This window comes from Janthinobacterium rivuli (genome assembly GCF_009208735.1).
In the GTDB taxonomy this organism is placed as follows: Bacteria; Pseudomonadota; Gammaproteobacteria; order Burkholderiales; family Burkholderiaceae_D; genus Janthinobacterium.
The window spans coordinates 114,569-170,039 of sequence record NZ_WFLJ01000017.1 but is presented as its reverse complement, the minus strand read 5'-3'; the positions used below and the strand labels follow the sequence as shown (position 1 = coordinate 170,039).

General features: G+C 63.5%; 55 protein-coding genes (2 of these 55 cut by a window edge). 22 read left to right on the top strand and 33 right to left on the bottom strand.

The genetic code is table 11. From position 1 onward, the window contains the following. From GCN78_RS22065 to GCN78_RS22055, 3 genes are all read right to left on the bottom strand, one after another. On the bottom strand, positions 1-1,245 hold the 5' portion of the coding sequence (locus tag GCN78_RS22065; protein WP_152253612.1) for a hypothetical protein. Its footprint begins 189 nt before the window's first position; 1,245 of the gene's 1,434 nt are visible here — the first part of the coding sequence; the start codon lies at positions 1,243-1,245; its stop codon lies off the left edge, out of view. Positions 1,246-1,423: 178 nt separating this feature from the next. Further along, on the bottom strand, positions 1,424-1,906 hold the full coding sequence (gene rfaE2, locus GCN78_RS22060; protein ID WP_152253611.1) for a D-glycero-beta-D-manno-heptose 1-phosphate adenylyltransferase: 483 nt from the start codon (positions 1,904-1,906) through the stop codon (positions 1,424-1,426). Positions 1,907-1,950: 44 nt separating this feature from the next. Then, positions 1,951-2,190, bottom strand: a complete 240-nt coding sequence (locus GCN78_RS22055; protein ID WP_152253610.1) for a DUF3717 domain-containing protein — start codon at positions 2,188-2,190, stop codon at positions 1,951-1,953. Positions 2,191-2,324: 134 nt separating this feature from the next. Between GCN78_RS22055 and GCN78_RS22050 the strand changes: the two genes are divergently transcribed. The 8 genes from GCN78_RS22050 (at position 2,325) to GCN78_RS22015 (ending at position 7,581) form a co-directional block, all read left to right on the top strand. Continuing rightward, a complete protein-coding gene (locus tag GCN78_RS22050; protein WP_152253609.1) occupies positions 2,325-3,263 on the top strand; it encodes a hydrogen peroxide-inducible genes activator in 939 nt (312 codons plus the stop codon). Positions 3,264-3,340: 77 nt separating this feature from the next. Further along, positions 3,341-4,195: a 4-hydroxybenzoate octaprenyltransferase gene (ubiA, locus tag GCN78_RS22045; RefSeq protein WP_152253608.1), complete on the top strand. Its 855-nt coding sequence runs from the start codon at positions 3,341-3,343 to the stop codon at positions 4,193-4,195. Positions 4,196-4,303: 108 nt separating this feature from the next. Further along, on the top strand, positions 4,304-4,660 hold the full coding sequence (locus GCN78_RS22040) for an ElaB/YgaM/YqjD family protein (RefSeq protein WP_152253607.1): 357 nt from the start codon (positions 4,304-4,306) through the stop codon (positions 4,658-4,660). Between the two features lie 47 nt (positions 4,661-4,707). Further along, positions 4,708-5,094, top strand: coding sequence for a phage holin family protein (locus tag GCN78_RS22035; RefSeq protein WP_152253606.1), 387 nt, complete (start codon positions 4,708-4,710; stop codon positions 5,092-5,094). Continuing rightward, a complete protein-coding gene (locus tag GCN78_RS22030) occupies positions 5,091-5,438 on the top strand; it encodes a hypothetical protein (protein ID WP_152253605.1) in 348 nt (115 codons plus the stop codon). The genes GCN78_RS22035 and GCN78_RS22030 overlap by 4 nt, the downstream gene beginning before the upstream one ends. Positions 5,439-5,527: 89 nt before the next feature. Next, entirely contained in the window at positions 5,528-6,085 is a 558-nt protein-coding gene (locus GCN78_RS22025; RefSeq protein WP_152253604.1) for a DUF3455 domain-containing protein, read from the top strand. A 216-nt stretch (positions 6,086-6,301) separates the two neighbouring features. Then, the gene (locus GCN78_RS22020; protein WP_152253603.1) at positions 6,302-6,868 is read left to right on the top strand and encodes a sigma-70 family RNA polymerase sigma factor; all 567 of its coding nucleotides are present in this window, start codon (positions 6,302-6,304) and stop codon (positions 6,866-6,868) included. Further along, positions 6,865-7,581: an anti-sigma factor gene (locus GCN78_RS22015; protein ID WP_152253602.1), complete on the top strand. Its 717-nt coding sequence runs from the start codon at positions 6,865-6,867 to the stop codon at positions 7,579-7,581. Before GCN78_RS22020 ends, GCN78_RS22015 begins: the two co-directional genes overlap by 4 nt. Before the next feature lie 12 nt (positions 7,582-7,593). On the opposite strand, the gene proC is transcribed toward GCN78_RS22015, so the two are convergent. Together proC and GCN78_RS22005 are read right to left on the bottom strand one after the other, a co-directional pair. Then, on the bottom strand, positions 7,594-8,424 hold the full coding sequence (gene proC / locus GCN78_RS22010; RefSeq protein WP_152253601.1) for a pyrroline-5-carboxylate reductase: 831 nt from the start codon (positions 8,422-8,424) through the stop codon (positions 7,594-7,596). Positions 8,425-8,440: 16 nt separating this feature from the next. After that, complete coding sequence (locus tag GCN78_RS22005) at positions 8,441-9,142, bottom strand: YggS family pyridoxal phosphate-dependent enzyme (protein WP_152253600.1); 702 nt, start codon at positions 9,140-9,142, stop codon at positions 8,441-8,443. 70 nt (positions 9,143-9,212) lie between these two features. On the opposite strand from GCN78_RS22005, the gene GCN78_RS22000 reads away from it, so the two are divergent. The 4 genes from GCN78_RS22000 to GCN78_RS21985 all read left to right on the top strand — a co-directional run bounded on the left by GCN78_RS22000 (position 9,213) and on the right by GCN78_RS21985 (position 14,182). Beyond that, entirely contained in the window at positions 9,213-10,256 is a 1,044-nt protein-coding gene (locus GCN78_RS22000) for a type IV pilus twitching motility protein PilT (protein WP_152253599.1), read from the top strand. Between the two features lie 3 nt (positions 10,257-10,259). Continuing rightward, positions 10,260-11,399 (top strand): PilT/PilU family type 4a pilus ATPase, encoded by a 1,140-nt coding sequence (locus GCN78_RS21995; RefSeq protein ID WP_193316822.1) that lies wholly within the window; start codon positions 10,260-10,262, stop codon positions 11,397-11,399. 1 nt (position 11,400) lies between these two features. Continuing rightward, positions 11,401-11,886, top strand: a complete 486-nt coding sequence (locus GCN78_RS21990; protein ID WP_152253598.1) for a glutathione peroxidase — start codon at positions 11,401-11,403, stop codon at positions 11,884-11,886. 190 nt (positions 11,887-12,076) lie between these two features. Beyond that, positions 12,077-14,182, top strand: coding sequence for a putative bifunctional diguanylate cyclase/phosphodiesterase (locus tag GCN78_RS21985; protein ID WP_226939769.1), 2,106 nt, complete (start codon positions 12,077-12,079; stop codon positions 14,180-14,182). Here GCN78_RS21985 and glcF read toward each other — a convergent pair. The 3 genes from glcF to GCN78_RS21970 are packed head-to-tail and all read right to left on the bottom strand — an operon-like array spanning position 14,175 to position 17,985. Beyond that, entirely contained in the window at positions 14,175-15,404 is a 1,230-nt protein-coding gene (gene glcF / locus GCN78_RS21980; protein WP_152253596.1) for a glycolate oxidase subunit GlcF, read from the bottom strand. The two genes, GCN78_RS21985 and glcF, sit on opposite strands and share 8 nt — an antisense overlap. Before the next feature lie 4 nt (positions 15,405-15,408). After that, complete coding sequence (glcE, locus tag GCN78_RS21975) at positions 15,409-16,467, bottom strand: glycolate oxidase subunit GlcE (RefSeq protein ID WP_152253595.1); 1,059 nt, start codon at positions 16,465-16,467, stop codon at positions 15,409-15,411. 27 nt (positions 16,468-16,494) lie between these two features. After that, the gene (locus GCN78_RS21970; protein ID WP_152253594.1) at positions 16,495-17,985 is read right to left on the bottom strand and encodes an FAD-linked oxidase C-terminal domain-containing protein; all 1,491 of its coding nucleotides are present in this window, start codon (positions 17,983-17,985) and stop codon (positions 16,495-16,497) included. 150 nt (positions 17,986-18,135) lie between these two features. On the opposite strand from GCN78_RS21970, the gene GCN78_RS21965 reads away from it, so the two are divergent. Next, complete coding sequence (locus tag GCN78_RS21965) at positions 18,136-18,690, top strand: cob(I)yrinic acid a,c-diamide adenosyltransferase (protein WP_152253593.1); 555 nt, start codon at positions 18,136-18,138, stop codon at positions 18,688-18,690. A 55-nt stretch (positions 18,691-18,745) separates the two neighbouring features. Here GCN78_RS21965 and GCN78_RS21960 read toward each other — a convergent pair whose 3' ends face one another. From GCN78_RS21960 to GCN78_RS21920, 9 genes are all read right to left on the bottom strand, one after another. Then, complete coding sequence (locus tag GCN78_RS21960; protein WP_152253592.1) at positions 18,746-18,937, bottom strand: hypothetical protein; 192 nt, start codon at positions 18,935-18,937, stop codon at positions 18,746-18,748. 74 nt (positions 18,938-19,011) lie between these two features. After that, positions 19,012-19,377 (bottom strand): glutaredoxin family protein, encoded by a 366-nt coding sequence (locus tag GCN78_RS21955; protein WP_226939768.1) that lies wholly within the window; start codon positions 19,375-19,377, stop codon positions 19,012-19,014. 90 nt (positions 19,378-19,467) lie between these two features. After that, complete coding sequence (locus GCN78_RS21950) at positions 19,468-19,653, bottom strand: hypothetical protein (protein ID WP_152253591.1); 186 nt, start codon at positions 19,651-19,653, stop codon at positions 19,468-19,470. Positions 19,654-19,952: 299 nt separating this feature from the next. After that, positions 19,953-22,070: an FUSC family protein gene (locus tag GCN78_RS21945; RefSeq protein WP_413465227.1), complete on the bottom strand. Its 2,118-nt coding sequence runs from the start codon at positions 22,068-22,070 to the stop codon at positions 19,953-19,955. A gap of 97 nt (positions 22,071-22,167) precedes the next feature. After that, a complete protein-coding gene (locus GCN78_RS21940; protein WP_152253590.1) occupies positions 22,168-23,019 on the bottom strand; it encodes a carbohydrate ABC transporter permease in 852 nt (283 codons plus the stop codon). A gap of 9 nt (positions 23,020-23,028) precedes the next feature. Beyond that, entirely contained in the window at positions 23,029-23,961 is a 933-nt protein-coding gene (locus GCN78_RS21935; RefSeq protein ID WP_152253589.1) for a carbohydrate ABC transporter permease, read from the bottom strand. Positions 23,962-23,982: 21 nt separating this feature from the next. After that, the gene (locus tag GCN78_RS21930; RefSeq protein WP_413465228.1) at positions 23,983-25,218 is read right to left on the bottom strand and encodes an ABC transporter substrate-binding protein; all 1,236 of its coding nucleotides are present in this window, start codon (positions 25,216-25,218) and stop codon (positions 23,983-23,985) included. Positions 25,219-25,293: 75 nt separating this feature from the next. Further along, complete coding sequence (locus GCN78_RS21925) at positions 25,294-27,240, bottom strand: beta-galactosidase (RefSeq protein ID WP_152253587.1); 1,947 nt, start codon at positions 27,238-27,240, stop codon at positions 25,294-25,296. A 10-nt stretch (positions 27,241-27,250) separates the two neighbouring features. Continuing rightward, positions 27,251-28,402: an ABC transporter ATP-binding protein gene (locus GCN78_RS21920; RefSeq protein WP_152253586.1), complete on the bottom strand. Its 1,152-nt coding sequence runs from the start codon at positions 28,400-28,402 to the stop codon at positions 27,251-27,253. Positions 28,403-28,657: 255 nt separating this feature from the next. Between GCN78_RS21920 and GCN78_RS21915 the strand changes: the two genes are divergently transcribed. Further along, entirely contained in the window at positions 28,658-29,680 is a 1,023-nt protein-coding gene (locus GCN78_RS21915) for a LacI family DNA-binding transcriptional regulator (protein WP_152253585.1), read from the top strand. Here GCN78_RS21915 and dxs read toward each other — a convergent pair. The 3 genes from dxs to GCN78_RS21900 are packed head-to-tail and all read right to left on the bottom strand — an operon-like array spanning position 29,673 to position 32,701. Then, positions 29,673-31,541, bottom strand: a complete 1,869-nt coding sequence (gene dxs, locus GCN78_RS21910) for a 1-deoxy-D-xylulose-5-phosphate synthase (RefSeq protein ID WP_152253584.1) — start codon at positions 31,539-31,541, stop codon at positions 29,673-29,675. The two genes, GCN78_RS21915 and dxs, sit on opposite strands and share 8 nt — an antisense overlap. Then, positions 31,542-32,453, bottom strand: a complete 912-nt coding sequence (locus GCN78_RS21905) for a polyprenyl synthetase family protein (protein ID WP_226939766.1) — start codon at positions 32,451-32,453, stop codon at positions 31,542-31,544. After that, positions 32,450-32,701, bottom strand: coding sequence for an exodeoxyribonuclease VII small subunit (locus tag GCN78_RS21900; RefSeq protein ID WP_034784821.1), 252 nt, complete (start codon positions 32,699-32,701; stop codon positions 32,450-32,452). Before GCN78_RS21900 ends, GCN78_RS21905 begins: the two co-directional genes overlap by 4 nt. Before the next feature lie 405 nt (positions 32,702-33,106). On the opposite strand from GCN78_RS21900, the gene GCN78_RS21895 reads away from it, so the two are divergent. The 3 genes from GCN78_RS21895 to GCN78_RS21885 are packed head-to-tail and all read left to right on the top strand — an operon-like array spanning position 33,107 to position 36,055. Next, on the top strand, positions 33,107-34,207 hold the full coding sequence (locus tag GCN78_RS21895) for an aromatic ring-hydroxylating oxygenase subunit alpha (RefSeq protein ID WP_152253583.1): 1,101 nt from the start codon (positions 33,107-33,109) through the stop codon (positions 34,205-34,207). A gap of 59 nt (positions 34,208-34,266) precedes the next feature. Next, positions 34,267-35,190 (top strand): DMT family transporter, encoded by a 924-nt coding sequence (locus tag GCN78_RS21890; RefSeq protein ID WP_152253582.1) that lies wholly within the window; start codon positions 34,267-34,269, stop codon positions 35,188-35,190. Between the two features lie 13 nt (positions 35,191-35,203). After that, positions 35,204-36,055: a sulfurtransferase gene (locus GCN78_RS21885; protein ID WP_152253581.1), complete on the top strand. Its 852-nt coding sequence runs from the start codon at positions 35,204-35,206 to the stop codon at positions 36,053-36,055. A 43-nt stretch (positions 36,056-36,098) separates the two neighbouring features. Here GCN78_RS21885 and GCN78_RS21880 read toward each other — a convergent pair whose 3' ends face one another. From GCN78_RS21880 to polA, 4 genes are all read right to left on the bottom strand, one after another. Continuing rightward, the gene (locus GCN78_RS21880) at positions 36,099-37,835 is read right to left on the bottom strand and encodes an ABC-F family ATP-binding cassette domain-containing protein (protein ID WP_152253580.1); all 1,737 of its coding nucleotides are present in this window, start codon (positions 37,833-37,835) and stop codon (positions 36,099-36,101) included. A gap of 276 nt (positions 37,836-38,111) precedes the next feature. Then, entirely contained in the window at positions 38,112-38,870 is a 759-nt protein-coding gene (locus GCN78_RS21875; RefSeq protein WP_052140365.1) for a ZIP family metal transporter, read from the bottom strand. Between the two features lie 267 nt (positions 38,871-39,137). Continuing rightward, the gene (locus GCN78_RS21870) at positions 39,138-40,022 is read right to left on the bottom strand and encodes a dienelactone hydrolase family protein (protein WP_152253579.1); all 885 of its coding nucleotides are present in this window, start codon (positions 40,020-40,022) and stop codon (positions 39,138-39,140) included. A 176-nt stretch (positions 40,023-40,198) separates the two neighbouring features. Then, positions 40,199-42,949: a DNA polymerase I gene (gene polA / locus GCN78_RS21865; RefSeq protein ID WP_152253578.1), complete on the bottom strand. Its 2,751-nt coding sequence runs from the start codon at positions 42,947-42,949 to the stop codon at positions 40,199-40,201. A gap of 303 nt (positions 42,950-43,252) precedes the next feature. On the opposite strand from polA, the gene GCN78_RS21860 reads away from it, so the two are divergent. From GCN78_RS21860 to GCN78_RS21850, 3 genes are all read left to right on the top strand, one after another. Further along, complete coding sequence (locus GCN78_RS21860) at positions 43,253-43,648, top strand: hypothetical protein (RefSeq protein WP_070312407.1); 396 nt, start codon at positions 43,253-43,255, stop codon at positions 43,646-43,648. Between the two features lie 83 nt (positions 43,649-43,731). Further along, complete coding sequence (locus GCN78_RS21855) at positions 43,732-44,688, top strand: homoserine kinase (protein WP_152253577.1); 957 nt, start codon at positions 43,732-43,734, stop codon at positions 44,686-44,688. Between the two features lie 2 nt (positions 44,689-44,690). Further along, a complete protein-coding gene (locus GCN78_RS21850; protein ID WP_152253576.1) occupies positions 44,691-45,482 on the top strand; it encodes a BPSS1780 family membrane protein in 792 nt (263 codons plus the stop codon). A gap of 65 nt (positions 45,483-45,547) precedes the next feature. Here GCN78_RS21850 and GCN78_RS21845 read toward each other — a convergent pair whose 3' ends face one another. Next, the gene (locus GCN78_RS21845) at positions 45,548-47,857 is read right to left on the bottom strand and encodes a UvrD-helicase domain-containing protein (protein ID WP_152253575.1); all 2,310 of its coding nucleotides are present in this window, start codon (positions 47,855-47,857) and stop codon (positions 45,548-45,550) included. 113 nt (positions 47,858-47,970) lie between these two features. Here GCN78_RS21845 and GCN78_RS21840 point away from each other — a divergent pair, with 113 nt between their 5' ends. Together GCN78_RS21840 and GCN78_RS21835 are read left to right on the top strand one after the other, a co-directional pair. Continuing rightward, positions 47,971-48,243, top strand: coding sequence for a hypothetical protein (locus tag GCN78_RS21840; RefSeq protein WP_152253574.1), 273 nt, complete (start codon positions 47,971-47,973; stop codon positions 48,241-48,243). After that, complete coding sequence (locus GCN78_RS21835; protein ID WP_152253573.1) at positions 48,240-48,764, top strand: GNAT family N-acetyltransferase; 525 nt, start codon at positions 48,240-48,242, stop codon at positions 48,762-48,764. Before GCN78_RS21840 ends, GCN78_RS21835 begins: the two co-directional genes overlap by 4 nt. Positions 48,765-48,777: 13 nt before the next feature. On the opposite strand, the gene GCN78_RS21830 is transcribed toward GCN78_RS21835, so the two are convergent. From GCN78_RS21830 to thiC, 8 genes are all read right to left on the bottom strand, one after another. Next, entirely contained in the window at positions 48,778-49,632 is an 855-nt protein-coding gene (locus GCN78_RS21830; RefSeq protein WP_152253572.1) for a hypothetical protein, read from the bottom strand. Between the two features lie 183 nt (positions 49,633-49,815). Beyond that, the gene (locus GCN78_RS21825; RefSeq protein WP_152253571.1) at positions 49,816-50,922 is read right to left on the bottom strand and encodes an S-(hydroxymethyl)glutathione dehydrogenase/class III alcohol dehydrogenase; all 1,107 of its coding nucleotides are present in this window, start codon (positions 50,920-50,922) and stop codon (positions 49,816-49,818) included. An 89-nt stretch (positions 50,923-51,011) separates the two neighbouring features. Further along, a complete protein-coding gene (locus tag GCN78_RS21820) occupies positions 51,012-51,644 on the bottom strand; it encodes an ANTAR domain-containing response regulator (RefSeq protein WP_152253570.1) in 633 nt (210 codons plus the stop codon). Positions 51,645-51,721: 77 nt separating this feature from the next. Then, positions 51,722-52,345 carry a thiamine phosphate synthase gene (gene thiE, locus GCN78_RS21815; protein WP_152253569.1) on the bottom strand — a complete coding sequence of 208 codons (624 nt, stop codon included), beginning with the start codon at positions 52,343-52,345 and terminating at the stop codon, positions 51,722-51,724. A 10-nt stretch (positions 52,346-52,355) separates the two neighbouring features. Continuing rightward, positions 52,356-53,120 (bottom strand): bifunctional hydroxymethylpyrimidine kinase/phosphomethylpyrimidine kinase, encoded by a 765-nt coding sequence (gene thiD / locus GCN78_RS21810; protein ID WP_152253568.1) that lies wholly within the window; start codon positions 53,118-53,120, stop codon positions 52,356-52,358. Beyond that, positions 53,120-53,914 (bottom strand): thiazole synthase, encoded by a 795-nt coding sequence (locus tag GCN78_RS21805; RefSeq protein WP_152253567.1) that lies wholly within the window; start codon positions 53,912-53,914, stop codon positions 53,120-53,122. The genes thiD and GCN78_RS21805 overlap by 1 nt, the downstream gene beginning before the upstream one ends. A gap of 157 nt (positions 53,915-54,071) precedes the next feature. Next, positions 54,072-54,275 (bottom strand): sulfur carrier protein ThiS, encoded by a 204-nt coding sequence (gene thiS / locus GCN78_RS21800; protein ID WP_071079564.1) that lies wholly within the window; start codon positions 54,273-54,275, stop codon positions 54,072-54,074. A 20-nt stretch (positions 54,276-54,295) separates the two neighbouring features. Further along, positions 54,296-55,471 carry the 3' portion of a phosphomethylpyrimidine synthase ThiC gene (gene thiC, locus GCN78_RS21795; protein ID WP_152253566.1) on the bottom strand. The gene runs 738 nt beyond the window's last position, so 1,176 of the gene's 1,914 nt are visible here — the last part of the coding sequence; its start codon lies beyond the right edge, outside the window — the gene reads right to left on this strand; the stop codon is at positions 54,296-54,298.

Genomic DNA, 55,471 nt, shown 5'->3' with positions numbered 1-55,471 from the left:
CAGGCCGGCGCTGGTGGCGAACTTCACGCCGAAGACGCTGTTGCCAGCATTCGATTCGAGCAGCGGCATGACGGCCTGGTTCTTGCCGCCATCGTCGCCGTGTTCCGGCTCTTCCCACGGCGCCGTTTTCAGCTTGGTGGCGAAGCGGTAATTGAAGCTGCCCGAACACAGGCGCGGGGCCAGCGCGTCGGCCCGTTCGGACTGCGCGCCCAGTTTCACGTAGACATAGGTGCCGCGGCTGCGCTCGAAGCACAGCTGCCACAGTCCCCCATCGCGCGACACGTACGGGCTGCCGAATTCGAAGTGCGGCACCAGTCCTTCGGGCCACGGCGTAAACGAGGCGGCCACGTTGCCGTCCGGCTGCAGCTGCAAGCGCAGCTGGCCGTTGGCGCAAGGCCAGACGGCCATGCGGTTGTAGGCGACGGGTGCGCTGACGGCGCCCAGCTCAACCAGGCCGTCGAGCAGCACGTCGCTGCCCGGCTTTTGCGCGGCGTCCAGGTTGACGAAGCGGATGCGGCCATCGTCGTCGCGCAGGGGCGCCCACAGGCGGTTCTGGAACCAGACGGGCGCGGCCGCGCACGGCGCGCCGCCCACGTGCTCGACCACGTAGGTCAGCGAAGGCACATCGGGACGGATGCAGGCCAGGCCGTGGCTGGTCGGCAAGACCAGCACGCTATTGAACTCCGGCACCAGCTCGGCGCGCCAGGCGCCGTGGGCCAGGTCCGATTCGGCCAGCAAGCTGCCATAGTCGGGGTCCAGCGTCAGCCAGCGTTTCGAGGCGGGCAGCCAGGCGTGCAAGACGGCCTTGCGCGGATCGAGCGCCAGCAGCGCGGGCGCGCTGGTGCCGAAGCGGGCGGAAAAGAATTCGTATTCGCCGGGCGGCGGCATGGGCAGCGAGGCATCGGCCTGCGCATGCTCTTCACGCGCGCGCTGGTCGGCCAGTTTCAGGGGCACGCTGGCCTGGCGCAAGCCGGCCGGGCCGGCCGGCGGCACGTCGCTGACGGGGTAGGCGCCGTAGGGCGGCACCCAGGGCGGCGTGACGGAAGTGTCGGGCGGCACTTGCAAGGCCGCGCCAGACGCGGGGTCGAACGCGAATTCGGGCGGCAACTCCCGCACGGGCGCGCCTGCGGCTGCGGGCAGGCGCCGCGCGAGCATCAGCTTGCCGATATCGGCATGGCTCACCAAGGGCGAGACGTTCTGGCCGTCCGCGCTGCGCTGCATGGTCCACGCGCCCTCGTCATCCACATGCCAGACGCCGGAAGGCAGTGGCCAATCCCCAGAAGTTTTATGATCCATTTATTTTCTATGACTAGCAATGCATATCAGACGGTGTAACGCGCTGGGGCTGACGCAACGAAGTCGCAGCCCTGGCAGTTCTCATAGTAACGTCTTTTTATCTGTATGGAAACATTGACGACGTTCCTCAGCCCTGCTGCGTCCGCACTTTCGTCAACAACTTGGTGGTCGAGCGGTCATGCTCGAAATCGATGGCCACGGCCTGGCCGCCATATGCCAGCACGGCCTTGCCTTCGGGAATGGCCGACATGTCGTAGTCGCCGCCCTTGGCATAGATTTCCGGCTGGACTTCCTGCACCACTTCCAGGGCGCTGTCTTCCGAGAACGGCACGACCAGGCTCACCGCTTCCAGCGCGGCCAGCACGGCCATCCGGTCTTCGCAGTTGTTCAGGGGACGGTCGTCGCCCTTGCCCAGGCGTTTCACTGAGGCATCGGTATTCACGGCAACGATCAGCGAGGCGCCCAGCGCGCGCGCCTGCGCCAGATAGGTCACGTGGCCGCGGTGCAGGATGTCGAACACGCCGTTCGTCACCACCACCGGTTTCGGCAGCGCCGCGGCGCGGGCGCGCAGTTCGTCACGGCCGCACAGTTTGTTTTCAAAGTCAGGCATGGATATCTCTGGTTGGGTTAAATAGGGTCACGCCATGGTCGCACTCAGGCGTGGCTATCGCCTTGGATGCCGCCGGCATCCCGGCGCCAGGCGTCGATCAGGGCCACGACGGCCGGGTCCAGGGCCTCTTCGGCGATGTGATCTTGCCTGTAGTAAATCATCAGCGCATACACGCCGGCCAGGCGGCTGACGGGTAGCGACAGCGCATATTCATTGCCGCGCGCCGGTTGCCTGGCACGCCAGTAATTAATCGCCGCTTCCAGCGCCTGCATCCGCAGTTCCATCGCCCTCTCCTTCCGCCGCCCGGTCCCGCATTATAGGGGGCGATCCGCTACAATACGCCATCGGCGCCACAGTTTCACGTTTGCGCCACCTTTCATTCATTGCAAGTAAGTACTTCCTGTGTTCCAATCACCCTATGACACTGACTGAACTGAAATATATCGTTGCAGTCGCGCGAGCGAAGCACTTCGGCCATGCCGCCGAAGCCTGCTTCGTTGCCCAGCCCACCCTGTCAGTGGCCATCAAGAAACTCGAAGACGAATTGGGCGTGGTCCTGTTCGAACGGGGCGGCGCGGAAATCTCCGTCACGCCCCTGGGCGCGCAGATCATCGCGCAAGCCGAACGCGTGCTGGAACAGACGGCCGCCATCAAGGAACTCGCCAAGCAAAACAAGGACCCGCTGGCCGGCCCCCTGCGCCTGGGCGTGATCTACACGATCGGCCCCTACCTGCTGCCGCCCCTGGTCAAGGCCATGATAGACCAGGTACCGCAAATGCCCTTGATCTTGCAGGAAAACTTCACGGTTCGCCTGCTCGAATTGCTGCGCCAGGGCGAACTGGACGTGGCCATCATGGCCCTGCCCCTGCCCGAACACGGCATGGCCATGCAGGAACTGTATGACGAACCGTTCGTCGTCGCCATGCCGCGCCACCATCCATGGACGGCGCGCGCAAAAATCGCCGCGCAAGACCTGAAATCGGAAACCATGCTGCTGCTGGGCAACGGCCACTGCTTCCGCGATCAGGTACTGGAAGTGTGCCCCGAAATGGCGCGTTTTTCTTCGCCCGGCAATGGCATGCAACGCACGTTTGAAGGTTCCTCGCTGGAAACCATCCGCCACATGGTGGCCAGCGGCATCGGCCTGACGGTCTTGCCGCGCGCCTCCGTCGCCAATATGCACGCCACCGACGGCATGCTCGCATACCGGCCCTTCGCCGACCCCGTGCCGTCGCGCCGGGTGGTGATGCTGTGGCGCAAGAGTTTTACGCGCAAGGCCGCCATCGACGCCCTGTGCGCGGCCATCGCCAGCTGCAACTTGCCCGGGATTACGCAGCTCTGCGACGACGAAGACTAGCGCCCCAGGCGCAAAATAGTACATTGACATACTATTTGCGATAATCGACCTTTCTCTTCAACAAGATCGAGTCTTCCATGAACAAGCTGGCGCTGTATTTCCGCCTGATACGGCTGGACAAGCCTATCGGTACCGTATTGCTGCTGTGGCCTACCCTGTGCGCGCTATGGCTGGCGCAGCAGGGCGTGCCGGACTGGCGGCTGCTGCTCATCTTTACCCTCGGCACTTTCCTGATGCGTTCGGCAGGCTGCGCCATCAACGACTACGCCGACCAGGATATCGACAAGTTCGTCAAGCGCACGGCGGACCGTCCCATCACCAGCGGACGCATCAGTGGCAAGGAAGCGCTGGCCGTGGCCGGCGTGCTCACCGTGCTGGCCTTTTGCCTGATCCTGCCCCTGAATGCGCTGACCAAGCAATTGTCGGTGGCCGCCGTCATCATCGCCGGCACCTATCCCTACTTCAAGCGCTTCTTTGCCATCCCGCAAGCGTATCTGGGCATCGCCTTCGGCTTCGGCATCCCCATGGGCTTTGCGGCCATCACGGATACCGTGCCCGTCGTCGCCTGGCTGCTGCTGGTGGGCAATGTCTTCTGGGCCGTCGCCTACGACACGGAATACGCGATGGTCGACCGCGACGACGACTTAAAAATCGGCATCAAGACGTCGGCCATCACCTTTGGCCGCTACGACGTGGCCATCGTCATGGCCTGCTATGCCGTTTTCCTGCTGCTGTGGCTGGCATGCGGCTGGTACCTGGGCTTGCGTTACTGGTACGTCGCGGGCTTGCTGGTGGCGGCCGGCTGCGCCGTTTACCACTACACCCTGATCCGCGCACGCGAGCGGATGCCGTGTTTTGCGGCATTCCGGCATAATAACTGGCTAGGAGCAGCGGTGTTTGCGGGCGTGGTGCTGGACTTTGCGTTCCGTTAAGCAATGATTCTTGCGCCCCAGCAGCCCTTGAGGCGGCGCAAGACCAGCCTGGCCGCAGCTGCCTACACTGGTATTTCACTGTGCAGTTTCACTTCCATGAGGTAATACATGAGCTCGATACATACCGGAAAATCCAGCAGCGACAACCTCCTCGCCGACGCCGACAAGGCCCGCGACAAACTGGTCGGCGACTTGAAAACCGTCATCAATGAAGCGGAAGGCTGGCTCGATGGCGCCAAGGATCAGACGGGCGAGAGTGTCAAGGCCGTCAAGGACAAGTTCATCGCCACCCTGGAAACGGCCAAGAAAGACTTGATCAAGCTGGAAGAGGACTTGCTCGAACGCACCAAGAAGGCGGCCAAGGCCACCGACGAATACGTGCAGGACAATCCCTGGAAAGCCGTGGGCGCGGGCGCCGTCGTTGGCGTGCTGTTCGGCCTGCTGCTTTCCTCGTCACGCCGCTAGGTAGCACCGACGGCGCAAGCCGTCTCCCCTGACGCGAAAGGCAGCATATGGCTATCGTGCACCATGTCGCCCAAGTCGCAGCGACCCTCGCCGCCATCGTCCAGACCCGTCTGGCCCTGGCGGCCGTGGAAATGGAAGAAGAGTCGCTGCGCTTCCTGTCCTATCTGGCGCTGGCCATGCTGGCACTGCTGTGCCTGTTTGTCGGCCTGGTCTTGATCGTGTTCCTCGTCATCGTGCTGTTCTGGGACACGCACCGCATCGCCGCCATCGCCATCACGGCCGCCGTCTTCATCGCCGCCGCCATCGCCACCCTGCTGGGCGTGCGCGCCAGCTTCCGCAGCAAGCCGAAACTGCTGTCCTTCACACTTTCCGAGCTGAACAAAGACCTGGACGAGCTGCAATTGCTGGCCCGCCGGGGAGCGGAGCGGCCATGACCACGCATCCCACCAAGTTGTCGCATGTCCACACGGCCGCCAGCCTGGCGCAGCGGCGCGACGCGCTGCTGGCCGAATGCGCGCTGCAGCGCCTGGCCCTGGGCGTGCAGACGCGCCAGTTGCTGGAACCTTTGACGGGCGGCAATCTGCGCCACACCCTGGCCACGCGTTTTAAAATTCCCCTGATGCTAGGGGGCGCCGTGCTGGGCCTGCTGCTCGTGCGCCCGCGCCGCGTCCTGCCCCTGTTGCGGGCCAGCGGCGCGCTGCTCAAGCACGCGACGACCGCCCTGCCCGTCGTGCTGGCGCTGGCGCGGCGGTTCAGCAGGAAAGACACGCCGCCGTAAACTATTTTTTTCTGGCTGCATCCAAATGGCAGGCCCATGCGTAGTAATGGTATCAACCAGCCGGTTGAGCCAACTACCAGGAGTTCGCCATGCTTGCCACCATCGCCCCACGCCATACCGCCCCTACACTCACCGTGCTGTGCGCCGCCCTGCTCGTGGCCGCCTGTGCCCCCATGAGCGCCCGCTATTCGCAGGAACAATTGCCGAACGCCGTCAAGGTGCCCGATGGCCATCGAGTCGCCATGCAGACGGTGGGCGTGGGCAAGATCGCCTACGAATGCAAGGCGAAAAAAGACATGACGGGCCATGAATGGGTCTTCGTGGGCCCTGACGCGGCCTTGAACGACCGCAGCGGCATGCAGGTCGGCACCTATGTCGGCCCACCCGCCACCTGGGCCAATCTGGACGGCTCGAAAGTGACGGCGACGCAGGTGGCCGTGGCACCGGCCGGCGCGGGCAACATCCCGTATCAGCTGGTGAAAGCCAACCCGGCCACGGGCCGCGGCGCCATGCAGGGCGTCAGCTACATCCAGCGCGTGGCCACCAGCGGCGGCGTGGCGCCAAGCAGCCCCTGCGGCATGGAAAGCATCGGCGCCAAACAGTGGGTGCCCTACCAGGCCGACTACATCTTCTGGAAAGCCGCGTAACGACACCTATCAAAACCTGCTGCGCGTCGGGATAGGCGGCCTGCGATGCTCACCGTACTAGAGTACGGTTGCGCTTCTTAGCCACCTCTCCCTTCCGCTCGCGACGGTTTTGTTAGGCGTTGTGAAACAGGAAAACAACGGTTGGCAAGCGGGTTTCTGGCCTATACTTGGCATGAAAAACTTGCTAACCGTTCATCCTTGACGATTGCGCCAACCTTGCCAGCCCAAGCCGCCCCCTACGATTACGATGCCGCCCTGCGCGCCTGCGCCCGGGGCGAGCAGCAGGCATTGCACGGCCTGTACCAGCAGGAAAGCCGCTACCTGCTCGGTGTGGCCCTGCGCATCGTCCGCCAGCGGGCGCTGGCCGAAGACGTGCTGCACGACGCCTTCCTGAACATCTGGCGCCGCGCCGGCAGCTTCGACGCCACGCGCGGCAGCGGCAAGGGCTGGATCTATGTGGTGGTGCGGCACCAGGCGCTGAACGTGGCGCGCGCCCGCGCCCATGAAATATCGGCCGACGAGGATACCGTGGAAACCCTGCTGCACCAACGCCAAGGCGACGATGCCGACGCCACCTCGGACGCCTACGCCCTTCAGGCGAACATGGGCAAGCTGCACGATTGCCTCGGCCACCTGGACGAATCCAAGCGCAACAGCATCCTGTACGCCTATGTCGATGGCTGTTCCCACAGTGAAATCGCGCAGCGCCTGCAAGCGCCACTGGGAACCGTCAAGGCATGGGTCAAGCGTGGCCTGGCCGCCTTGCGGGAGTGCATGGGATGATCAATAGCGACGAGGAATTGCAGCGGCTGGCCAGCGAATACGTGCTCGGTACCCTGGCGCTGGCCAAGCGTACGGAAGTGGAACAGCGCTTGCCGCGCGACGCCGCCTTGCGCGATGCCGTCGATGCCTGGGAACGGCGTCTGCTGCCCTTGACGACGCTGGCGCCAGCAGAAACGCCGTCCGCGCAACTGTGGCCGCGCATCAGCGCCAGCCTGTTGACGCCTTCGGCCGTGCGACAGGCGGGCGGCTGGCGGGCATGGTGGAACAGCCTGGCCTTCTGGCGGGTGCTGGCCGGTGGCGGCTTGGCGGCCACGGCCGCGCTGGCTGTGCTCGTTGCCGTGCAGCTGCAAGCGCCAAGCGGACCCGGCTACCTGGTGGTGCTGGTGGCGCCGCAGGATAAATCGCCGGGGTGGATCGTGCAGGCGGGTGGACGCGGCGGCAAGAACCGCGACCTGAGCCTGATCCCGCTGGGGCCGACGGCCGTGCCGCAACAAAAAGCCCTGCAATTCTGGACCAAGGGCAAGGATTGGGGCGCGCCTGTCTCGCTGGGCCTGGTCAAGCCGGGGCAGAGCCTCAAGCTGACCCTGGACAAGCTGCCGCCGCTGCAGCCGGAGCAGCTGTTTGAAATCACGCTGGAACCGGCAACGGGCTCGCCCACGGGCCGGCCGACGGGGCCGATTTTATACATCGGCCGCGCCGTCAAGGTGATCTAACTACTCACCCACTTATTTACCTAATTCATCCCCCATCTCGCGCCCGCGCTGCGCGGCCGCCTTGATGCCCTTGACGATGGCCGCCTTGACGCCGCTCTCTTCCATGCTGGTGAGCGCCGCATACGTCGTGCCGCCTTTCGACGTGACCCGCTCGCGCAGCAAGGACACGGGTTCGCTGGAGTTCGCCGCCAGCTGCGCCGCGCCCGTAAACGTGGCGATGGCCAGCTGCGTGCCCTGCTCCGGCGTCAAGCCCAGCTCGGCGGCGGCCTGCTGCATCGCTTCGATAAAGTAAAACACGTAGGCGGGACCGCTGCCGGACACGGCCGTCACAGGGTCGATCTTGGCTTCGTCAGCCAGCCAGACGGTCTGGCCGACGGCGCGCAGGATGGCATCCGCCATCTTTTTCTGTTCTTCGCTGACGCCGCCGCTGGCCACCATGCCCGTGATGCCCATGCCGATCAGGGCCGGCGTGTTCGGCATGCAGCGCACGATGGCCGGGTAATCGCCGAGCCAGCGCGACAGGTCCGCCGCGCGGATGCCGGCCGCGATCGACAGGATCAATGGCGCGCGCTCCCCGTCGAGGAAGGGCAGCAATTGCGCCGCCACGTCGCGCATGCTTTGCGGTTTCACTGCCAACACGATCACGTCCACGCCGCGCAGCGCGTCGCCGGCAGCAAGCGCCGTGGTGACGCCGAATTGCGCCTGCAGTTTTTCCAGCGCGGGCGCGTGCGGGTCGATCACGTGGATGTTGCCGCCCAGGGTCAGCTTGCCCGCCAGGCCGGCGATCAGGGCGGCCGCCATGTTGCCGCCGCCCACAAAGGCGATATTCAATTCTGTCGTCATGCTTGTTCTCTCTTCATCAGGAATAGTTGCGGGAACCGAAGATGGCGCTGCCCACGCGCACGATGGTGGCGCCTTCCAGCACGGCGGCGCGCAAGTCGGCCGACATGCCCATCGACAGGGTATCGAGCGCCAGGCCGTCCGCCTTCAATTGGTCGTACAGCGCGCGCAATTGCGCAAAAGCCCGGCGCTGGAGGGCGACATCCGTTTCCGGCTCGGGAATGGCCATCAGGCCGCGCAGGCGCAGACGGGGCAGCCGCGCCACGGCATGCGCCAGCGCCGGCAATTCGGCGGGCGTCACACCGCTCTTGCTGGCTTCGCCGCTGATATTGACTTGCAGACAGATATTCAGGTCCGGCAAGCCGGCCGGACGCTGCTCGGACAGGCGCGCGGCGATCTTTTCCCGTTCCACCGTATGCACCCAGTCAAAATGTTCGGCGATGGGGCGCGTCTTGTTGCTCTGGATGGGGCCGATGAAGTGCCAGGCCAGCGCATGCTCCGGCGCGGCCGCCTTCACCGCTGCGATCTTGTCGAGCGCTTCCTGCAGATAATTTTCGCCAAACGCCGCCTGGCCAGCGCGCACGGCCGCCAGCACGGCGTCCGCGCCGAAGGTTTTCGAGACGGCCAGCAGGGTCACGTCACCAGGGGCGCGCCGCGCCTCCAGGGCCGCCTGCGCAATACTGTCGCGCACGGCTTGCAAGTTCTGTTCGATTGTGGACATAATCATTTTCTAGTGTATAGGGGCGGCGGCACGGTGCGCCAGCCCATCAATGCAGGCACAGGGATTATAAATGGACATCTCCGAACTACTCGCTTTCTCCGTCAGCAACAAGGCTTCCGACCTGCACCTGTCTTCCGGCCTGCCGCCGATGATACGGGTCAACGGCGACGTGCGCCGCCTGAACGTGGCGCCGCTCGAGCACAAGGAAGTGCACAGCATGATCTACGACATCATGAACGACAGCCAGCGCAAGGCGTATGAAGAAGCGCTGGAATGCGATTTCTCGTTCGAGATTCCCGGCCTGGCCCGCTTCCGCGTCAACGCCTACAACCAGGAGCGCGGTGCCTCGGCCGTGCTGCGCACGATTCCCTCAAAAGTGCTGACCCTGGAAGACCTCAACGCGCCGCGCATCTTCGGCGAGCTGGCCATGCGCCCGCGGGGACTCGTGCTGGTGACGGGGCCGACGGGTTCGGGCAAGTCGACCACCCTGGCGGCCATGGTGAACCACGTCAACGAGCGGCAGAACCACCACATTCTGACCATCGAAGACCCGATCGAGTTCGTGCATGAACCGAAGAAATGCCTGATCAACCAGCGCGAGGTGGGTTCGCACACGCATTCGTTCAGCAACGCGCTGCGCTCGGCCCTGCGCGAAGACCCGGACGTCATCCTCGTGGGCGAATTGCGCGACCTGGAAACCATCCGCCTGGCGCTGACGGCGGCCGAGACGGGCCACCTCGTGTTCGGCACCCTGCACACCTCGTCGGCGGCGAAATCGATCGACCGCATCATCGACGTCTTCCCCGCCGAGGAAAAGGAAATGGTGCGTGCCATGCTGTCCGAATCCTTGCAAGCCGTCATTTCGCAGAACTTGCTGAAAACCAAGGACGGCGCGGGCCGCGTGGCCGCGCATGAAATCATGCTGGCCACGCCGGCCGTGCGCAACCTGATCCGCGAAGCGAAAGTGGCGCAAATGTATTCGGCCATCCAGACGGGCAGCAACGTGGGCATGCAGACGCTGGACCAGTGCCTCGCCGACCTGGTGCGGCGCGGCACCATCTCGGCGGAAACGGCCCGCTCGGCCGCCAAGTCGCCTGAAAACTTCCCCGGATAAGCGATGCAGACGACGCACGAACACTATGGCGCCATGCACGCGCTGCTGGCGCAGATGCGCGCACAAGCCGGCTCCGACCTGTTCATCACGGCCGGCTTTCCCGCCGCCATCAAGCTCGACGGCAAGCTGACGCCGCTGGCGGGCGGCGCGCTCACCGCGCAGCAGGCGGCCGGCTACGTGCGCGCCGTCATGAACGCGCGCCAGGCGGCCGAGTTCGAGTCCAGCCGCGAAGCCAATTTCGCCATCAGCCCGGAAGGACTCGGGCGTTTCCGCGTGTCCGCCTTCGTGCAGATGGGCCAGGCAGGCATGGTCTTGCGATTGATCAATACCGCCATCCCCACCCTGGAGGGACTCGGTTTGCCCGCCATCCTGCAAGACATCGTGATGAGCAAGCGCGGCCTCGTCATCATGGTGGGCGCCACGGGCTGCGGCAAGTCGACCACCCTGGCGGCCATGCTGGGCCACCGCAACGCGCACAGCCATGGCCACATCATCACCATCGAAGACCCCGTGGAATTCATCCATCCGCACGGCAACTGCATCGTCACCCAGCGCGAAGTGGGCGTCGATACGGACGACTGGGCCACGGCCCTGAAAAACACCCTGCGCCAGGCGCCCGACGTGATACAGATCGGTGAAATCCGCGACCGCGACACCATGGACCACGCCATCGCATTCGCCGAGACGGGCCATCTGTGCCTGGCCACCCTGCACGCGAACAACGCCAACCAGGCGCTGGACCGCATCATCAATTTCTTCCCCGAAGAGCGGCGCCAGCAGTTGCTGATGGATCTGTCGCTGAATTTGAAGGGCATGATTTCGCAGCGGCTGATCCCCAACAAGGAAGGCGGCGGGCGCAAGGCGGCGCTGGAAATCCTGCTCAACTCGCCGCTGATGAGCGACCTGATCTTCAAGGGCCAGGTGCACGAGATCAAGGAATTGATGAAGAAGTCGCGCGAGCATGGCATGCAAACCTTCGACCAGGCCCTGTTCGACCTGCACGAAGCGGGCGCCATCAGCCATGAAGACGCGCTGCGCAATGCGGACTCCGTCAACGACCTGCGCCTGACGATCAAACTCAAGGGCGCAATGACGCCGGAACCGGCCCCGCAAACGGGCGCCACCAAACTGGGACTCCTCTGACATGACCAGCATCCACGATTTCCAGGCCGAGGCGCTCGATGGCACGCCGATCGACCTGGCGCGCTACAAAGGCAAGGTACTGCTGATCGTCAACACGGCCAGCGCCTGCGGTTTCACGCCGCAATACCAGGGGCTCGAAGCGCTGTACCGCGAATTCCACGACCAGGGCCTGGTCGTGCTGGGTTTTCCCTGCAATCAATTCCGCCAGCAGGAACCGGGGTCGAACGCGGAGATCGGCGCCTTTTGCGAAAAAAACTTCGGCGTCACCTTTCCCCTGTTTGCCAAGATCGACGTGAATGGCCCGCATACCCATCCCGTATTTGCGCAATTAAAACAGGCGGCGCCCGGCATATTGGGCACGCAGTCGATCAAATGGAATTTCACCAAGTTTTTGGTGCGCAAGGATGGCAGCGTGTTTCGCCGCTACGCGACGGCCAGCAAGCCGGCCAGCCTGGCGGCCGACATTCGGCAATTGCTACAGGAATAGCGATTCAACGATTTGATTAAAAACAGTAATCGCTGAAATCAAGCTATCCGCATTTATTTCATGCTTGATATCAATATTGTGTTTCCAATAGCAAATTTCGGTGATAATGTTTGCATAATTATTCGCAGATATCGATCAAAAAACGATGCCAGTCTTTGGGAAAATATTATCTTCATGGATGCGGATGGGCATGTACTCCCGCCTCTTCATTCCTATTTTCTTCCTGATACTCGCCGTTTCCGCCGTTCGCTATCACGCCTTGCTCGGTACGGAGACGGCGCTGGCCAATGCGCGCTACCAGAGCGATGCGCGGCAACTCGACCTGTTCCTGGCCAATAGCGTGCTGCCGCTGGCCGTGCATGCGGACCGGCTGGCGGTGCACGACAGCGTGCGGCAAGTGCTGCGCAGCGCCCTGCCGCTGAACCGCAGCCTCGCCTCCGCGCGCTGGGACACGGCCGGCGGGCATGTCGAGGTGCTGGCCGACGGCAGGCTGGCCGATACCCTGGCCGACGGAGCGCCGGCCTGGTTCGCGCGCCTGACCGGCATCACGTCCATCCGCAGCCGCCTGACCGTGGCGCTGCCGGACGGCGGCGACGGCATCCTCGACCTGCACTACACGCCCGGCCTGCCCCTGGCGCAGGTGTGGCACAGGGTGCGCGAGCAGGCCGTTCTCAGCACCATCAATATCGTGCTGGTCTTCCTCCTGCTGGGCTTGATCCTGGCGTCGCACCGCAAGCTGCTGGCGCGCTTCGTGCACGCGACCGACCGCTTCCGCGAAGGCAACTTTGCCGTGCGCCTGGCCGCCGGCGCCACGCCCGAAGCGCTAGCCGTGTCGCAGTCGTTCAACGGCATGGCCGGCGATATCGAACAATTGTTGAACTCGTTGAAGACCAGCCAGCGCCAGCTGGGCGAACAGCTGAACGAAACCGTGCACATGCAGCAGGCGCTGCAAAAGCTGTCGTGGCAAAACTATAATGACGTGCTGACGGGCTTACCCAACCGTGCCGCGCTGGCCGCCCGCTTCGAACAGGAACTGTTCCTCGCGCGCGAACGCCAGCGCCTGCTGGCCGTGTGCCTGTTTGACCTCGATCACTTCCAGGCCATCAACGACCGCTACGGCGCCGAGGTGGGCGATGAAATCCTCAAGCAGGTGGCCGGCCGCCTGCACGGTTTTACGGGCCAGATCCATTACGCGGCACGCCTGGGCGGCGATGAATTCGTCATGCTGCTGTGCGGCCAGGCCAGCATCGCCAGCATCGAACAGAACATCACGCAATTGATGCAGGAACTGAGCCGCCCCTACCAGTGCGACCAGCAGGCGCTGCACATGACGGCCAGCGTCGGCATCGCCGTCTACGCGGGCAAGGACTTGAATACGGAAAGCCTGCTGCGCCACGCCGACCACGCCGTCTACCAGGCGAAACTGACGGGGCGCAACCAGTATCACTTCTTCGACACCAACCTCGATGAAGAAGTGCGCACCCACCACAACCAGCGCACGGAAGTGCGCCAGGCCCTGATCAACGGCGAACTGCGGCTGTACTACCAGCCCAAGGTGAACATGCGCGCCGGCACGGTGGTGGGCATGGAGGCGCTGTTGCGCTGGCAGCATCCGCGCCGCGGCGTACTGGCGCCGGCGCAATTCCTGCCGCTGGTGGAACAGACGGATCTGATCATCAACATCGGCGAATGGGTGCTGCGCCAGGCCCTGTGGCAGATGCAGCGCTGGAGCGCGGCAGGCAAGCATTGGGTGGTCAGCGTGAATATCGCGGCGCGCCACTTCCAGCAACCCGACTTCGTCTCGCGCCTGGAAAGCATCCTCGGCGAATTTCCCGGCGTGCGCGCCAGCATGCTGGAACTGGAAATCCTCGAATCGTCGGCGCTGCACGACATCGAGGACGTGCGCCGCATCATCCGCGCCTGCCAGGCGCTGGGCATCACGTTCGCGCTCGACGATTTCGGCACCGGCTACTCGTCGATGTCCTATTTAAAACGCCTGCCGGCGAACATCGTCAAGATCGACCAGAGCTTCGTGCGCAACATGCTCAACGACCGCGACGACCTGCACCTGGTGCGCGCCGTCATCGGCCTGGCCCGTTCCTTCAGCCTGACGGTGATCGCCGAAGGCGTGGAAAGCGTCGAACATGGCGCGCGCCTGATCCAGCTGGGCTGCGACCTGGCGCAAGGCTACGGCATCGCCCGCCCCATGCCGGCCGACGCCGTGCTGGAGTGGGCGAACAATTTTTTGCCGGCGCCGCAGTGGCGCATCGCGCAATACAGCGAAGTGCCTATTTGACGGATATCAAGGCCGAGTCGATCAGCTCGATCCAGTGCCGCACGGGCGTCTGCGTACCCGACTGCAGGTGGCTCAGGCAGCCGATATTGGCCGACACGATCATCTCCGGCTCGCACGCTTCCAGGTTCGCCACCTTGTTGTCGCGCAGCTGCTGCGACAGCGCCGGTTGCAGGATCGAATACGTGCCCGCCGAACCGCAGCACAAATGGCTGTCGGCGCACAGGCGCACGTCGACGCCGACGGCGCGCAGCACCTGCTCCACCTTGCCACGGATCTGCTGGCCGTGCTGCAGGGTGCACGGCGGGTGATACGCCACCCGTTTGCCGATGCGCCCTTTCAGCTGCGCCACCAGCTCGTTTTCAAACGCCGGCATGATCTCGGACAGATCGCGCGTCAGTGCGGCGATGCGCCGCGCCTTCTCCGCATAGCGGGCGTCGTGCGCCAGCAGGTGGCCATATTCCTTCACCGTGGCGCCGCAGCCGGACGCCGTCATGACGATGGCCTCGGCGCTCTCCACATAAGGCCACCAGGCGTCGATATTGCGGCGCATGTCGTCCAGCGCCGCTTCCTGGTCGTTCAGGTGATGGCGCAGCGCGCCGCAGCAGCCGGCCTTCGGCGCGATGATCAGCTGCACGCCCAGGGCGTCCAACACACGCGCCGTGGCCGCGTTGATGTTCGGCGACATGGCCGGCTGCGCGCAGCCGTCGAGCAGCAGCATGGTACGCGCATGCTGGCGCGCGGGCCATGCGCCGGCGGCGGCGCCCGGGCGCAATTTGTCCTGCAAGCCTTTCGACAGCAGCGGCCGCAGCGCCTGTCCCGCCTTGTACACGGGCGTAAACAGCCAGCGGCGCGGCAAGGCTTCCTTCAGGGCGAAGCGCAGCGCCCGTTCGCGCAAGGGGCGCTGCACGCGCTGCTCGACGACGTTGCGACCGATGTCGACCAGGCGCCCGTACTGCACCCCCGAGGGACAGGTCGATTCGCAATTGCGGCAGGTCAGGCAGCGGTCCAGGTGCGTCTGCGTCTTGGCCGTGACGGGCGCGCCTTCGAGCACTTGCTTGATCAGGTAGATGCGTCCGCGCGGGCCATCGAGTTCATCGCCCAGCAGCTGGTAGGTGGGACAGGTGGCCGTGCAAAAGCCGCAATGCACGCAGGCGCGCAGGATGGCTTCGGCTTCGTCGCCTGCCGGCGTATTCTTGATGAAATCGGCGAGATTGGTTTGCATGCGCTCAAGTCATTCTATGCGGGTTGAAGATGCCGGCCGGGTCGAAAGCGTGCCGCAGGCGCTGGTGGATTTTTGCAACAGCCGGCGCCAGCGGATGAAACACGCCCACGGCCTTGTCGCCGCCGCGGAACAGGGTGGCGTGGCCGCCCGAGGCAGCCACGGCCTGGCGGATGTGCCGGGCGCCATCCGCGTCGGCGTCGCCATCGAGCTTGAGCCAGCGCTGCGCCCCGCCCCATTCGATCAGCTGGCGTCCTTTCAGGATCATGGCGCTGGCGTGCGGCGGCAGCGACAGGCGCCACAGGCTGCCCGCGCCGGCAAAGAAAGCGTGCGTTTGTTCGCGCACCGACAGCCAGAAGGCGACCGCGTCTTCGGCTGCCAGCACGTCGCCGCCCAGCGTGCGCAGCGCCGCCGACACGGCCGCCTCGGCGCCGGACAGGCGCACCGTCAAGACGCCGTCATGCCAGCAGCTGGCCGAAATCGGCAGCGGCTTGCCCGCCCATTCATTGAGCATGCGCAAGGCGGCGATTTCCGCGCATTCCAGGCGCAAGCTCGCTTCGCGCAGCGGCAGGGGCAGCACCTTCAGCGACACTTCCAGGATCAGGCCCAGGGTGCCCAGGGAGCCGGCCAGCAGGCGCGAGACATCGTAGCCGGCCACGTTTTTCATCACCTGCCCGCCGAAGGCCAGGCGCTCGCCATGGCCATCCATCAGCACGGCGCCCAGCACGAAATCACGCAGCGCGCCCGCGCTGGCCCGGCGCGGCCCTGACAGCGCGCTGGCGACGACGCCGCCCACCGTGGCGCCGGGGCCGAAGTGCGGCGGCTCGAACGCCAGCATCTGGTTGCGCGCAGCCAGCGCCGCCTCGATCTCGGCCAGCGGCGTGCCGCAGCGGGCCGTGATCACCAGTTCCGTCGGTTCATAGTCGATGATGCCCGCATACGCGCGCGTGTCGAACACCTCGCCATCGAGCCGCTGGCCATACCAGTCTTTCGTGCCGCCGCCGCGCAGGCGCAAGGGCTTGCCCGCCGCGCTGGCGGCCAGTATCTGCTGCCTGAATTGTTCCATGATCGCTTGCAAGGGAGTCTCCGGCGGTTAAAAACGGGGCAGGTTGGCGAACGGCAGACGCCCCGCCGTCACATGCATCTTGCCGAATTCGGCGCAGCGGTTCAAGGTGGGAATCGCCTTGTCCGGGTTGAGCAAGGCGTGGGGATCGAAGGCGCGCTTGACGGCAAAGAAGGCATCGAGTTCGGCGCGCGTAAATTGCACGCACATGGAATTGATCTTTTCCATGCCCACGCCATGTTCGCCCGTGATGGTGCCGCCGACGGCCACGCACAGGGCCAGGATGTCGGCGCCGAATGCTTCGGCGCGCTCGAATTCGCCGGGCATGTTGGCGTCGAACAGGATCAGCGGGTGCAGATTGCCGTCGCCCGCGTGGAACACATTCGCGCAGCGCAAGCCATGCGTCGTTTCCATGCCGGCGATGCCGGTCAAGACCTCCGCCAGTTTTTTTCGCGGGATGGTGCCGTCCATGCAATAGTAGTCAGGCGAGATGCGCCCGGCGGCGGGAAAGGCGTTCTTGCGGCCGGACCAGAACTTCATGCGCTCCGCCTCCGACTGCGACACGGCGATGGCGCTGGCGCCCGCCCCTTCCAGCACGGCCGTCATGCGGGCGATTTCCTCTTCCACTTCCTCGTGCGTGCCGTCCGCTTCGCACAGCAAGATGGCGGCCGCGTCGATGTCGTAGCCGGCCTTGACGAACGGTTCGACCATGCGCGACGAGGTCTGGTCCATCATTTCCAGTCCGGCCGGGATGATGCCGGCGGCGATCACGTTGGCCACCGCATTGCCGCCCGTGACGACGTCGTCAAAGGACGCCATGATGACACGCGCCGTGGCCGGTTTCGGTATCAGTTTCACCGTCACTTCCGTGACGATGCCCAGCATGCCTTCGGAGCCGATGAAGACGGCCAGCAGGTCGAGGCCGGGCGAATCGAGGCATTCGCCGCCCAGTTCCAGCACGTCGCCATCGATGGTGACGACCCGCACGCGCAGCACGTTGTGCACGGTCAGTCCGTATTTCAGGCAATGCACGCCGCCCGAGTTTTCCGCCACGTTGCCGCCGATGCTGCAGGCGATCTGCGACGAGGGGTCGGGCGCGTAGTACAGCGCGTAGGGCGCCGCCGCTTCGGAAATGGCCAGGTTGCGCACGCCCGGCTGCACCACGGCCGTGCGCGCATACGCATCGAGGCGCACGATGCGGTTCAGGCGCGCCGTCGACAGCACCACGCCGTCGGCGATGGGCAAGGCGCCGCCCGACAGCCCCGTGCCCGCGCCGCGCGGCACGATCGGCACGCCAAGTTCGCGGCAGACGCCGAGGATGGCGATGACCTGTTCTTCCGTGTCCGGCAAGGTCACCACCATCGGCAACTGGCGGTAGGCGGCCAGGCCATCGCATTCATACGGGCGCGTATCTTCGGCATCGGACAGCACGCAGCGGGCCGGCAGCACGGCCAGCAGGGCCGCGACGACGGCTTGCTGGCGCGCGGCGGTCAATCCGGATTCAGGGGCGGCATTGAGCATAAGATTGGGGGCAAGAGGCATGGGCGTGCAACGATTGTAAGCACAAAAGTGGCGCGCACCGCATTTTTTGTCCGATTTGCCCGCAAATCCGCGGCCAGGCGGCGCACAGTGTCGTATGCTGCCCCCATTCTTCTTTACAGGATCGACATCATGGGCAACCGACTTTCGAAAATCGCCACGCGCACGGGCGACAATGGCAGCACCGGCCTGGGCGACGGCAGCCGCACCAGCAAGGACAATGTCCGCATCCACGCCATGGGCGACGTGGACGAACTGAACTCGCATATCGGCTTGCTGCTGTGCGAAGCCATGCCCGACGCCTTGCGCGAGGAATTGGTGGCCATCCAGCACGACCTGTTCGACCTGGGTGGAGAAATCTGCATCCCCGGCTATCAGCTGATCAAGGAAGAGCACGTGCTGCGCCTCGACGATCTGCTGGCGAAATACAATGCGGACTTGCCCGCCTTGAGTGAATTCATCCTGCCGGCCGGCTCGCGCGCCGCCTCGCAGGCGCATGTGTGCCGCACCGTATGCCGCCGCGCCGAACGCAGCATCGTCGCGCTGGCCAATGCGGAACCCCTGCACGAACATCCGCGCCAGTACGTCAACCGCCTGTCGGACCTGCTGTTCGTGCTGTCGCGCGTGCTGAACCGGTTTGCCGGCGGCAGCGACGTACTGTGGCGGCATGACCGCACGCGGGGATAAGCCGCCTATGCCGGCCTGGCCAGCGTCCTGGCCAGCCGACAAACTTTATTGAATGCTAATCTTGCCCGCAGCGGTCATAGCACATCTGATGAATCTTGGTGCAGGCGCCTGGCGACCTCGGATGGTCGGTCATGCACTGCTCCAGCCCTTCATCGCATTGCGTATAGCATTCCGGCCCGCCGCCGGCGATCGCATATGAAGCGCTGACGCCCATGGCAAACAAAAAGAAACCCAGTTTTTTAAACATTGGCACTCCTTTGTTGAAATATCAGACGATGAGCAACATCCATGGCGCGCCGTCCCTTACGCGCCATCCGTGAGTCAGATTTTCTTCAGCGCCGCTTCCAGCGCGCCCGTATTGAAACCCTGGATCTTGCGGTTGCCGATCAACACCACGGGCACGCCACCGCCGCCGAGTTCTTCATGGGCTTTTCTCGCTTCCGGCGATTTCTCGATATCGAGATCGACGAAGTCGATCTTGTTCTCCTTGAAATACGCGCGCGTCTTGGCGCAATAGCCGCACCAGTCCGTGCCGTACAGCACCACTTTCGCCTGGGCATTCGGGAAATACGCGGCGTAATTGCCCTCGGTGTAATTCGACTTGAGCAAGCCGGGCAACAAGGACAGGCCATAACCGCTGCCCAGGCCGGCGGCCAGGATCAAGCCATACATGGCGATGGTTTTCATTTTTTTCTGCATCATAGGTATCAGAGACGTAGATGATCGAGGGCGGCCGGCGCGGCATGCGCTTGCCGGCCGCCTCGCAATGCACGGAGATCAGGAGCCGATGTCGCAGACCCTCAGACAGGCTTTGTAACTGCCGATGCAAAATGGGGATCTGTCGCCATTTTGCATCGTGCATTCCCGCCATTCTTCCTCGCAGGCAGAGCAGCCGATATCCGAAGCGAAGGCATAGGAAGCGCTCAATCCCAGGGTGAAAATAAATGCCGCAATCTTTTTCATTTACTACTCTCCATGTGAGCGATTGCCTCAGGCAATCGCGGCAGACCAGTCGTAAGAAATTTCATCTTTGCTTGCTACGAAAACGAATATAGACCGCACTTATTTTAGAGTCAATGTTTCCATAGAATAAATTTTCACTTTTGGAAATATATCGGGAAAGCCCCTGGAATGTGGCATTTGGAGAGATTGCGGCGCATAAAACGTCTATACAATATCGGCGCCGCAGCAGTAGAGGCCGGTTGCGGGCGCAGCCGGCCGAGCGGCCATACCAGGCCGAAAAAACCCCGCGGCGCGAGGCGCTAGCGCGCGCCGTTCTCCATCGCCAGCACATGCTCGCGCAGCAAGCCGCGCAGCAGTTGCACCTGGGCCACGGCATCGGCCTGCAGCGGCGTCAGGCTGTCGGCAATGCACGGACCAGGCGCGCCGGCATCGGCGTCACCGCGCAGCAAGGCATCGATTTCTCCACTGACCTCGGTAATCCACCGTTGCAATTCGGGCGGCGCCGGCTCGGCCTGCGGACTCAGACTGATGCGCGCCGTGCTGCCCGCCACGCGGCGCAGCAGCGGCAAGGTGCGCAGCGCCGCCAAGCCCACGCCGCTGCTGCGGTCCAGACGACGCTCGATGCGCAGGCGCTGCAACACTTGTTCCGCGTTATTGCTGGCCAGGCCCGCCTCGCGGCGCAGGCGCGCGATGGCGCTGTCCCACTTTCCGCCCGCCGCCAGCACGGCCAGCAGGTATTTCAGGTTGGCCGACACGGCTTTCGCCAGGCGCTGATCCAGGTCGTCCGCCTCGCGGTCGGGCCACAGGAAAAACGTGGCCAGCAAGGCCAGCACGCAACCGAGCACATTGTTGCCCAGGCGACTCATCGCGTACACCATCTCGCTGGCCGGCGCCGCATAGTCGGCCACCAGCACGAAAGCCGGCGTCATGAACAGCACGTGCAGGCTGTAGCTGACGCGGCGCAAGGCCATGGTGGCGACGATCAGGGGAAACACCACCAGCGAAATCGCCAGCGGCGTGTGCACCGCCAGGCCGATCAGCACGGCCAGCACGGCGCCCAGCACGCTGCCCGCGACCCGCTCGATGCCGCGCGGCCAGGTGGTCGACACGGACGGCTGCAGTATCAGCAAGGTCGCCATGGTGGCCCAGTAGCCGAAGGGAATGTGCAGCGCCTCGACCAGCAGGAAGCCGGCCGTCGTCGCCAGCGACACGCGCGCCGCGTGGCGCCAGCTCAGCGACTGCGGCGTGGCGTTGACCTTTGCCGTTTGCCACGCCTGCCCCAGCGCCAGGAAAGCCGCCTCGCGCCACGGCAGCTGCGCCGCGCGCGGCAGGCCCAGCTCCATGAAGTCCACGTTCAGGCGCAGCGGCAGCAAGGCGCCCAGCGCCGCTTCCAGACGCCGTCCGCAACCGGCCAGGCGGCGCTGCAATTCCAGGGGCGGCGTTTCCGGCTGGCGCTGCACGGCTTGCCCCAGGCGGCGCAGCAGCACGGCCATCACTTCCAGGCTGCGCCGCGCGCGCGGGTCCTGGCGCAGGCGCTGCTGCTCGCGCTCGCACGTATGCGTGACGGCGATCAGATAGGCGAAGATGCGCTCGGCGTCGCTGAGCGCCAGCAGCAGGTTGTCGTACAGGGCACTGCGTCCCGCGCGCGCGGGCGGCACGGCGGCCAGCGCCACCCTTGCCGCTTCCAGCGCGGCGCGCGCCTGCGAACGGTAGCTGGCGCCATGCGCTGCCGCGTCCGCCTGCGCGGCATCATGTTCGAGAAAGCGCGCATTATCGCGCGCGATGCCGGCCAGGCGCGAATACGCGGCGCGGATGGCGCGCCGGCTCGGGCCGAACGGGTGGATGCGCCACACCGTGAAACTGAGCACGGTGGCGAACAGGCAGCCGAACATGTACAGACCCAGGAAAGGCGCCGTCTGCGTCATCGATGCGAGCGGATGCGTGACCATCACCACGCAGGCCGTGGCCGCCAGGATGGCCACTTGCGCCGTGGCCGCGCCCCAGATGCGCGCCAGGGCGCCGGCCCAGGAAAACAGCAGCACGGCGATGGCCGCCGTCGCCACGCCATGCCCGGCCGCCAGCGCCGTCAGGCCGCCGGCCACGGTGGACAGCAAGCCGAAACCCAGCATCGAGACGAAACGCATGCGCCGCGTGCCGGCCGCATCGGCCAGGCAGGTCCAGAAGGCGCCGATGGCGGCCCAGGAAAAATCGGGGTGGTCGAACAGCAGGCCCAGCAGCAGCATGGCGCTCGAGGCGCAGGCGGCCCGCAAGCCTTCGGACAGATTCGTTTCGTCGATGGCCAGGCTGACCATCCACAGGGGACGGCGCTGGGCCAGCCGGTCACCGGCGCCATGCAGGGCCGCCGCCCAACGCCCCGCCCGGCCGATCAACCGGCGATGAAGTTGCTTCAATGTCACTGCGCGCCCTTATCTACCCAAATGCCCGACTCTGTTGTCGTTCGGGTATTGTAAGGGGCGCGCGCTGACGGCGGCAGCGTGATACTACGTACGGGAATTAACCCTTGGTGGCGCCGAAGGTGAGACCGGCAACAAAATGCTTCTGCATCAGGAAGAACATCAGCACCGATGGCAGGGCCGCCAGGATGGAACCGGCCGAGACCAGGTTCCAGGCCGTGGTCCACTGCCCTTTCAGGCCCGCCACGCCGACCGTGATCGGTGCAGCGCTGTCGCCTTGCGTCAGGCACAGGGCCCAGAAATAGTCGTTCCACACGAAGGTAAACACCAGGATACCCAGCGCGGCCAGGGCTGGGCGGATCAGCGGCAGGATCACCCTGGTAAAGATAGTCCATTCTCCGGCGCCTTCGATGCGCGCCGCTTCGATCAGCTCGAACGGCAGCTGCTTGATGAAGTTACGCAGGAACAAGGTGCAAAAACCGGTCTGGAACGCCACATGGAACAGCACCAGGCCCTGCACCGTGTTGAACACGCCAAAGTCGAGCGACATATTGCGCACCGGAATCATCAGTATCTGCACGGGCACGAAGTTACAGGCGACAAAGGTGGCAAATAAAAAAGTGTTGCCCTTGAACTTGTAGGTCGACAGGGCAAAACCGGCCATCGCCGCCAGTGCGATCGAACCGATCACCGATGGCACCGTGATCAGCACGCTGTTCCAGAAATAATGCAGCATCGGCGAGGCCGTCAGTGCCTCGTGGTAATTGGCCCACAGCGACAGGTCACGCGGCCAGCCCCAGTAATTACCTTCCATCAGTTCTTCGGTGGAGCGCAAGGACGTCAGCAACACGGCGATCATGGGCAGCAGCCAGATCACCAGCGCCAGCGGCAGCGACAATTTATACAGACGCCGGTTCCACGGCTTCCACTTATCGACAGGCATCGGATACATGGCAACCCTTTACTGTTCTGTGCGCAGCATGCGCTTGAGGTGATACACGATATACACCAGCATCATGGCGAACAGCACCACGGCAACGGCGGCCGAATAGCCCTGGCGGTAATACTTGATGGCCTGGTCATACGAGTAATAGGCCAGCACGGTCGAGCTTTCAAACGGCCCGCCGCCGCTCATCACGGAAATCAGATCGAAGCTGCGCAGCGCGCCGATGATGGTCACCACCACGGCCATGAAAGTGCTCGGGCGCAGCTGCGGCAGGATCACGTGGATCAGCATCTTCCAGCCCCTGGCGCCCTCCATGCGCGCCGCCTCGACCTGCTCCGAGTTGATCGAGGTCAGGCCGGTCAGGAAGAGAATCATGCAATAGGCGGTTTGCGGCCATAGCGCGGCGAAGATGATGCCGTAGCTCACATAGCGCGGGTCTCCCAGCACCGGCACGCCATGGCCGAGTATCAATGCAAGCAAACCAAAAGTCGGGTCATAGAACCAGCTGAAGATCAAGCCCACCACCACGCCAGACAGCACGAAGGGGGCGAAGAACAGCGACTTGATCAGACGGATACCGCGCACCTGCTGGTTCAGGTACAGGGCCACGGCCAGACCTGCGGGAGGCGCCAGCAAGAACAGCACCAGCCACAGGAAGTTGTTTTTCAGGGCGGTGAAGAACGTGTCCGTATGAAACAGTTCCTGGTAATTGGCCAGGCCGACGAAGGTCTTCAGTGCCAAGCCATCCCACTCGAAAAAGCTCAGGTAGATGGTGTACAGGATAGGATAGACCACGTACAGCCCGACCAGCAGGCAGGCCGGGGCGAGGAACAGCGCGGCGGCACGGTGTCGTTTGAACGCGGGCGCGGCCCACCAGCGCACGGGCCGGCGTGGCACCCGCGTTGCTGGGCCGTCGGCGCCGCTGGCGCCGAGAGTAGAGGTATGCATGTCGTCAGCCTGGCCCGGTCATCACGATTTTTTGTAGATGCGCTTGCGCGTACGCTCGAGCTGCGCCAGGATCTCATCCAGTGCGTTCGGATCGTTGATGAATTTCTGCATGCCCTTCATGCCTTCGTCCGCCATTTCCTTGGTCATGTCGCGGTCATAGAACTGGGCGATGCCGCCCTTGGTATTGGACAGGATGTCGAAGCCGATACGCGCGATCGGCTCTTCCGGCGGCGCCGACTTGCTGTTGGCCGGCAGGGAACCCAAGCCCTCGGCCAGTCTGGCGCTGATGGCCGGCGTGCCGACAAACGCCAGGAAGCGGCGCGCATCGACCTTGTTCTTGGCGCGGCTCGGGATATGCATCGACTCGATCGGGCCTTCCTCTGCGCCGACGATGGCCGGGTCGATGGTCGGGAACTGGAAGTAACCCATCACCGCCTGCTGCTTGGGCGGAAAGCCCTTGGCGATAAAGGTACCCATCAACATCATCGCCGCCTTACCCTGGAACACGAACGGTTGCGCCGCGTCCAGGTCATAGGACAGCGGATTGTCGATGAAGTATTTATTGTCGAGCAAAGTCTTCCAGGTGCTGTAGACCTTTTTCACGCGCGCATCGGTGTAGGCAATCTCGCCATTCATCAGTTGCTGGTGGAAAGCATAGCCATTGATGCGCAGGTCGAGATAATCGAACCAGCCGGCCAGGGTCCAGGCGTCGCGACCACCGACGGCGATCGGGCTGATGCCGGCTGCCTTGAGTTTCTTGTTCGCTTCCATGAATTCAGCCCAGGTCTTCGGCTCGCCCGCGATGCCCGCCTTCTGGAACAGGTCCTTGCGGTAGAACATGCCCCACGAGTAGTAGACGGTCGGCATCGCGTACTGCTTGCCCTTGTACGACGAGGCTTCCTTGCTCGACGCATAGGTGTCGTTCCAGTTGTTCCTGGCCCAGTCGCCGCTCAGATCTTCGAACAGGCCGCGACTGGCGTAATAAGCCATGCGCTCGCCGTTGTGCCAGGTGACGATGTCGGGCGCCTGGCTCGACAGCCAGTTCGGCAGCTGGATCTTGTACGCCTCCTCATCGACGAAGGCCACCTTCAATTCCACGTCCGGGTTGGCTTTCTTGAATTCGTCGAGTGTGGATTGCCAGACGGTGCGCTGGCTGGCACCTTTGAAGGCGATATTGACGGCCAGGGTAGCGGCCTGGGCCGCCACGTTCATGCCCGCCGCCAGTACGGCGGCCGATAACAATCCTGCTTGCATCATGCGTTTCATCTTGTCTCCTTGGTATGATCACGGACTACCATCACGGTGCGAATCTATGTTCGCTATTGAAACTGATTAAACTTGAAATACCGACACGCCTTGCGGTGGCACTTGCGCCCCTCCTATCACAAACGTCGCTACTGGCGGGTGCGGCGCATCGAGCGGTACATCGCCATAATTGAACACATACGTCAAGTCGCCGCGACGGCTGATGCGCATGCCATCGTCTAGGCGCGAGACCGGCAAGAGCGCTTCCTTCGCCACAGACGCCAGGTAGTCGCGCAGCAGCGGCTCGTCAAAGATGGCCGCCAGGTAATGCAGGCGCTGGCGGCGCACGATGGCCGGATGGCCGTCGTCGAACGTCGCCACCACTTCGGTGGCGCCCGCCACCTCGATCAAATCCCGCCAGATGCGCGCCTGGCCCTGCTGGCGGCCCCACTGCACCGGTACCTGCGTGCCAGGACGCATCGCATCGACGCGCCACACGCGCATCGGTAACTGCTGCGCCAGCGGTCCCGGTCCCAGGTTGGACGGAATGCTCAGGTCCACCGTTTTCGAGCCGCTGCGCGGTGCAAACACCACCTGCGCGCCACTGTCCTGCAAGCGCTGCGGCAAGTCGTCCGGCAACACCGGCAGCGGCGGCACGACGATCAGGCTGTAGCCGTCGAACTTGCTCGAAGTCGGAATCACGTCAACATCGAAACCAAGCGAGCGCAAGGCCGAATAATATTCGAATACAAGCGGACCGTACTGGAAGTCATGGGCTTGCGGATGCACTTCGAACAGCCACTTGGCTTCATAGTCGAACACCAGTGCGACCCTGGTCGACACGGTCGCATCGTGCTTGCTGATCAATTGCAACTCCTGCGACACCCGCATCGCTTCGGCACCGCCGATATCGAGCAGGTTGTCGGGCGTATTCAGGCCGGCATGCAGCTGTTCCTGGCCGAACGGGCACTGACGCCAGCGGAAATACGACACGCAGCCGGCGCCGTGGGCAAACGCCTCCCAGCTCCACAGGCGCACCATGCCGGGCAGCGGCGCAGGATTCCACTTGGCCCAGTTGACGGGACCCGGCTGCTGCTCCATGACCCAGAACGCCTGCTTCGACATGCCGCGGTACAGGTCGTGGTTGAACGATGCGAAATCAGGGTGGCCGGTACGCAGCCAGCGCGCCTTCAGTTCAGGCGAGAACCAGAATTCTTCCAGGGCGCCCAGCGGATAGCTGTCCCAGGTGGCCGCGTCAAGGTCGGCGGCGACCGGATAGTGGTCGAATTCAAAAAAATTCTGCATGAAGTTATGCACCATCACGCGGCCCGGCGCATGGCGGCGCAGTATCTCGACCTGCATGCGGTTGTAGCGTGCCACTTCACTCGACGCAAAACGGCGGTAGTCCATGCGGTGCGCAGGTTGGGCTTCGGTGACGGTGCCGATGGGTGCGTCGATCTGCTCGAAACTCGTGTACTCCATGCTCCAGAATACCGTACCCCAGGCCGCGTTCAGCGCGGCGATAGTGGTGTAACGGGTGCGCAGCCAGTCGCGGAAACGCGCCACCGCGTCGGGCGAATAACTGACCACGGTCTGGTGGCAGCCATATTCATTGTCGGTCTGCCAGGCAGTGACGGCCGGATGCTGGCCGTAGCGCTCGGCGAGCATGGTAACGATACGCTGCGATGCTTCGAAATACGCGTTCGAGGAAAAATCGTAATGGCGGCGCGAACCGAAGGCGCGCGCGCGGCCGTCAGCGTCGATCGGCAGGATGTCGGGGTGCAGGTCGATCAGCCACTTCGGCGGCGTGGCCGTCGGCGTCGACATCACCACTTCCAGGCCGGCCGCGCCCAGCACGTCGATGGCGCGGTCGAGCCACGCCCACTGCAGCTTGCCCGCCTCCGGTTCGATCCGGCTCCAGGCGAACTCGCCTATGCGCACCTGGGCAATCCCCATCGCCTTCATGCGCCGCGCATCGTCCTCCCACATCGATTCGGGCCAATGTTCCGGGTAGTAACAGACTCCTAAACGCATGACTACACTCCTATGCAAGATGTGGGGAATTGAACGATGCCGCGACGGCGTTGCCATCGTCGGTAAACAAATGGCAGTGGCGTGCCAGCATGCTCAGGGTCAACTCGGCGCCTGCCTCGGTGGCCACATTGCCAGGCGCCTTGGCCAGCAACGGATCGCCGCAAGGCTGCTCGAAATGCAGATATGTCTGTTCGCCCAGACGCTCGACCAACATCACGCGGCGCACGATACGGTTGCCCTCTTGGTTGCCCTCTCGCGACGCCAGCAGCAGGTGCTCGGGGCGCACGCCGACGCACGCACTTTGTCCCGCTTGCAGGGCGCTCCCATCGGCGGCGACGGTGATGGTCTCGCCGGTATGCTCGAGCGTCACGCGCACCGCATCGGCCTCGCACGAGACGACTTTGGCCGGCAGGAAATTCATTTGTGGCGAACCAATAAAGCCGGCTACAAAGCGGCTGTTCGGGCGGTGGTACAGTTCCAAAGGCGAGCCGACCTGGGCGATGCTGCCCAGGCGCTGCACGTCGGGGCCGGCGCGCAGCAGCACGATCTTGTCGGCCAGGGTCATCGCCTCGACCTGGTCGTGCGTCACGTAGACCACGCTGGCGTCGACGAACTGCTTGTGCAGGCGGGCGATTTCGATCCGGGTCTGGCCGCGCAGGGTGGCGTCGAGGTTCGACAGCGGTTCATCGAACAGGAATACACCGGGGCGGCGCACGATGGCGCGGCCAATCGCCACGCGCTGGCGCTGGCCACCGGACAATTGCCTGGGTTTGCGTTCGAGCAGTTCGTCGAGCTGCAGCACGCGCGCCGCTTCGCGCACGCGCCTGTCCAGTTCGTCTTTCGGCGTCTTGGCCAGCTTCAGGCCAAAGCCGATATTGTCGTACACCGACATATGGGGAAACAGCGCATAGCTCTGGAACACCATCGCCACGCCGCGCTCGGCAGGTGGCACGTCATTCATCAGTTCGCCGGAGATGCGCAACTCACCGCCGGACAGATCTTCCAGGCCGGCGATCATGCGCAAGAGGGTCGACTTGCCGCAGCCAGAAGGACCAAGAAAGACGCAGAATTCATGTTCGCCGATGTCGAGATCGACGTTGCGGATCACTGCCGCACCGTCACCATACGACTTCTGCACGGCATTGAGGGTAATGCTAGCCATTCCTGGTCTCCAATAGGTTAAGCGCTTAACCATGTCACCTTAAAAAAGTGCCAGGCTAAGCAGGCACGCTCTTTTGCGTGTTTTTTTTATTATTATGGTTTCGCATACGCTCGTTTGAAAAGAATATAGCAAAGAATTTTTTTTCAGGCAATCTAATCCTGTGACGCGTTGCAGCAATACCTTTGTCAGGCAAGCGGACATTGACAGCGACCGCCGAACCCTGTTGAATGCAGGCATGCTACCGATCCCCCACCCATGACCACCCTGTCCCAAGTTGCCCAGCGCGCCGGCGTCACGTCCGCCACCGTCTCGAACGTCCTGCGCCAGCGCGGCAAGGTCGGCGAGGAAACGCGCGCGCGCGTGCTTGCCGCCGTCGAAGCGCTCGACTACCGGCCGCACCTGACTGCGCGCGCGCTGGCCGAGGGCCGTGCTCCCACCCTGGCGCTGATTGTGTCGAGCATCGCCAATCCGTTTTATCCTGAATACGCGCTGGCGGCCGAACAGGCGGCGCGCCAGCACGGCCGCTTCCTGATCGTCTGCAATACCAATGACGATCCCGATATCGGCCGCGCCTACCTGGACCAGATCGCCGGCACCCTGTCCGACGGCGTGCTGGTGATGAATGCCAATATCTGCATCGAAGATTTGCAGACCACCACGCGGCGCGGCGCCACCGTGGTGCTGGGCATGTGGGAGAAACCGCACCAGCCCCCGGGCCTGCCGTGCGTCGCGGTCGATTTTCATTTGGCAGGTGCGCTGGCGGCGCGCCATTTGATCGCGCTGGGACACCGCAAGATCGGCGTGCTGGTCGGTGGCGGCATCAGCTGCGTGCACGCCGAGCGTGAACGTGGCTTTAACGATGCGCTGCTTGAACTGGGCCATGCCGATGCGGTGGTGCGCAGAATGATGGTACATGATTCGGTCGAAGGCGGCCTGCAGGCGGGCGCCGCGATGCTGGCCGCCACGCCATCGATCACGGCCGTGTTTGCCACCAATGACTTACCGGCGCTGGGCCTGATGCATGCGGCGGCGGACCTGGGCATCAAGGTACCGCAGCAATTGTCGGTGATCGGTCTGACCGATATCCAGGGCGCGCACCAGGCCCGCCCCGCCCTGACCACAGTGGCGGTGCCGACCGCGCAGGCGGCTGCCATGTCGGTGGCACTGCTGCTCGAATTGATCGCCCAGCCGCAGGCTGTGGCGACCATGCGCATCGCGCCCGCACCCGAGCTGGTGGTGCGCGCATCGACCGCGCCGCCAGCATCGGCCCTTAGCTGACCACCACCAGGCGCGGCTGCGTGCCGCCAAAGCGCTGCTCGATCGACGCAGCGATGCCGGTGGCGTCCAGGCCCACGCTTTTCAGCAATTGCACGGGGTCGCCATGGTCGATGAAGACGTCGGGCAAGCCCAGCATCAAAATCGGCTTGACGATGCCCTCGGCGGCCAGCGCCTCGGCCACGGCCGAGCCGGCGCCGCCCATGATGCAGCCCTCTTCCACCGTCACCAGGTAATCGTGTTCCGCCGCGAGCTGTTTCACCAGCGCCACGTCGAGCGGCTTGACGAAACGCATGTTGGCCACCGTCGCGTCGAGCTTCTCGCCTGCCGCCACGCTCGGTGCCACCATCGAGCCGAAGGCCAGGATGGCGACGCGCTTGCCGTGACGCTTGATCTCGCCCTTGCCGATCTCGATGCTGGTCAGTTCCGGCACGATGGCGGCACCGGCACCGGCACCGCGCGGATAGCGGATCGCGGCCGGGCCCGGATAGTGGTAGCCCGTGGTCAGCATTTGCCGGCATTCGTTTTCATCCGACGCGGCCATGATGACCATGTTCGGGATGCAGCGCAGGAAGGCCATGTCGTAGTTGCCCGCATGCGTGGCGCCGTCGGCGCCCACCAGGCCGGCGCGGTCCAGGGCGAACGTCACGTCCAGGTTTTGCAGGGCCACGTCGTGGATCAGCTGATCGTAGGCGCGTTGCAGGAAGGTCGAATAGATGGCGACGACGGGCTTCAAGCCTTCGCAGGCGAGACCGGCGCCGAAGGTCACGGAATGCTGCTCGGCGATGCCGACGTCAAAGTAGCGGTTGGGGAACTGCTGTTCGAACTTGACCATGCCCGAGCCTTCGCGCATGGCCGGCGTGATGCCCACCAGGCGCTTGTCGTGGGCGGCCATGTCGCACAGCCAGTTGCCGAACACTTCCGTGTACGTCATCTTGCCCGGCGCCGTGGCCGGCTTGATGCCTTCCAGGGGATTGAACTTCGGCGTGCCGTGGTACAGGATAGGTTCCGCCTCGGCCAGCTTGTAGCCTTGCCCCTTCTTGGTCACCACGTGCAGGAATTGCGGGCCCTTCAATTGCTTGATATTTTGCAAGGTCGGGATCAGCGAATCGAGGTCGTGGCCATCGATGGGGCCGATGTAATTGAAACCGAATTCCTCGAACATGGTGGCGGGCACGACCATGCCTTTGGCGTGCTCTTCAAAGCGCTTCGCCAATTCCAGCACGGGGCCGGGCAAGACGGACTTGCCGACATTTTTCGCCGCCGCGTAGAACTGGCCCGACATCAATCGCGCCAGGTGGCGGTTCAGCGCGCCCACGGGCGGCGAGATCGACATGTCGTTGTCATTCAGGATCACCAGCAGGTTGACGTCTTCCTGCACGCCCGCATTGTTCATCGCCTCGAAGGCCATGCCGGCCGTCATCGAGCCGTCGCCGATCACGGCGATCGCGTGCAGCGGGTCGCCCTTGATCTTGGCGGCCTGCGCCATGCCCAGCGCGGCGGAAATGGACGTCGACGAGTGCGCCGTGCCGAAGGTGTCGTATTCGCTCTCGTCGCGCTTCGGGAAGCCGGAGATGCCATCCTTCTGGCGCAAGGTGTGCATGCGCTCGCGGCGGCCCGTGAGGATCTTGTGCGAATAGGTCTGATGGCCGACGTCCCAGACGATGCGGTCGTGCGGTGTGTTGAACACATAGTGCAGCGCGACGGTCAGCTCGACCGTGCCCAGGTTGGACGACAAGTGGCCGCCCGTCTTGGAGACGGAGTCGAGCAGGAAACTGCGCAATTCCTGCGCCAGCGGCACCAGTTGCGAGCGGGCCAGCTTGCGCACTTGCGCTGGTTCATTGATGGTTTCTAACAGTTTCATTTATGCCTTCCGCTGCACGACCAGGTCCGCCAGCTCGCGCAGACGGCGTGCCTTGTCCCCGAATGGCGCCAGCGCCGCATGGGCGTCGCACCGCAATTGTTCTGCCAGGGCTCTCGATGGTTCCAGCCCCAGTATCGATACGTAAGTAGGCTTGTTGGCGGCCGCATCCTTGCCCGCCGTCTTGCCCAGGGTGGCCGAGTCGGCCGTCGCGTCGAGCACATCGTCGACCACCTGGAACGCCAGCCCGACGGCGCGCGCATAGGCGTTCAGCGCCGTCATCTCGTCTGGCGTCAAGTCCTTGCCGGCCAGCGCGCCGAGGATCACGGCCGCGCGCAGCAAGGCGCCCGTTTTGAGTTGATGCATCTGTTCCAGCTGCGGCAAGGTCAAGGCCAGGCCGACACTGTCGAGGTCGATCGCCTGGCCGCCGCACATGCCGCCTGACCCGGAGGCGTGCGCCAGCAGCTTGACCATGGCCATTTGCCGCGCCGGCGGAATGGCCGCGCCATCGGCCAGCAGCATGAACGCCTGCGATTGCAGCGCGTCGCCGACCAGCAGGGCCGTCGCTTCGTCGTAGGCGATGTGCACAGTGGGCTTGCCACGGCGCAAGGCATCGTCATCCATGCATGGCATGTCGTCATGCACGAGCGAATACACGTGAATCATTTCCAGCGCGCAAGCTGCGCGCGCGAGGGTATCTTGATCGGCATCAAACAATTCGCCGGCCGCCATCACCAGCAGCGGGCGCACGCGCTTGCCGCCGCCCAGCAGCGCATAGCGCATGGCCGCGTGCAGCTTGTGCGGCACGGCGTCGACCGCAGGCAAAAATTGGTCGAGCCGGCTTTCCACGCCGGACTGGGTCGCTTGCATCCAGTCGCCGAAGGTCACGCCATCCTGTTGCACGCTGGCCATCATTGGGCGGCCTCGCCGGCATCCACGAACGGTTTCAACATGTCGCCTTCCAATACTTTCACCTGCGCTTCGACGCTGTCGAGCTGGCTTGCGCAATACTTGACCAGTTCCGAGCCGCGCTGATACGCCGCGACCGATGCTTCCAGCGGCAACTGGCCCGCTTCCATTTGCGTTACCAGCTGCGCCAGTTCCGCCATTGCCTCTTCAAACGAGGCCGGCGCTGCGGCAGCGGCAGTTAATTTCTTCGACATAGACTCAGATCTCTTCGTGGCACGAGGGGCTTGTAGGGAGACGCCGGGGACTCCCGGCCAGCATAGAAGCGTTATTTTAGAACAAACCACACTATTAAGTGAAAACTTAAGCGCAATCGACGCGCTCAAAGTCAATAGCGTTGCCAGCTTGTCAGTGGATTTTAGCCGAATCGCCCCTCTGCGCCGGAAATTGCGCGCCAAATGACAATGTTTCTCATTAAAAGCGTATTTGCCGGGGGGTTTTGATAATGCCGAGGCCGATCCGCGCTATAATCGCCGGTTCTGTCCGAAATACCGTTTCAACAAATTTGAATTCAGGTCTTTGCGGATTCTTTCTCTCTGTAGCGGTTGCCCAGGGAATGGCCTGGGGCACTGCTGACCGTTGTACATTTATGGGGGGTTGGGATGTCCGATCTGGCTACTCACGCCAAGCTGGCGCGCTCAAACGCGCAACTTCCGGTCCACGTCTATTTTGACGAAACGCTGTTGCAGCGTGAAATGCAGCAATTGTTCCAAGCCGGCCCGCGCTATGTCGGGCACGAGCTGATGGTGCCGGAAACCGGCGATTTTGCGACCCTGGCGTCTGAGAACGAAGGGCGCATGCTCGTGCGCAACGCCAATGGCATCGAAGTGCTGTCCAACGTGTGCCGCCACCGGCAGGCGCTGATGTTCAATGGCCGCGGCAATGCGAACCATATCGTCTGCCCGCTGCACCGCTGGACCTACGACCTCAAGGGTGAACTGATCGGCGCGCCGCACTTCCCCGAGACGCCGTGCCTGAACCTGTCGAAAACGCCGCTGCAAAGCTGGAATGGCTTGCTGTTCGAGCAAAATGGCTACAACGTGATGGAAAAATTGAAAGATTTGTCCGTCTCGAAAGACCTCGATTTTTCCGGCTACATGTTCGACCACGTGGAAATCCACGAGTGCGACTACAACTGGAAGACCTTCATCGAAGTCTACCTCGAGGATTATCACGTCGAGCCGTTCCACCCGGGCCTGGGCAGCTTCGTCAGCTGCGACGACCTGCGCTGGGAATTCGGCAAGGATTACAGCGTGCAGACGGTGGGCGTGCACCGCGGCCTGCAGCAGGCAGGTTCGCCCGCCTACAAGAAATGGCAGGAGCAGGTATTGCAATTCCGTGGCGGCGAAGCGCCGCCGTATGGCGCCATCTGGCTGACCCTGTATCCGAACATCATGGTCGAATGGTATCCGCACGTGCTGATCGTCTCGACCCTGTGGCCCGACGGTCCGCAAAAGACGCGCAACGTGGTGGAGTTCTATTACCCCGAAGAAATCGTGCTGTTCGAGCGCGACTTCGTCGAAGCGGAACGGGCCGCCTACATGGAAACCTGCGTCGAGGACGATGAAATCGCCCAGCGCATGGATGCGGGCCGCAAGGCCCTGATGGCGCGCGGCGTGAGCGAAGTGGGTCCTTACCAGTCGCCCATGGAAGACGGCATGCAGCACTTCCACGAGTGGTACCGCAACAATATCGAACTGTAATGAGCAGCAGGGCCGCATGACGCGGCCCTTTTTTTATCCTCCCACTTCCCAGGAATCCAATGCAATCTTTGTGGATGCTGTTTGCAAGCTTTATGTTCGCCATCATGGGCGTGTGCGTGAAACTGGCGTCGGAGTTGTATTCGACGTCCGAAATCGTCATGTACCGCGGCATCATCGGCATGACCGTCATGAGCTGCACGATTTTGTACCAGGGCGGCAGCTTTAAAACCACGATGGCGGGCCAGCATCTGTGGCGCGGCGTGGTGGGCGTGATCGCCCTGTGGCTGTGGTTTTATGCGATCGCCATCCTGCCGCTGGCCACGGCCATGACCTTGAACTACATGGCGCCCATCTGGATCGCCGTGATTCTCCTGGCTGGCGGCTGGTGGAAAGGCATGCAACAGGTCGAGTGGCCGCTGGTGGCGGCGATTGCCATGAGCTTTGTCGGCGTGACCCTGCTGCTGCAACCCGTATTCGAGACGGACCAGGCGGCTGGCGCCATCACGGCCCTGATTTCCGGCATGCTGTCGGCCCTCGCCTATTTGCAGGTGCGCAAGCTGGGCTTGCTGGGCGAACCCGAATACCGCGTCGTGTTTTACTTCTCGGTCGTCAATTTCCTTGCCGGCGTGATCGGCCACGTGGCCAGCGCCGGCGGCGGACCCGTCGTCTGGCATGCACACACGAGCGGCTATGGCATCGGCTTGCTGGCCGCCATCGGCCTGTGCGCCACCATGGCACAGATGGCGATGACGCGCGCCTATCGCCTGGGCAAGACCCTGGTTGTTGCGAATTTGCAATACACGGGCATCGTCTTTTCCAGCTTCTGGGGCGTGGTGATCTTTGGCGACCTGTTCGACTGGCACGGCTGGGCCGGCATCGGCATCATCCTCGCCTCCGGTATCGCGGCAACCTATTACAATACCCGCAACACGGCCCGTGGCGCCGCCATCGCGCGCACGGATCCCATCGCCAGCGAAGTGTAAAGGAGCGTTCCTGATGTACACCACCTTGATCCAGGCCAGCGAACTGGCCAGCCACCTGAATGACAGCAGCTGGGTCATCCTCGATTGCCGCCACGACTTGCTCAACCCGACGGCCGGCAGCGACGCGTTTGCCGCCGGCCACATCCAGAACGCGCAGTTCGCCGATATCGACACGGCCCTGTCCGGCCCGAAGACGGCGCGCGGCGCGGCCTTCACGGGTCGGCATCCGCTGCCCGACCGCAACGTCCTCCTGGCCGCCTTGCGCGGCTGGGGCATCAACGACGACACGCAAGTGGTCGCCTATGACGGCCAGGGCGGCATGTTCGCCGCGCGCCTGTGGTGGCTGCTGCGCTGGCTCGGCCATCCGAACGTCGCCGTACTCGACGGCGGCCTGGCCGCCTGGCAGGCGCAAGGCTTGCCAGTGGTCACGCCGGTGGCGCCTCGCGCACCAGGTAAGCTCACGGAAAAAGCCAGCCTGACGCGCACCGTGACCGTGCAGGACGTCGTTGCCAACCTGGAAACCCAGGCGCTGACCGTCATCGACGCGCGCGCGCCCGACCGTTATCGCGGCGAAAACGAAAGCATCGACCCCGTGGGCGGCCATATTCCCGGCGCGAAAAACCGTTTCTTCAAGGATAACTTGCAACCCGACGGACGCTTCAAGAGCGCGGAGGAACTGCGGCGCGATTTCAGCGCATTGCTTGACGCACCGCAAGCGGCCGTCATGCAATGCGGTTCCGGCGTGACGGCGTGCCACAACCTGCTGGCGATGGAAGTGGCCGGTTTGACCGGCGCGGCCCTGTATCCGGGCTCGTGGAGCGAATGGTGCGCCGACCCGGCACGGCCGGTGGCGACGGGTAACTAAAAAAAAGCGGACCTCGGTCCGCTTTTTTGTGCGCTGTGGATAACTACGACGTTATCCCCAGCGATTGATTCAACTGCACCAGTTCCGCCCGCCACGCCTGCTGGCTGGCCGGCTTCTGGTGCCGCGGCTTTCGCGCCAGGTCCTCGGCCAGCAATTGCTCCAGTTCGCACAAGCGTTCCAGCTGCACGTCGACGTCCGCCACAACCGCAGACGCCGGTTCCACGCGCGGCGCGGGCGTCGACGCCTGCCCATCCTCAAGACTCAGCCGTGCATACGCGCAGGCCGCGTCCGGCCACTCTTCCAGCTGGCCATCGGCCACCACCCAAAAACGGTTGCAGGCCGTCTCGATCAGGTCGCGGTCGTGCGACACCAACAGGCAGCCGCCGGCAAAGCCCTGCAACGCTTGCCCCAGTTCCGCCTTGCCTTGCATGTCCAGGTGGTTGCTGGGCTCGTCCAGCAACAATAAATGATAGCTGGCCAGCGACAGTCCCAGGAACAGCAGCCGCGCCCGCTCGCCGCCGCTCAGTGTCGCCACCGTCTGGCCATGGCGCGCATACGGGAAACCGGCCGTTATCAAGGCTTGCTTGCGCGCCACCTGGCTGCGCGCGGCCTCGTTTTGCACGGCGAACGGATACAGGGCGTCGGACAGGTCGGCCGTATCGGCCAGTTGCTTGAGCGACTGATCGTAGTAACCGATGTGGGCCGCGTGGTGGTAGCACAGGTCGACGCGTTCCTGCTGCGTCTGGATCGCTTGCCAGCACAGGCGCAGCAGCGACGACTTGCCGCTGCCGTTGGCGCCCAGCAAGGCGATGCGGTCGCCGGGCTTGAGCCATAGCTGCCCCACGCGGAACAGCATGGGAGACGTCGGCACGGCGCGCACGTCGAGTCCGTCCAGCGCCAGCAACTGGTCGGCCGCCAGCGCCTTGCCGCGCAGACTCAAGCGCCACGGCGCGCCATCGCTGACGAACGACTGTTCCTCCCTCAACTTGTCGATGCGCCGCTGCATGGTCTTGGCCTTGCGCGCCAGGTCTTCATTGTCATAGGTGCGGCCCCACAGGGCCAGGCGCGCGCTGCTGGCCGACAGGCGGTCGATTTCCTTCTGCTCGGCCGCATGGCGGGCGGCAGCGGCAACGTCCATCTTGGCCAGCGCCGCCAGCGCGGGACCGCACGGCAAATCGAAGTCGTACAGGCGGCTGTCGCGCAAGATCCAGCTGCGCGTGGCCACGTTGTCGAGCAGGCGCTGATCGTGCGAGACGAGGATGAAGGCGCCGCGCCAGGCCAGCAGGAATTGCTCCAGCCACAGCAGCGACGGCAAGTCCAGGTGATTGCTCGGTTCATCGAGCAACAGCACGTTCGGCTCCTGCAGCAGGGCGCGCCCCAGCAGCAGCCGCGTGTGCTGGCCGCCGGACAGCGAGTGCACGGGCACCTGCGCCGTCTCCAGGTCGAAGCCCAGTTCGGCCAGCAGGCTGTCGACGCGCCAATGCAGCTCGGGCTGCTCCAGCACGGGCGCCAGCAAGGCGTCGTACAGGCTCAGGCTGGCAAGTTCGGCCGGAAAATGCTGCTCCACGTGCTGCAAGCGACAGGCACGGGCATAGTGGATGGTGCCGAATGTCGCTTCGCGGGTGCCGCTGAGCAAGCCCAGCAAGGTGGATTTGCCGCAGCCATTGTGGCCGATCAGGCCGATGCGGTCGCCCTGGCGCAAGGTAAAGGCGAGTTCATTGAAGAGGAAACCGTCGTGGCTATCCAGTTGTAAAGCTTGTGTCGAGATCAGGGTGGTCATGGCTCATGTCTTTGTGCGGGATGCAAGCATCCGCGTTAACAGGAGCGCTAACGACAACGGAGTACCAGGAAAGGACTCGTTTAGGAGGGTGGCTTTGCTCTGGCCAGGTTATCGCAGCGCGATAGAACGTGGGCAAGAGCTGGCAAATGCGCTTAAAGAGCGTGCGCGCCATAAGGCGAGCAACAAGTTTTCTTCCATGATATTTTCCTCCTTTCTGTGCAAGTTAGTCAGAAAGGCAATATAGCATAGGTGGCACCGCGCCGGCAGTGCCAGGCATCAACCGCCGTGGCGCTTATGCGTCAGGAACAGCACGATGCACACGCCCAGCGCGATCAGCAGCACTTGCGGAATGGTCTCACGCAAGGTGGCGCGGCGCTGCATCTGCGGCATCAGGTCGCTCAAGGCAATATAGATGAAGCCGGACGAGGCGAACACAAGCACGTAAGGGATCAGGTTGCTGGCGCGGTCCAGCGTGAAATAGCCGAGCAGGCCACCGGCCACGGCCATCAGGCTGCACAGCAGATTGAAGATGTAGGCGCGCAGGCGCGAGAAACCGGCATTGAGCAGCACGATGAAGTCGCCGATTTCCTGCGGGATTTCATGCGCGATGATGGCCAGGCCCGTGACCAGGCCCAGCTTCGGGTCGGCCAGGAAGGCGGCGGCGATCAGGATGCCGTCGGTAAAGTTATGCATGCCGTCGCCCACTAAAATCATCCAGCCGGCCTTGCCCGCTTCGTGCTTGTCGTGGCCGTGCGCGTGGTGGTGGCCGTCGCCTTCATGGTGGTGCGAATGGCGCAAAATCGCGAATTTTTCCAGCATGAAAAAGGCCAGCAAGCCCGCCAGCAAGGTGGCGAACAGGCTGCGCGGATCCGCTTGCGACTCGAACGCTTCGGGCAAGGCGTGCAGCAAGGACGTCGACAGCATGATACCGACGGACAGGCTGACCATGCGCTCGACCACTTTGGACAGGAATGCAAACGAAAAGATCGCCGCCGCGGTAATGCTGAACACGCCCGCGATCGTGGTCGCGAGCAAAATGGATATAAGGACGGGATCGATGATTTTCTTACCTCAAAATGGCGCCGGCCTACGGGCGCCCGCGATGCTGGCGTCTGGCTTGATTTGTACGGTGTTGCTTATTATTCAATCTTGTGCGCGCTTGGCGGCAGCGTGGCGCAGTGAAGATGCAATTGTACTGCATTGACGCGAACCGGGCATTTTACAGCCCGGTGCGCCTTTCGCGTTAACGGATGGTGAAAATTGTGGTGATCAGGCACTTTTTGCGTCGTTCAGGCTGCAAGCTCAGGCAACACCATGCTTTTTTAACCACGCCAGGCAGCGCGCATAGCCATCTTTCGCATCGGCCGCCACATAGCTGGGGCGGTAATCGGCGTTGAAGGCGTGGCCCGCATCGGGATACACGACAAACTCGGACTGGTTGCCGCCCTTGGCCAGCGCATCCTTCATCTTGCCGATCGATTCCTGGCTGATGCCCGTATCCTTGCCGCCATACAAGCCCAGCACGGGGACTTTCAGGCTGGCGGCGATATCGATGGGGTTGCTCGGCTGCAAGGCAGTCGGTTCGCCCACGAGGCGGCCATACCAGGCCACGCCCGCCTTGACGGCCGGATTGTGCGCCGCGTACAGCCACGTGATGCGCCCGCCCCAGCAAAAGCCCGTGATGCCCAGGCGGCTCGTGTCGCCGCCATTCTGTTTCGCCCACGCCACCACGGCATCGAGGTCCGCCATCACTTGCGCGTCCGGCGTCTTGGCAATGATGCCTTTCATTAATTCCGGAATGCTGGCCACCTTGGTGGCATCGCCCTGGCGCACGAACAGGTCGGGCGCCAGCGCCAGGTAGCCCTGCTTGGCGAAACGGCGCGCCATGTCGGCGATATGCTCATGCACGCCAAAGATTTCCGAAATGACCAGGACCACGGGCAAGCCCGTCTTGCCTTCCGGCTGGGCCGCATACACGGGCACGGCCTGGCCATCGACCATCACCGACATGCTGCCCGTGACGAGTCCGGCGGAATCCGTCTTGATGACGTTTTGCGCCACCACGGGCAATACGGCCACGGCAAAGCCCGTGCCCAGCGCCATCTTCAGGAAACCACGCCGGCCATCCGGCCCGGACAAGCTGCTCTGGCCCAGCAAACTTTCACAATCGGTGATCATGTCGCTCATGCGCTTCTCCTGAAAATGTTGCATTAAGTGAAGTCAAATCTCCGGACCCAGACAAAATCGTAGCGAGCGGCCCCGAGTTCTGGCCGAGAAGCGCAACTGTGCCAGGCACGGGGCCGCCGAGGCAGTGAGCATCGCAGGCCGGAAATCGCGCCGCGCAGTAGATTTGGTCTGGTGTCCTAGTGCGCTTCGTCCCAGTTCTTCCCTACTCCCACCTCGGCCGTCAACGGCACCTTCAGCGCGGCCACGCCGGCCATCAATTCCGGCAGCTTGCGCTTGACCAATTCCAGCTCGGCCTCCGGCACTTCCAGCACCAGTTCATCGTGCACCTGCATGATCATCTTCGTTTGCAAGCCGTCCGTTTCCAGCCAGCCTTGCACGGCGATCATGGCAAGCTTGATCAGGTCGGCGGCCGTGCCCTGCATCGGCGCGTTGATCGCCGCCCGTTCCGCGCCCTGGCGGCGCGGGCCGTTCGGTGAATTGATTTCCGGCAACCACAGACGGCGGCCGAACACGGTTTCCACGTAGCCGCGCGCCTTCGCTTGCTGGCGCGTGTCTTCCATGTACTGTTTCACGCCGGAAAAACGGGCGAAATAACGGTCGATATAGCTTTGCGCGGCCGTGCGGTCCACGCCCAGATTACCGGCCAGGCCGAACGCGCTCATGCCGTAGATCAAGCCAAAGTTGATGACTTTCGCGTAGCGGCGCTGTTCGCTCTGCACTTCCGCGGCCGGCACGCCAAAGATTTCGGCGGCCGTGGCGCGGTGAATGTCGATGCCGTCGGCAAACGCGCGCAGCATGGCTTCGTCGCCCGAGATGTGCGCCATGATGCGCAATTCGATCTGCGAATAGTCGGCCGAGACGATGTGGCTGCCGGGCGGCGCGATGAAGGCTTCGCGGATGCGCCGGCCTTCCGCGCTGCGGATGGGAATATTCTGCAAGTTCGGATCATTCGACGCCAGACGCCCCGTCACGGCCACGGCTTGCGCATAGTTCGTATGCACCCTGCCCGTCGTGACGTTGATCATCTTCGGCAATTTGTCCGTGTAGGTCGACTTCAGCTTGGCCATGCCGCGGTATTCGAGCAGCACTTTGGGCAGCGGATAATCCTCGGCCAGCTTTTGCAGCACCTCCTCATCCGTCGAGGGCGCGCCCGTCGGGGTTTTTTTAATTACCGGCAACTTCAGCTTTTCAAAGAAGATTTCACCGATCTGCTTGGGCGAGCCCAGATTAAATGGCTGCTCGGCCAGTTCATATGCCTTCTTTTCCAGCTCTAAAATTTTCACGGCGAGCTCGGCGGACTGAATGTTGAGCAATTCGTCATCGATCAGCACGCCGTTGCGCTCGATCTTTTGCAAGACCACGGCTGTCGGCATCTCGATCTTTTCATAGATGAAGGTCAGTTTTTCATCGTTCGCCACATTGCCCCACATGGCATTGTGCAAGCGCAAGGTGACGTCGGCATCCTCGGCCGCGTATTTCGCCGCCTGCTCCACTTCCACCTGATTGAACGTGATCTGCTTGGCGCCCTTGCCGCACACGTCCTCGAACGGGATCGTCGTGTAGTTCAGGTGGCGCAGGGCCAGGCTGTCCATGTCGTGCTTCTTGTGCGACTCGAACACATACGATTCGAGCAAGGTATCGTGGGCGATGCCGCGCAACGTCACGCCGTGGTTGGCGAAGATGTGGCTGTCGTATTTCAGGTTCTGCCCCAGCTTGGGCTTGGTCGCATCTTCCAGCCACGGGCGCAATTTCGCCAGCACGTGTTCGCGCGACAACTGTTCCGGCGCGCCCGCGTAGTCGTGGGCCAGCGGGATGTAGCAGGCGGCGTGCTCGGCGACCGACAGGGAAATGCCGACCATCTGCGCCGTCATCGGTTCCAGCGAGGTGGTTTCCGTGTCCACGGCGCTCAAAGGCGCCGCATCGATCAGGGCGATCCATTTATCCAGCTGCTCATCCGTCAGCACGGTTTCATACACGGCTTCGACTGCTGGAGCAACGTCTGCAAACATGTCGCCGGTCGTATTCGTCGTCGCTGCAGGCGCGCCAACGGGCGACATCGGCGGCGGCGTGGCGCCCAGTTCGCGCAGCAGGGCCTTGAAGCCGTAGCGCTGGAAGAAGGCCAGCAGCGCTTCCTTGTCTTCGTGTTTCGCCACCAGCGAGTCGGCGATGGTCGTCATGTGGCCGGACAGGTCGCAATCGGTCTTGACGGTGATCAAGGCGCGCGCCTGCGGCAGCCATGGCAGGGCCGTGCGCAGGTTTTCGCCCACGGCGCCGGCCACACTGGCCGCGTTTTCCATGATGCCTTCCAGGCTGTCGTATTGCGTCAGCCATTTCACGGCCGTCTTCGGGCCGCATTTCGACACGCCTGGCACGTTGTCGACCGTATCGCCGATCAGCGACAGGTAATCGATGATGCGGTTCGGCGGCACGCCGAATTTGGCCAGCACGGCCGCCTCGTCGAGCTTTTCATTGCTCATGGTGTTGATCAGGGTCACCTGGCTGTTGACCAGCTGCGCCAGATCCTTGTCGCCCGTCGACACCACCACGTTCATGCCGGCGGCGGCCGCCTGCACGGCCAGGGTGCCGATCACGTCGTCCGCTTCCACGCCGTCGACCATCAGGATGGGCCAGCCCATGGCGCGCACGGCTTCATGAATCGGTTCGATCTGCCGGCGCAGGTCGTCCGGCATCGAGGCGCGCGTGGCCTTGTACTCGGGATACATGTCATCGCGGAAAGTTTTACCTTTGGCATCGAACACGCAGGCGATGTAGGCGGCCGGGTAGTCGGCGCGCAGGCGGCGCAGCATGTTGACCATGCCGTGCATGGCGCCCGTGGGATAGCCATCCGGGCTGCGCAGGTCGGGCAGCGCATGGAAAGCACGATAAAGATAACTGGAACCGTCGACTAACAGCAGGGTGTTTTGCATAATGCCAATAAAATAAGGTGGGCCGCGCCAGCCGGGAAGCAACAGCGGCGGCGGGCGGAATATCGCCCAATTATCGCAGAGTTTAGGGCCGCGTCGCCGGCCGCAACGCTTGCCCTTCCCGGTGTTTTTGCCGCCCTGGCGGCCCTGTGCGGGCGCGCGGGCCGCCACTGCCGGCCATTTCGGCACATTAATCAGCCGTATTAAGCAGCATTGCCTACCAGTTTGTTACAATGCCTTATAGATAAATTGACGGCATTACACCACTGCACGCGCTGCAGTCCCTCACATGGAAGCGAACCCATCATGATGCGTACATCGACACTCTGGACATTCCTCGCCCTGCCCCTGCTGGCATGTTCGGCCATCGCCAGCGCCCAGACGCCGGCCAAACCGAGCGACGCGCCGCCACAACTGGAACGCATCGAGGAAATGGGCGAAGCGCCCATCACCGTGGCGCCGGCCGCGGCCAAGCAGCAGATTACCGAAAAACGCGAAGCGGGCGTGACGTCCGAAGTGAAAGTGACGAGCGGCGGCAGCACCTATTACATGAAGCCGGCCGCCGGCGCCGACCAGGCCCACAGCGGCGCCCTGCGCGGCCCGCAATGGAAAGTGCTGGAATTCGACCTGGGCAAGAAAAAACAGAAGCAACGCGACGAAGAGGCGGCGGACGCGCCGGCACCGCCCGCACCAGCGAAGTAAGCAGCCACTCTCTTCTGCCCTGCCCCGGCCACCTGCGGGGCAGCCGGCTTTTTTTGACCTTTTAGACCATTCCTCTCTTTCCCATGGCAGTTTTTACCGCGCTACACCTGGACGATATCGGCCAGTGGATCACGCAATTTCCACTCGGCAAACCTCTGGCGCTCAAAGGCATCGCATCCGGCATCGAAAACAGCAATTTTTTCCTGAGCACGGAGCGCGGCGAGTATGTGCTGACGATCTTTGAAAACCTCAGCTTCGAGCAATTGCCGTTCTATCTGCAACTGATGCGCCATTTGGCGGACCGGGGTGTATTGGTGCCCGCGCCGATCGCCAATGCCGATGGCGAACTGGTGACGGCCTTGCAAGGCAAGCCGGCCGCCATTGTCAGCAAACTCGACGGCAGCTCGCAGATGGCGCCGCAAGCCGTGCATTGCGCGGCCGTCGGCGCCATGCTGGCGAAGATGCACCTGGCGGCGCAGGACTTCCCCCTGCAGCAGCCGAATCTGCGCGGACTGGACTGGTGGAACGCCACCACGCCGCTCGTCCTGCACCACCTCGACGATACCAAGGCGCACTTGCTGCGCGCGGAAATCCATTTCCAGGACGCTTTTGCTGCCTGCGCTACCTATAAAGCCATCCCGCGCGGTCCCGTGCATGCCGACCTGTTCCGCAACAACGTCATGTTTGACGGTGAGCGCCTGACGGGCTTCTTCGACTTTTACTTCGCCGGCTGCGACACCTGGCTGTTCGACGTGGCCGTCACCGTCAACGACTGGTGCGTGGAGCTGGACACGGGCGTGCTCGACACGGTGCGCGTGCGCGCCCTGCTCGACGCCTACCACGCCGTGCGGCCGTTCACGCATGAAGAAAAGACGGCATGGCAACCGATGCTGCGCGCCGCCGCGCTGCGTTTCTGGCTGTCGCGCCTGTACGATTATTACCAGCCGCGCGAAGCGGAAATGCTGACCCCGCACGATCCCACGCATTTCGAACGCATTCTGCGCGAACGTATCGCCACTCCTGCTCCGGAACTGTTTTAAACATGGAAAAATTACCTGCAAGTACAGGTTGGCAATGGGTGAAACAAGGCTTCGCCCTGTTTCGCCAGCAACCTGGCGGCATGTCGATGCTGTTTCTCGGCTATATGTTCTGCATGCTGGCCGTCAGCATCGTGCCCGTGCTCGGTCAGATGCTGCCCGTCATTCTCGTACCCGTGTTTTCCGTCGCTTTCGTGCAAGGCTGCCTGAACATCGACCAGGGCAAGCGCGTCTTGCCCAGCCTCCTGATTTCGGGCTTCCGCAAGCCGGCCTTTCCTTCGCTGTTCGGCCTGGGCGTGCTGTACATCCTGATGGCCATCGTCGCCATCGGCGCCTCCACCCTGGTGGACGACGGCTTGCTGTGGCAACTGGTCACCGGGCAACTGACGGAAGAAGCGGCGCGCGCCGCCATCCCCGAATCGCGCCTGGGCCTGGGCATCCTGCTGGCCATCATGCTGTACGTGCCGGCCGCCATGGCCTTCTGCTTTGCCGCGCCGTTGATCTACTGGAAACAAGTCAGCCTGGGCAAGGCGCTGTTCTTCAGCTTTTTTGCCGTCTGGCGCTCGCTGTCGGCCTTCATCGTCTTCGCCGCCACCTGGTTCGCCATCAGCGTCGTCACCAGCCAGTTACTGGCCGTCATCTTTGGCCGCACGCCGCTGATGATGCAGCTGATGATGCCGCTGTCGATGATACTCACCATCATCATGCATTGCTCGTTCTACGCCGCCTACCGCCAGATCTTCGGCCTGCCCGTCGATGAGAGCAAAACGGTGTCACTGGACAAGCCGAACGATTGATTTCGACTCCGCATAAAAAAAGGGCAGCCTGCGCAGGCTGCCCTTTTTTATTGCTGCTCAGCAAACTAGCGGCCCAGGCGTTCCAATTTGGCGATCCCAAGGTCCAGCACCTTCATGCCGTGCTGTCCAAAGTTGATCTGCGCGCGCGCATTGCCGCCGCCGCCTTCGATATTGACGATCACGCCTTCGCCGAACTTGGCGTGCGCCACGGATTCGCCGATGCGCCAGCCGCCGCCCGTGGCTTTTTGCGCGATCTTTTGCGCAATCGCATTGTCCGAACCGAGGCTGGCCACCTTGGGCGCCTCGTCCCAGGCCGACTTGCGGTTGCCGAACCAGTTCGCCTGCACCTTCGGCGACAGCCATTTCAGCGATTCTTCCGGCAATTCATCGAAGAAACGCGACTTCATGTTGTAGCGCGTCTGGCCATGCAGCATGCGCGTCTGCGAAAAGCTCATGTACAGCCGCTTGCGCGCGCGCGTGATGGCCACGTACATCAGCCGGCGTTCCTCTTCCACGCCGTTGTCTTCCTTCGAGCTGCTTTCGTGCGGGAACAGGCCCTCTTCCAGACCGGTAATGAAGACGTTGTCGAATTCCAGGCCCTTTGCCGAGTGCACGGTCATCATCTGCAGCGCATCCTGGCCCGCCTGCGCCTGGTTGTCCCCGGCTTCCAGCGACGCGTGCGACAGGAACGCGGAGAGGGGCGACATCACGGCCGGCAGCGGCGCGTCGGCATCCAGGATTTCGATGCCATCCTGGTTCACCACGGGCGCGCCCGACTGCGCCTGGGCGCTTGGGCCCAGATGCGCGGGCGCGCCCTGCCCGAAACCTTCCTCGGAAATGAACTGGCTGGCCGCGCTGACCATCTGCTCCAGATTTTCGATGCGGTCGGCGCCTTCCTTTTCATTCTGGTAATGCTGCAGCAAGGTACTCGCTTCCAGCACCACTCTGACCATTTCCGGCAAGGACAATTGCTGCGTCTCAAAGCGCACGCCCTCGATCAGCTTGACGAAGCCGGCCAGCACGCTGCCCGCCTTGCCCGCCACATACGGCACGGCCGCGTACAGCGAAATGCCGTATTGTTCCGACGCGGCCTGCAATTGCTCGATCGAGCGCATGCCGATACCCCGCGTGGGGAAATTGACCACGCGCAAGAAGGCGGAATCGTTGTGCGGATTGTCCATCAATTGCAAATAGGCAATCGCGTGCTTGACCTCGGCGCGCTGGAAGTAGCGCTGGCCGCCATACACGTGATACGGAATCGCGGCCGAGAACAGCGCATGTTCGATCACGCGCGACTGCGCATTCGAGCGGTACAAAATCGCAATTTCGCTGCGCGAGGCGCCATCGGCGATCAGGCTTTTCGCCTCTTCGATGATCCACTGCGCTTCCTGCAAGTCGGAACTGGCTTCGTACACGCGCACCTGCTCGCCATGCCCCGCGTCCGTGCGCAAATTCTTGCCCAAGCGCTTGCTATTGTTCGCGATCAATACGTTGGCGCTGTCGAGGATGTGGCCATGTGAGCGGTAGTTCTGCTCCAGCTTGATCAAGTTCTTCACCTGGAACTCGTGCTCGAAGGCGCTCATGTTGCCCACGTTGGCGCCGCGGAAGGCGTAGATGCTCTGGTCATCGTCGCCGACGGCAAACAGGGCGCCGCCATCGCGGCTGCCGTGGCCGGCCAGCAACTTGAGCCAGTTGTATTGCAGGTTATTCGTATCCTGGAACTCGTCCACCAAAATATGGCGGAAACGCGCCTGGTAGTGTTCGCGCAGCGGCTGGTTACGGCTCAGCAATTCATACGTGCGCAACAGCAATTCCGCGAAATCGACGACGCCTTCGCGCTGGCACTGGTCGTCGTACAGCTGGTAAAGCTCGACCATCTTGCGCTCGTGCGCGTCGTACGCTTCCACGTCCGTCGCGCGCAAGCCCTGGTCCTTGGCGTTGTTGATGAAATACATCACCGTCTTCGGCGGGAATTTTTCATCATCGATATTGTTTGCCTTCAACAAGCGCTTGATCACGGACAACTGATCCTGCGAATCGAGGATCTGGAACGTTTGCGGCAAGGCCGCGTCGCGGTAGTGCGTGCGCAGCAAGCGGTTGCACAGGCCGTGGAAGGTACCGATCCACATGCCCCGTGTATTGATAGGCAGCATGGCCGACAGGCGCGTGAGCATTTCCTTGGCGGCTTTATTGGTAAACGTCACGGCCAGGATGCCGGGCGGCGATACCTGCTGGGTCTGGATCAGCCACGCGATGCGGGTGGTCAGCACGCGGGTCTTGCCCGAACCGGCGCCTGCGAGGATCAGCGCATGTTGCGCCGGCAAGGTGACGGCAGCCAATTGTTCGGGATTGAGGTTGTGAAGAAGATTTTGCATGCGGTGATTATACCGGCATGGCTAAAAATACTGTGCATTTGTCCAGCGGTCGCGCCGGATTCGCCGCGTGCGCTACAATCGGCATCACTGCACAGCTGACGGAAACGATGCCCATGACACCTCCCAGCCACCTCGACGGCGCCCGCGTACTGGCCTGGGCCTGGTCCGACCTGCCCTTCGGCCACGTCAGCGAAGCGCATGGCGCCGCCCCCATCGCCATCCACGGCCTGGCCGTGTGCCGCTACGGGGACGAGGCGCAAGTCTACCGCTTCAGCTGCGACGCGCACTGGGACACGGTGCAGGATGACGTGTACGCCAGCGAGGATGACGCCAGGCAATTGCCGGCGCAATACCGCGCCGTGGCCGCCGTGTGGAACGCGCCATGAGCTATGCCATCCGTACGGCCACCCGCGCCGACCTGCCCCTGCTGGCCCAGGTCGAGCGCAGCGCAGCGGCCCTGTTTGCGCAGGCCGGGGCCGGACTGGCGTGGCTGGCGCACGGGGAGCCCTTGCCACTGAGCACCTTGCAGGCGCTGCAGCAGCGTGGCGGCGTGTGGGTGGCCGCCGATGGGCATGACAGGCCATCGGGTTTCCTGGCAGCCCAGCCGCTCGACGGCCAGCTGTTCATCGTGGAATTGTCCGTCGCCCTGCCGCAACAGCGGCAGGGACTGGGAGCGCGCCTGCTCGACGCGGCGGCGGCCCACGCACGGGCGCTGGGCTGCGCCAGCCTGACATTGAGCACGTATCGCCACCTGCCCTGGAACGCGCCCTACTATGCGCGCCACGGTTTCAGCGAAATCGGTGCCGTGACGCTGGGCGCGGGTCACGCGCTCAAGCTGGCGCGCGAAGCGCAGGACGGGCACGATCCGGCACTGCGCTGCCTGATGCGCAAGCCACTGGCACGCTGATTCAGCACATCCTTCAGCGCACCAGCTTCGCCTTGCCTTCGCCGAGCGCCTGGGCGATCACCTGGCGCGTGATCTTGTCGGCTGCCTTGCTGGCCTTTTCCTGCTGGCGTCCCAACGCTTCCATTTGCTTGCTCAGGGTTTCCATCGGCTTGCCGCGCTGATCCATCTGGCGCGACAGCGCATCCACCTTGTCCGCCTCGCGTTCTTGCTCGGCAGCAATGCGATCATTGACCTCTTCCATGGCGTCCTGCGCATCTTCCATCTGCTGCTGCAAGCGTTCCACCTCGCGCCCGGCCGCGCGGCGCGCCGTCTCCGTGCCCGCCTGCGCCTGGCGGCGCGCCGCCTCGCCCATCTTGCGGCCCAGTTCCTGCTGCTGGCGGCCCAGCGCGCGCAGCTGTTCCGACTCGCGCGCGCTGCCGTTCGCCTGCGCCGCGCCATGGGCGCCCATCTTGCTGCCCAGTTCACCCATCGCCTTGCCATGCTCGCTCATCTGCTTGCCCAGGCCGCTCATCTGCAAGCCCAGCTGCTGCGACGGCTTCCAGGCGTCGCGCACGCGGGCCAGCAGCGCGGCATCCTGCGTCACATAACCCTTGCCCTGGTCGCGGAACCACAGGAACTGCCCCTTGAGCGAGCGCTGCAGCTGCTTGATCTGCTGTCCATCGACATCGGTACCGGCCATGGTGACGCTGTCCTCGCTGCTGGCGACGAGCGCATAGCCGTCGCCGCTGCCCATGGAAATATTGATCTGCTTGCTGGGTGCGGCCGGTGCGGCCGGTGGCGCGGGCGGTTGCGGCGGCTGCACGGCCAGCGCGCTGCCGCCTATCAGGATACCGGCCAGGCTGAGGATCAAACGGTGGGAAGTGGACATGGCTGCCTCGTCGCAAAAGTAGTGGAGCATCGACTGTAGCGGCGGAGGGGACACGCTTCCAGCGCCGTGCGACAGGCTGCAAAAAAACCTGCCTGGACGGCAAACACGGACGATGGATGGAATGCCGCAAAAAAAAACGGAGGCCGTAGCCTCCGCAAAAACGCCGTGGTACGGCGTAAATTATTAGTACAGCACGACGGAGCGGATCGATTCGCCGCTCTTCATCAGGTCGAAGCCCTGGTTGATGTCGTCCAGCTTCAAGCGGTGCGTGATCAGGTCGTCAATGTTGAGCTTGCCTTCCATGTACCAGTCGACGATCTTCGGCACGTCCGTGCGTCCGCGCGCGCCGCCAAAAGCGGAACCTTTCCACACGCGCCCTGTCACCAGCTGGAAGGGACGCGTGGAAATTTCCTGGCCGGCCGCCGCCACGCCGATGATGATGGACTGGCCCCAGCCCTTGTGGCAGCACTCGAGCGACTGGCGCATGGTGGTGGTGTTGCCGATGCACTCGAAACTGTAATCGGCGCCGCCGTCCGTCAGCTGCACGATGGTATCGACAACGTTTTCCACCTCGTTGGCGTTGACAAAATGCGTCATGCCGAACTTGCGCGCGATGACCTGGCGCGCCGGGTTGATGTCCACGCCGATGATTTTATCCGCGCCGACCATCTTCGCCGCCTGGATCACGTTCAGGCCGATGCCGCCCAGGCCGAACACGACCACATTCGCGCCCGCCTCGACCTTGGCCGTGAACAGCACGGCGCCCACGCCCGTCGTCACGCCGCAGCCGATGTAGCAGACCTTGTCGAATGGCGCGTCTTCGCGGATCTTCGCCAGGGCGATTTCCGGCACGACGATGTAATTGGAAAAGGTGGAGGTGCCCATGTAATGGAAGATGGGCTTGCCGTCGATGGAAAAGCGCGACGTCGCGTCCGGCATCAGGCCGCGGCCCTGGGTCGAGCGGATCGACTGGCACAGGTTCGTCTTTTGCGACAGGCAGAATTTGCACTGGCGGCATTCCGGCGTGTACAGGGGAATGACGTGGTCATCCTTTTTCAGGCTTTTCACGCCCGGGCCCACGTCGACGACGACGCCGGCGCCTTCATGGCCGAGGATGGACGGGAAGATGCCTTCCGGATCGGCGCCGGACAAGGTGTAGTAATCGGTATGGCAAATGCCGGTGGCCTTGATTTCGACCAGTACCTCGCCCTCGCGCGGGCCGGCCAGGTCGACTTCCTCGATGGTCAAAGGCGCGCCCGCCTTCCATGCAATCGCTGCTTTGGTTTTCATGTATGTCCTGTGTAGGGTTGAACCAGACGCGCCAGCGCGCCGTATCGCCACATCATAACAAGGCGGCCAAGCGGGCGCGAGGGAAACACTTACTTGGTTTTCGCCCGATTCAAGAACGCACCGTGCAAGCCGTTCAGGGTTTCCTCGGCCAGCAGCAGCTGGCTGGCGATTTCATTGATCTTGCGGCGGCTGGAGCGGGCGTGGTCGCGCAGCACTTCGAACGCCGTGTTGCGGTCGGTCTGGAATTTCCCCATCAAGAGGCCCACGGCCAGGCTCGTTTCGCGGCCGGCGGCCAGGGCCGCGTTCAGGTTCAGCTCGGTACGCCGCAGCTGGCGGATTTCATCGGCGCGTGCCAGGCCCGCTTCAAACGCGGGCATCAAACGGCCTTCGTCGACGGGTTTGACGACATAGCCGACGGCGCCGTAGGCGGCCGCCTGCTTGCCCGATTCGCTGTCGCCGCTGCCGGACAGGAACATGAACGGCACGGCCGTTTCGCCGTGCAGGCGCTTGGCCAATTCCAGGCCGGACATGCCCGGCATGTGGATGTCGAGCAAGGCCAGGTCGGGCTCGCGCTGGGCGATCATCTGCAGCGCCACTTCGGCCGAATGGGCCAGGGCTGTTTCATAGCCGGCATGGCGCAGGACTTCGCCGAGGAATTCCAACAGCAGCTGGTCATCGTCAACGATCAGGATAAGGCGTTTCGCGGCGGCTGGCTGACTCATGGGTGGGGGACCTCGGTAATGAATGATGTTCTTATTATATGCCGATTATTCCCCAAACCAGCCTTCGATTCCCATGCTCATGCCGCGAATAATTGATTGAATTGCTGCACTGCAATATCCACCTCGTCCGCCTGGTATGCCTGGTTAAAGACGCTGCTGATGGCCGCCACCATGTCGGCGCCGCGCGCCACCAGCGGCGCCGCGTTCTCCGGCGTCATGCCGCCGATCACCACGCACGGCAAGGCGATTTCGCGTTTCGCCTGCAGCACGATATCGAGCGGCGTCGTCACCGGATACTTTTTCACCAGCGACGGATAGAAGCCGCCGAAGGCCACATAGCTGGCGCCGCCCGCCTCGGCCGTGCGGGCCAGGGCCAGGTCGCCATAGCAGGAGGCGCCGACGATCTTGCCGGCCCCCAGCCGCGCGCGCACCTGCGCCACGGACGCATCCGTGCCACCCACGTGCACGCCGTCCGCGTCGAGCTCTTCGCACAGCTCGATGAAATCATTGATGATGAGGGGCACGCCATACTTGCGGGCCAGGGCCAGCAAGGCGCCCGCCTGCTCGCGCCGCTGGTCCGCCTCGGCGCTCTTGTGGCGGTATTGCAGCAGCGCCACGCCGCCGTGCAAAGCCTGTTCCGTGATGTCGAGCAGGCGGTCGGTGTCATCCCAGTTCGGGGTGACCAGATACAGTCCACGCATAATGTTTTCCTTATTCAATGAATCGTTGCGGCATCAGCTGGCCTGGCGCAATCGCGTAGGCGCCGGCCAGGGCCGCATGGCAATAGGCTTGCGCGCCATCGAGCGCTGCGGGCAATGCCTGGCCCAGCGCCAGCCGGGCCGCGATGGCCGACGCCAAGGTGCAGCCGCTGCCATGAAACTCTCCGGGCAGACGCGGCCAGCGCCACTCGTGCCTCACTGCGTCATCGGCAAACCAGCGATTGATCACCTCATCTCCGTCGCCATGCCCGCCCGTCACCAGCACGTGCTGGCAGCCTTGCGCAAGCAGGTTTTCCGCGCCACCGAGGGCCAGCGCTTCCGGCCCGTTCGGCACGATGACGGTCGTCACGGGCAGCAAGGGCGCCAGCGCCAGCACGGCGTCGTCGCGGCTGAGCACGTCGCCATGGCCGCTGGCCAGCACGGGATCGAGCACGACGGGCAAGCTTGGGTGGGCCAGCCGCAATTGCGCGATCAGTTGCGCGATGACGGCCGCGTTCGCGGCGCTGCCGGGGATGCCGATTTTCACGGCATCGATGGCGATCTTGTCGATCAGCGCCTGCGCCTGGCGCCGCAGCAGCGCCGGCGCCACGGGCTCGACAGCAAACACGCGGTCGTTGTCCTGCACCGTCAATGCCGTGATAACGGGCAAGGCATGCGCGCCTTGCGCGGCGATGGCGACGATATCGGCGGCGATGCCGGCACCGCCCGAGGGGTCGGCGCCGGCAAACACCAGCACCGTCGGACGTTGCTGCGCCATCACGCCAGCCGGCCCGCCATCGGCGACGATGGTGAAGCGGCGAATTTGCGCGGCATGCGTCCCGCCAAAAATGCTTCGCGCCCGGCCCGCACGGCCAGCTTCATCGCACGCGCCATGCGCACTGGGTCGCGCGCGCCGGCAATCGCGGTGTTCATCAGCACGCCATCGCAGCCGAGTTCCATGGCAATGGCCGCATCCGACGCCGTGCCCACGCCGGCATCGACGAGTACCGGCACTTTCGCCTGGTCGATGATCAGCGACAAGTTCCACGGATTCAGGATGCCCATGCCCGAGCCGATCAGGGAGGCCAGCGGCATGACGGCCACGCAGCCGATGTCTTCCAGAATCTTCGCCTGGATGGGATCGTCGCTGCAGTAGACCATCACGTCGAAGCCATCCTTGACCAGCGCTTCGGCCGCGACCAGGGTTTCCGGCATGTGCGGGAACAGCGTCTTTTCATCGCCCAGCACTTCCAGTTTCACCAGATTGCGCCCGCCCAGCAGTTCCCGCGCCAGTTGCAGGGTGTAGACGGCATCTTTCGCGTTATAGCAGCCGGCCGTGTTCGGCAAAATCGTGTACTGATCGGGCGGCACGAAATCCAGCAGGCTGGGCGCGTTCGGGTCCTGGCCAATGTTGACCCTGCGGATCGCCACCGTGATGATCTGCGCCTCGGCCGCGTCCGTCGCTTCGCGCGTCTGCGGCAAATCCTTGTATTTGCCGCTGCCCACCAGCAGGCGCGACTGGTACTGTTTTCCTGCGATGGTCAACAGGTCGTTATTTGTTGCGGTATTCATGTGCTTTTCCTTAAGTTTTTAGACATCCAAAGAAAACCGTAGCGAGCGGCGATGATTTGTGGCCGAGACGCGCAACCGTGCTGAAGCACGGGGGCGCCGAGCCGGTGAGCATCGCAGGCCGCAAAGCGCGCCGCGCAGTAGGTTTGCTTGGACGTTTTCAGCCGCCGCCGATGGCGCGTACGATTTCTACCTGGTCTTGCACCTGCAAGACCTGTCCCGGCCACGCCTTGCGCGGCACGACGTTGCGGTTGACAGCCAGCGCCAGCGCCTGGTTTTCCAGCGACAGCGCGGCGATCAGTTGGTCGAGTGTCTGCCCGGGCGGCACCTGGTGCGGTGCGCCGTTGAGCGTGATGGATATCAATGCAGGCATCACGCTCTCCTTCAGACCTTGCGGTACAGCTCGGCGCCGTTCTTGACGAATTCGATGGCTTTCACTTCCATCCCCTGCTTGAGCGCCTGGTCTTCCGCGATGCCCATGCCGGCCGCGTATTCGCGCACTTCCTGCGTGATCTTCATCGAACAGAAATGGGGGCCGCACATGGAGCAGAAATGCGCCACCTTGGCCGAATCCTTGGGCAAGGTTTCATCGTGGAATTCGCGCGCCTTGTCCGGGTCCAGGCCGATGTTGAACTGGTCGTCCCAGCGGAATTCGAAGCGGGCCTTCGACAGGGCGTTGTCGCGGATTTGCGCGCCCGGATGGCCCTTGGCCAGGTCGGCCGCGTGCGCCGCGATCTTGTACGTGATGATGCCGTCCTTGACGTCCGCCTTGTTGGGCAGGCCCAGGTGTTCCTTCGGCGTCACATAGCACAGCATGGCGGTGCCGTACCAGCCGATCATGGCCGCGCCGATGCCCGAGGTGATGTGGTCGTAGCCGGGTGCGATATCCGTCGTCAGCGGTCCCAGGGTGTAGAACGGCGCTTCGCCGCACTGCTCCAGCTGCAAGTCCATGTTTTCCTTGATCAATTGCATGGGCACGTGGCCCGGACCTTCGATCATCACTTGCACGTCGTGCTTCCAGGCAACTTGCGTCAGCTCGCCCAGGGTTTTCAGTTCGCCCAGCTGCGCCTCGTCGTTGGCGTCGTAGATGGAGCCGGGGCGCAAGCCGTCGCCCAGCGAGAACGACACGTCGTACGCCTTCATGATTTCGCAGATTTCTTCGAAATGCGTGTAGAGGAACGATTCCTGGTGGTGCGCCAGGCACCATTTCGCCATGATGGAACCGCCGCGCGAAACGATGCCCGTCAGGCGCTTGGCCGTCATCGGCACATAGCGCAGCAGCACGCCCGCGTGGATGGTGAAATAGTCGACGCCCTGCTCGGCCTGCTCGATCAGGGTGTCGCGGAAGATTTCCCAAGTCAGATCTTCGGCCTTGCCGTTGACCTTTTCCAGCGCCTGGTAGATGGGCACGGTGCCGATCGGCACGGGGCTGTTGCGCACGATCCATTCGCGCGTCTCGTGGATGTGCTTGCCGGTGGACAGATCCATCACGTTGTCGCCGCCCCAGCGGATGGCCCAGGTCATCTTTTCCACTTCCTCGCCGATGGAAGACGTCACGGC

What these genes read in the sequence shown, in the direction of transcription:
- GCN78_RS21905 (WP_226939766.1), bottom strand. Translation starts at nt 32,453, where the DNA reads ATGATGGCCAGCGTGCAACAGGATGGCGTGACCTTCGGCGACTGGATG.
- glcE (WP_152253595.1), bottom strand. Translation starts at nt 16,467, where the DNA reads ATGGAACAATTCAGGCAGCAGATACTGGCCGCCAGCGCGGCGGGCAAG.
- GCN78_RS21970 (WP_152253594.1), bottom strand. Translation starts at nt 17,985, where the DNA reads ATGCTCAATGCCGCCCCTGAATCCGGATTGACCGCCGCGCGCCAGCAA.
- GCN78_RS22040 (WP_152253607.1), top strand. Translation starts at nt 4,304, where the DNA reads ATGAGCTCGATACATACCGGAAAATCCAGCAGCGACAACCTCCTCGCC.
- GCN78_RS21860 (WP_070312407.1), top strand. Translation starts at nt 43,253, where the DNA reads ATGATGCGTACATCGACACTCTGGACATTCCTCGCCCTGCCCCTGCTG.
- dxs (WP_152253584.1), bottom strand. Translation starts at nt 31,541, where the DNA reads ATGAAACTGTTAGAAACCATCAATGAACCAGCGCAAGTGCGCAAGCTG.
- GCN78_RS22030 (WP_152253605.1), top strand. Translation starts at nt 5,091, where the DNA reads ATGACCACGCATCCCACCAAGTTGTCGCATGTCCACACGGCCGCCAGC.
- GCN78_RS22005 (WP_152253600.1), bottom strand. Translation starts at nt 9,142, where the DNA reads ATGTCCACAATCGAACAGAACTTGCAAGCCGTGCGCGACAGTATTGCG.
- GCN78_RS21805 (WP_152253567.1), bottom strand. Translation starts at nt 53,914, where the DNA reads ATGAATACCGCAACAAATAACGACCTGTTGACCATCGCAGGAAAACAG.
- polA (WP_152253578.1), bottom strand. Translation starts at nt 42,949, where the DNA reads ATGCAAAACACCCTGCTGTTAGTCGACGGTTCCAGTTATCTTTATCGT.
- GCN78_RS21995 (WP_193316822.1), top strand. Translation starts at nt 10,260, where the DNA reads ATGCAGACGACGCACGAACACTATGGCGCCATGCACGCGCTGCTGGCG.
- rfaE2 (WP_152253611.1), bottom strand. Translation starts at nt 1,906, where the DNA reads ATGCCTGACTTTGAAAACAAACTGTGCGGCCGTGACGAACTGCGCGCC.
- GCN78_RS21830 (WP_152253572.1), bottom strand. Translation starts at nt 49,632, where the DNA reads ATGTCCACTTCCCACCGTTTGATCCTCAGCCTGGCCGGTATCCTGATA.
- GCN78_RS22015 (WP_152253602.1), top strand. Translation starts at nt 6,865, where the DNA reads ATGATCAATAGCGACGAGGAATTGCAGCGGCTGGCCAGCGAATACGTG.
- GCN78_RS22035 (WP_152253606.1), top strand. Translation starts at nt 4,708, where the DNA reads ATGGCTATCGTGCACCATGTCGCCCAAGTCGCAGCGACCCTCGCCGCC.
- GCN78_RS21930 (WP_413465228.1), bottom strand. Translation starts at nt 25,218, where the DNA reads ATGATGCAAGCAGGATTGTTATCGGCCGCCGTACTGGCGGCGGGCATG.
- GCN78_RS21990 (WP_152253598.1), top strand. Translation starts at nt 11,401, where the DNA reads ATGACCAGCATCCACGATTTCCAGGCCGAGGCGCTCGATGGCACGCCG.
- glcF (WP_152253596.1), bottom strand. Translation starts at nt 15,404, where the DNA reads ATGCAAACCAATCTCGCCGATTTCATCAAGAATACGCCGGCAGGCGAC.
- GCN78_RS21885 (WP_152253581.1), top strand. Translation starts at nt 35,204, where the DNA reads ATGTACACCACCTTGATCCAGGCCAGCGAACTGGCCAGCCACCTGAAT.
- GCN78_RS22025 (WP_152253604.1), top strand. Translation starts at nt 5,528, where the DNA reads ATGCTTGCCACCATCGCCCCACGCCATACCGCCCCTACACTCACCGTG.
- GCN78_RS21870 (WP_152253579.1), bottom strand. Translation starts at nt 40,022, where the DNA reads ATGAGCGACATGATCACCGATTGTGAAAGTTTGCTGGGCCAGAGCAGC.
- GCN78_RS21935 (WP_152253589.1), bottom strand. Translation starts at nt 23,961, where the DNA reads ATGCATACCTCTACTCTCGGCGCCAGCGGCGCCGACGGCCCAGCAACG.
- GCN78_RS21985 (WP_226939769.1), top strand. Translation starts at nt 12,077, where the DNA reads ATGTACTCCCGCCTCTTCATTCCTATTTTCTTCCTGATACTCGCCGTT.
- GCN78_RS21850 (WP_152253576.1), top strand. Translation starts at nt 44,691, where the DNA reads ATGGAAAAATTACCTGCAAGTACAGGTTGGCAATGGGTGAAACAAGGC.
- GCN78_RS21900 (WP_034784821.1), bottom strand. Translation starts at nt 32,701, where the DNA reads ATGTCGAAGAAATTAACTGCCGCTGCCGCAGCGCCGGCCTCGTTTGAA.
- GCN78_RS21960 (WP_152253592.1), bottom strand. Translation starts at nt 18,937, where the DNA reads ATGTTTAAAAAACTGGGTTTCTTTTTGTTTGCCATGGGCGTCAGCGCT.
- GCN78_RS21950 (WP_152253591.1), bottom strand. Translation starts at nt 19,653, where the DNA reads ATGAAAAAGATTGCGGCATTTATTTTCACCCTGGGATTGAGCGCTTCC.
- GCN78_RS21965 (WP_152253593.1), top strand. Translation starts at nt 18,136, where the DNA reads ATGGGCAACCGACTTTCGAAAATCGCCACGCGCACGGGCGACAATGGC.
- ubiA (WP_152253608.1), top strand. Translation starts at nt 3,341, where the DNA reads ATGAACAAGCTGGCGCTGTATTTCCGCCTGATACGGCTGGACAAGCCT.
- GCN78_RS21920 (WP_152253586.1), bottom strand. Translation starts at nt 28,402, where the DNA reads ATGGCTAGCATTACCCTCAATGCCGTGCAGAAGTCGTATGGTGACGGT.
- GCN78_RS21835 (WP_152253573.1), top strand. Translation starts at nt 48,240, where the DNA reads ATGAGCTATGCCATCCGTACGGCCACCCGCGCCGACCTGCCCCTGCTG.
- GCN78_RS22055 (WP_152253610.1), bottom strand. Translation starts at nt 2,190, where the DNA reads ATGGAACTGCGGATGCAGGCGCTGGAAGCGGCGATTAATTACTGGCGT.
- proC (WP_152253601.1), bottom strand. Translation starts at nt 8,424, where the DNA reads ATGACGACAGAATTGAATATCGCCTTTGTGGGCGGCGGCAACATGGCG.
- GCN78_RS21895 (WP_152253583.1), top strand. Translation starts at nt 33,107, where the DNA reads ATGTCCGATCTGGCTACTCACGCCAAGCTGGCGCGCTCAAACGCGCAA.
- GCN78_RS21825 (WP_152253571.1), bottom strand. Translation starts at nt 50,922, where the DNA reads ATGAAAACCAAAGCAGCGATTGCATGGAAGGCGGGCGCGCCTTTGACC.
- GCN78_RS21840 (WP_152253574.1), top strand. Translation starts at nt 47,971, where the DNA reads ATGACACCTCCCAGCCACCTCGACGGCGCCCGCGTACTGGCCTGGGCC.
- GCN78_RS21955 (WP_226939768.1), bottom strand. Translation starts at nt 19,377, where the DNA reads ATGAAAACCATCGCCATGTATGGCTTGATCCTGGCCGCCGGCCTGGGC.
- GCN78_RS21845 (WP_152253575.1), bottom strand. Translation starts at nt 47,857, where the DNA reads ATGCAAAATCTTCTTCACAACCTCAATCCCGAACAATTGGCTGCCGTC.
- GCN78_RS21915 (WP_152253585.1), top strand. Translation starts at nt 28,658, where the DNA reads ATGACCACCCTGTCCCAAGTTGCCCAGCGCGCCGGCGTCACGTCCGCC.
- GCN78_RS22000 (WP_152253599.1), top strand. Translation starts at nt 9,213, where the DNA reads ATGGACATCTCCGAACTACTCGCTTTCTCCGTCAGCAACAAGGCTTCC.
- GCN78_RS21855 (WP_152253577.1), top strand. Translation starts at nt 43,732, where the DNA reads ATGGCAGTTTTTACCGCGCTACACCTGGACGATATCGGCCAGTGGATC.
- GCN78_RS21925 (WP_152253587.1), bottom strand. Translation starts at nt 27,240, where the DNA reads ATGCGTTTAGGAGTCTGTTACTACCCGGAACATTGGCCCGAATCGATG.
- thiE (WP_152253569.1), bottom strand. Translation starts at nt 52,345, where the DNA reads ATGCGTGGACTGTATCTGGTCACCCCGAACTGGGATGACACCGACCGC.
- GCN78_RS21820 (WP_152253570.1), bottom strand. Translation starts at nt 51,644, where the DNA reads ATGAGTCAGCCAGCCGCCGCGAAACGCCTTATCCTGATCGTTGACGAT.
- GCN78_RS21940 (WP_152253590.1), bottom strand. Translation starts at nt 23,019, where the DNA reads ATGTATCCGATGCCTGTCGATAAGTGGAAGCCGTGGAACCGGCGTCTG.
- GCN78_RS21880 (WP_152253580.1), bottom strand. Translation starts at nt 37,835, where the DNA reads ATGACCACCCTGATCTCGACACAAGCTTTACAACTGGATAGCCACGAC.
- GCN78_RS21890 (WP_152253582.1), top strand. Translation starts at nt 34,267, where the DNA reads ATGCAATCTTTGTGGATGCTGTTTGCAAGCTTTATGTTCGCCATCATG.
- GCN78_RS22050 (WP_152253609.1), top strand. Translation starts at nt 2,325, where the DNA reads ATGACACTGACTGAACTGAAATATATCGTTGCAGTCGCGCGAGCGAAG.
- thiD (WP_152253568.1), bottom strand. Translation starts at nt 53,120, where the DNA reads ATGGCGCAGCAACGTCCGACGGTGCTGGTGTTTGCCGGCGCCGACCCC.